Below are 51185 nucleotides of genomic sequence, written 5' to 3' on the forward strand. Positions count from 1 at the left end.
GCGAGAACATCGCGCCCTTCTCGCGGGCCGACTGGAGGCCGGCCGTCAGTTCCGCCTTGGTGAGCGAGCCGCTGCCGTCGGTGTCGAAGGCCTTGAACAGCGCAGCCGCATCCGGCTTCGCGGGCGCGGTCGGCAGATTCTGCCCGGTCTGGACGGCAGAATTGACCTGGTTCGCGAAGCCTTCCGCCGCCTTCTCCGGGCGCTTCATCAGCGACTGGAGAAGGCCCCAACCCATTGACAATCCAGCCAGAGCTGCCGGTGCCACCATGATCGTCCTCCTCACGTTGGCCGCCGGGCCGGGGTCGGCCGCAGGCGGGTCTCGTCAGGGAGGTTGCAACCCGGATGCCAAGGGGCCTCAGGCGTCGCGTCGCACGATCGCGCGGGCCAGCGGAGCAACGAGCAGGGGCGCCGTGTAAATGGGGAACTGCAGCAGCGAGAAGAACAGGTAGGTGTCGGGCGGGCACGCGGCCCCCATCGCCGACACCAGGAGCCCGGTGTTGCGCATGCCCGTGCCGAGCCCGAGCACGAAGGCGTCCGCACGCCCGACGGCGCGCGACAGGGCAAGCATGGTGATGGCGAGGCCCGCGACCGCCGTTCCGGTGCCGAGCGCGAGGTAGAGGGCCGTCTTGGCCGGATTCGCGAGCGTCTGCGCGATGACGCCGTCCATCGCCGCCACGGCGAAGACGAAGTAGATCACGACGTTGACCCCGTCGAGCGGGTGGCGCCAGCGCCGGATCCGCTCGACGCCGGCGAAGCGCCGGAATGCGAGGCAGGCCAGCCCCGAGCCCGCGAGAAGCGCGAAAAGGCGGATGCCGAGCACCATCGGGTCGATGGGAACCGCCTCCCCCGCGATGAAGCCCGCCAGCGGCGGCGCGACAAAGGGTGTGATGACGAGGCTGAAGACCAGCAGCGTGATGCCGAGGCTGTTGTCGAGGCCCAGCAAGGCCGCATAGGCGGGAAAGCCCATTAGCGGCGGGGCGGCGCCGATCAGCGCGATCCCCAGCAGCAGGCCGGGCTCGATGCTGCCGCGGCCGACGAGCGCCACGGCCGCGACGATGAGGACGGGCATGGCGAGCGTGATCCACGCCATGGCGGCCGAAAGCCGCCCCGTCCGGCCGAGCGCGCGCTTCACGCCGCTGAAGTCGGCGCGGGCGAAGGACAGCGCGACGAAGCAGAAGATCGTGACCGGCAGGAGCGGGCGAAAGCTTTCCGCCAGCCCCGGCAGGGCGAGACCGGCGAAGATCGACACCGCGAAGCCGGCGGCGCCGTGCCGCCCGAGGAAGGTCAGGGCCTGCAGCGGGAGAGAGACGAGCGGTGACAAGGAGGGCAGTCTTGGGGGCGGGGCTGGGGTGCTGGTTTTGCAGTGCAGCAGGAGCGTGACGGCGGCGCGTCGCCCCTCTATCGTGGCGGCACTCGAACACGGGACGGCCAAAAGAGCAATGCAGCGCGACGTGGTGGTACTGGGGGCGGGCATCGTCGGCTTGTCGACGGCCCTCAAGGTTCAGGAGACGGGTCGCTCGGTGGCCCTGATCGACCGGCAGGAGGCGGGCCAGGGCACGAGCTTCGGCAATGCCGGCATCCTCGAGCGCGCTTCGATCTGGCCCTATGCGTTCCCGCGGAAGTTCAGCGAGATCCTGTCGCACGCGTTGCGGACGCGGGCGGACACGAACTACCACCTCTCGGCCCTGCCGCAGGTGCTGCCCTTCCTCTTCCGCTACTGGCGCGCCTCCGAGTCCTCCCGGCACGAGAAGGCGATGCGCGGCGCCCTGCCTCTGATCGAGAACTGTCTCTCCGAGCACATGCCGCTCGTGGAGGCCGCGGGCGCGCAGGCGCTGCTGCGGCCCGGCGGATGGATCAAGCTCTTCCGCAGCGAGAAGACCCTCGCCGACGCCCTGGCGGCGGCGGAGCGGGTACGGCCGCTGGGCATCGACGTCGTGCAACTCGACTCGGCCGGCGTCGTCGCGCTCGAGCCGAACCTCTCCGAGCGGATGCTGGGCGGGTTCCACTATCGCGACCCGGTGTCCGTGCTCGATCCGGCCGCTCTGTCACGCGCCTATCTCAACCTGTTCGAGGAGCGCGGCGGTGCCTTCCTCGACGGCGACGCCTCGTCGCTGACGCAGGAGCCCGACGGCCGCTGGAGCATCCGGACGAAGAGCGGAACGGTCTCGGCCCGCGACGTGGTGGTCGCGCTCGGTCCCTGGGCGGACGTCGTGTGGAGGCCGCTCGGCTACGACCTGCCGATGGGCGTGAAGCGCGGCTACCACATGCACTATCGCCCGGCGGGCAACGCGGTGCTCAACCACGCGGTGCTCGATGCCGACGTCGGCTACGTGCTGGCGCCCATGAACCGCGGCATCCGGCTCACCACGGGGGCCGAGTTCGCGCTGCGCGACGCGCCGCCGACGCCGGTCCAGTTCGCCAAGGTCGAGCCGGTCGCGCGCAAGCTCTTCCCGCTCGAGACCCGGCTCGACGCCAAGCCGTGGATGGGCAACCGGCCCTGCACCCCCGACATGCTGCCGGTGATCGGCCCCGCGCCCCGCCACAAGGGTGTCTGGTTCGCCTTCGGCCATGCCCACCACGGGCTGACGCTCGGGGCGGTGACCGGCCGGCTCATCGCCGAGATGATCAGCGGCGAGAAGCCGTTCATTGACCCGACGCCCTACAGCGCCGCCCGCTTCTGACGGGCAACGGGCGCTTCAGGCGCCGATGGCGCGGCGCAAGCGGGTCACGACGCGGGCCACCATCGTCTCCTCGTCGCGGACGAGGCGGAAGCCGAGGTTCGCCGGCGGGACGCCGACGGCGCAGCCTCCGGCGCGGGCGTCGCGGATGAAGTCGGTGACGTAGGCCCTGTGAGCGCCCGCCACAACTCGTACGCCGCAGTTGACGGTGGGGGTGCCGGTCAGCTCCCCCGCCCCGTCGACGGGCTGGCGGACGAAGCAGCTGTCCGTCCACTCCCAGACGTTGCCGGCAAGGTCGGCGATTCCGCGCTCGTTGAGCCCGAAATGCCCGAACGGCTGGGCGGCCTTGCTCTCGGTGGGTGCGCGAAGCGATTCCTGCTCGTACTTGGCGAGCCAGCGCCGGGTGAAGGCATCGGCCCCGTCGTCCGCGGCGACGGCGTCGTCCGCGAAGCGGGACCCCGCCGCGTGCGCCCACTCGGCTTCGGTCGGCAGCCGCCAGGACTGGCCGGTGCGCCGGGAGAACCATGCCGCATAGGCGATCGCATCCTGGTGGCTGACGCCCGTCACGGGGCGGTCGTCGCGGGCCGCGTCTTTCGTCGCGCGGCGGGCGCAGGCGCTGTCGGCGACGCAAAGCTCGTAGTCGGCGGCACTGACCTGCGTGGCCATCATGGCGAACGCCCCGACTGCGACCTCGCGGACCGGCGCGTTCACCGGACGCCCGTCGCGCGCGAAGTCGCCGGCGAGGCGGTGGGCGAAGCGGGCCGCCGGCACGTGCACCACGGCCACGGCGTCGCGGTTCGCGGCATCCCGCTGCGGCAGCGCGTAGCCGGCTGCGGCGAGCAGGGGGGCGGCGACGAGGGCCGCCTTCAGGGCGATCTTGCCTTGGACCAGGAGAAGCATCGTCGTCTCCACGGGAATTCTGGCTTCGGTTCTTGAGGAAACGGCCCGCCGGGAGGGGCGGGCCGTTCCTTGGGCGGCGGCATCAGGCAGCTCCGGGATGGAGGGGTCTGCCGCCTTCGGCCGCCGGGTCAGGACCCGTCAGTGGGCCATTCCGTGCCCCGCCTTGGCGGGAGCCGTCTCGAGCATGCCGGTCCGGGCGTTGCCTCCGATGGGGCCGGGAGGGCTGACCTGCTTCATCAGGTCGTCATTCCACTGTCCGTCGACCTTGAAGTGGGCCGTGGCGCCCAGTTCCACCGCCTCGATGAGGTTGTGGGTGACGTAGGCGTAGATGCCGGGCTGCAGGAAGGTGTAGAGCGCCGCCCCCGCGGAGCCGCCGCGGATGAACCAGGTCTCGAGATCCTTCTCCGGCCGGTTGGCGAACTTGCCCGTCTCCCACACCGCGTCGCCGTGACCGCCGATGAGATGCGGGCGGCTGTCGCGGTTGGCCTGGCTGTGGACGATGAGGACCCGCTCGCCGACCTTCGCCTGAAGGGCGTTCTTGCCCGTCAGCGCGCCCGCCCGGCCGTTGAACACGACGTGGGTGGGGGTCAGCTTGCGCATCACCTCGAGGGCATCGGGATAGGCCTCGCCGGCGCTCTCGTAGTGCTTGAACTTGCCCTTCTCGTCGCGCGGCACGTAGAAGTCCTGCTCGCCGATGTAGTAGGCCCGGTCGTAGGTGACGGGCTTGCCGTCGCCGTCCTTCAGGCCATCCCGCGGCAGCACCATCACGGCGCCGCTCATGCCCGACACCACGTGCCACGGGATCATCGCGCCGCCGGGGGCGCAGTGATAGACGAACACGCCGGTCCGAGTCGCCTTCCAGCGCAGGACCACCTGCTCGCCGGGGTTGATGAGGGTCAGCTCACCGCCGCCCAGCCCGCCCGTGGCGGAGTGGAAGTCGATGTTGTGGGCCATCATGTTGGTCTCGGGATTGACCAGCGTCAGCTCGACGTAGTCGTTCTCGTGGACGACCATCATCGGGCCGGGGACCGAGCCATCGAAGGTCATGGCCTGGACCTTGGTGCCTTCATTGTCGATGACGAGTTCCTTCTCCTGGATCGTCATCTTGAACTGGATGACCTTCGGGCCGGCCTTCGTGGCCTGCTCGTGGGCGTGGATGAAGGGCGGTGCAACGAGCTCGACCTTCTCGCGCGGAAGCTTGGAGAGGTCGTCCGCAGCCAGGGCCGGCACGCCGGCGGCGAGGGCGGAGAGGGCGGCGGCGGCCATCAGGGCGCGGCGGGTGAACATCGTGGTCTCCGTTGTTCGAGGCGTTTGTTCCGTTGACGAACCGGACCTTGCTCCCGAACCCGAAAACCCTCTTTGTTGCGACGCAAACAATCACGCGGTCGGCGCCGCGCGGGCCTTTTCCGTCCAGCCGGCCAGCCAAGACCTCGCCGATCTGAAGGGCGCGCGCCGGAAGACGCCGACGGGCGCTACTTCACCAGCGCCATCGCTGGCTTGAATGCCGGATGGGTGGCGGCGCCGAGCCACTCGAAGATCACCATCTCGGTGGTGACGATGTCCGCGCCATGGCGCGCCATCCGTTCGAGCGCGGCCTCGTGATTGGCGGGATGTCGGGAGCCGATGGCGTCGGCGACGACGGCCACCCGGCGCCCGCCGGCGAGCAGGCCGAGCACGGTCTGAAGGACGCACACATGCGCCTCGCAGCCGCCGACGACGAGGGTGCGACCCGGCGAGAGGAGTTCCTCGAAACCGGGCGCCGCGCCCGAGTCGAACGTCATCTTCTCCAGGACGGATGCACCCGAGACGTCGATCTCCGGCACCGTGCGGCCAAGGCCGGCGGGATACTGCTCCGTCGCCGTGACGGGCACGTCGAAAAGCCGTGCCGCCGCCACGAGCCGCGCGGCCTGCGCCACCATCCGGTCGCCCGCGTGGATGGCCGGAACGAGCCGGACCTGCAGGTCGATGAGGAGGAGCTGCGACGTGGCGCTGGCGAGGATGGGCATGGCAATGGCTCCGGCAGGCGACAGGGCGGCCCACTCTAGAGCCTCCCGCCGCCTCGCGGAAACTGGTGCCGCCGACCCTCGACCGGCGGTGCGCCGCCCTCAGCTCTTGCGCGTGATCCAGATCGTCGGCGGGCCGGCCACACCGGCGCGGCCCATGGTCGACTTGAGGATTTCGCTGCCCAGGAAGGCCTGGGCGACGGCGAGGGTCTCGAAGTCGTGCGTCACGGTGACGTCGAGCGGATCATCGACCGCCACGTGGACGCTCTGCGCCAGGACGTCCTTCGTCGCGGGCGACCTGTGGAACTCGTCGTAGACCTTCCGCCAGGCGGCGTAGTCGGCAACCTTGTGCCTCACGAACAGCGTGACCATGACATCCCCCTCTCCCCTGACCCGCCAGCGCTTCGGGCGGGTTCACATGCGAGTTAATGCGAGGGATTTTCCCGATACAAGACAGGTCACGCGAAAGTGCAGCTCAAGGTTGTTTGGTCCGGCGATGGCCTTCCATCGGCCGCCACGATCCGGACCGGACTGAGCCGGATTGGCTGCTCTGGCTGGTGCGGCTTGCATTGAGCACGGCCATCCAATAGCGATCACCGCACGCTTTCAGGGTCGCCACCCCGGTTCCGACCCGCCGCACTGCGGAGAGCGTGGCCCGTCATGACTTCCGCCGGAGCGGAAGCGTCCGACCCTTCGCGCCGACGGAGAAGATCGTTGATCCCGCGCTACAGCCGCCCCGAGATGGTCGCCATCTGGTCGCCCGAGACCCGTTTCCGGATCTGGTTCGAGATCGAGGCCCATGCCTGCGACGCGCTCGCCGACCTCGGCGTGATCCCGAAGGAGGCGGCGAGGACGATCTGGGAGAAGGGCGGCTCGGCCACCTTCGACGTGGCCCGCATCGACGCCATCGAGCGCGAGACGAAGCACGACGTCATCGCCTTCCTCACCCATCTCGGCGAGTTCATCGGCCCGGATTCCCGCTTCGTCCACCAGGGTATGACCTCCTCGGACGTGCTGGACACCTGCCTCGCCGTGCAGCTCACCCGTGCGGCGGACCTGCTGATCGCGGATCTGGACGCGCTGCTGGCGGCGCTGCGGCGTCGGGCCTTCGAGTACAGGATGACGCCGACGATCGGCCGCTCGCACGGCATCCACGCCGAGCCGACCACCTTCGGCGTGAAGCTCGCCTACGCGCATGCCGAGTTCCAGCGGGCGCGGCAGCGGCTGGTCGCCGCGCGCGCGGAGGTGGCCACCTGCGCCATCTCGGGCGCGATCGGCACCTTCGCCAACGTCGACCCTCGGGTGGAGGAGCACGTGGCGAAGGCGATGGGCCTCACCCCGGAGCCGGTGTCCACGCAGATCATCCCGCGCGACCGCCATGCGATGTTCTTCGCGACGCTCGGCGTGATCGCATCGTCCGTGGAGCGGCTGGCGATCGAGATCCGGCACCTGCAGCGCTCGGAGGTCTACGAGGCGGAGGAGTTCTTCTCCGAGGGCCAGAAGGGCTCCTCGGCGATGCCGCACAAGCGCAATCCCGTCCTCACCGAGAACCTGACAGGCCTCGCCCGCATGGTGCGCGCCTACGCCCTGCCCGCCATGGAGAACGTGGCGCTCTGGCACGAGCGGGACATCTCCCACTCGTCGGTCGAGCGCATGGTGGGGCCGGACGCGACGGTGACGCTCGACTTCGCGCTCGCGCGGCTCACGGGCGTCATCGACAAGCTGGTCGTGTATCCGCAGAACATGCAGAAGAACCTCGACCGGCTCGGCGGGCTCGTGCACTCGCAGCGCGTGCTGCTGGCACTGACGCAGAAGGGCGTCTCCCGCGAGGACGCCTACCGGCTCGTCCAGCGCAACGCCATGCCGGTCTGGCGCGGCGAAGGCGACTTCCTGACGCTGCTGAAGGCCGATCCCGACGTGTCGTCGCGCCTGACGAACGCCGAGCTCGAGGAGCTCTTCGACCTCGGCTACCACCTCAAGCACGTGGACACGATCTTCCGCCGCGTGTTCGCCGAGGCTTAAGGCGGCGGAGCGGCTCCTTCAGGAGCCGCCGAACCAGCTGCCGCGCACGATCCTGTGGACAAAGGCGAGGACCAGCAGCCAGCCGGTCCCCGCCATCGCGCCCAGGAAGAGCGTGAGCGGCCAGAGGTTCGCGCCCTGCGCGAAGAGGATCAGTGCCAGCGTCACGATCCCCACGAGCGGCAGGGCTGCGGCCGTCCACGCCCACCCGCCATATCGCCTGAGCGTCATCACCTGCAGCGGCAGGTAGGCGAGCAGGGCGGCCAGCGAAATCGCGAAGGCAAGGTGCGGGACGATGGATTGCAGCATCGGGATCCCCGGGACGCCCCGGTGCCCGCGACCGCGACGACCGGCGTCCGCATGCTGCGCGCGAATGCTCAAGGAAGCGTCACCGCCGATGGGACGACGGTGTCATGCAGGTGTCATCGACGCGTCATAGGCAGGTGGCGTCGGCGGGGCAGGTTGGTTCCGCCAAGGCACGGGCCCGGCCCGTGCGGACACCAAACAGGGAGAGCCCCGTGAAGCTCCAGTCTCTCGTCATGGCCGCCGGCATCGCCGCCGCGGCGTATGTGACGCCCGCCGTCGCCGCCGACATCTCCGGCGCAGGCGCGACCTTCCCCTACCCCGTCTATGCGAAGTGGGCCGATGCCTACAAGAAGGAGACGGGTCTCGGGCTCAACTACCAGTCGATCGGCTCGGGCGCCGGCGTGAAGCAGATCCAGGCCCGCACCGTCACCTTCGGCGCCACCGACGCGCCGCTGAAGGGCGCCGACCTCGACAAGTCGGGCCTCGTCCAGTTCCCGATGGTCATGGGCGGCATCGTGCCGATCGTGAACGTCGAAGGCATCGCCCCCGGCCAGCTCGTGCTCGACGGCGCGACGGTCGCGAGGATCTACCTGGGCGAGGTGAAGACCTGGAACGACGCGGCGATCGCCAAGCTGAACCCCGGCGTGACCCTGCCGGCGCAGCCGATCCTGCCGGTGCGGCGCTCCGACGGCTCGGGCACGACGTTCAACTTCACGGACTATCTCGCCCGCGTCAGCCCTGACTTCAAGTCGAAGGTCGGCGTCGGCACGGCGGTCGAGTGGCCGGTCGGCCTCGGCGCCAAGGGCAACGAGGGCGTCGCCGCCAACGTCGCCCAGACGAAGGGCTCCATCGGCTACGTCGAGTTCGCCTACGCGAAGCAGAACAAGCTGTCGCACACGCGGATGATCAACAAGGACGGCAAGGCCGTTTCCCCTGAGCTGAAGAGCTTCGTGGCGGCGGCATCGAACGCCGACTGGACCAGCGCGCCGGGCTTCGGCATCTCGCTCAACGACCAGCCGGGCGCCGAGAGCTGGCCGATGACGGTGCCGACCTTCATCCTCATGCCGAAGCAGCCGAAGGACGCCAACGCCGCCCGCGAGGCCCTGAAGTTCTTCGACTGGGCCTACCGCAAGGGCGACAAGCTGGCCGAGGAGCTCGACTACATCCCGATGCCGGAGACGGTCGTGAAGGCGGTCGAGGCGAGCTGGGGCCAGATCGTCGACAGCGGCAACAAGCCGGTCCTCGCGGTCACCAACTGAATCGAAAAATAGGCTAGGGAGGGCGCGCCAGGCGCGCCCTCCCCTCTCGCGTCCGCCCCCGCGCCGGGCGGCCGCTCCTGCCGGACGGGCCGGCTCGGCGCCAAGGACGTGGGCGGGGCGACATGGTGGATCTATCGATGCAACGGCAAGCGATGAGGAGCGCCGGAGCGGTCGACCGCGCCGGCGCGCTGGCGCGCTTCAGGGCCGGCGATACGGTCTTTCGCTGGCTGACCCTCGCTGCCGCCGTTGCCGTCCTTCTCCTGCTCGGTGGCGTGATCCTGTCGCTCGTGCGGGGTGCCTGGCCGATCTTCGCCGAGTACGGCTTCGGCTTCGTCACGTCCTTCGGATGGAACCCGGTCAACGACCGGTTCGGTGCCGCCTCCCCCATCCTGGGCACCCTGGTCACCTCGGTCATTGCGCTGATGCTGGCGGTGCCGGTGGGCATCGGCATCGCGATCTTCCTGACGGAGCTCTGCCCGATGCCGCTGCGCCGTCCGATCGGCACGGCCATCGAGCTCCTGGCCGGCATTCCCTCGATCATCTACGGAATCTGGGGCCTCTTCGTCTTCGCGCCCTTCCTCCAGGCCACCCTGCAGCCCTTCCTCGTCAACACGCTGGGCCATATCCCTGTGCTCGGCGTGCTCTTCGCGGGGCCGCCCTACGGCGTCGGCCTGCTCACCGCGGCGCTGGTGCTGGCGATCATGATCCTGCCGTTCATCGCCTCCATCTCGCGCGACGTGTTCGAGACGGTCCCGCCGATGCTGAAGGAATCGGCCTACGGGCTCGGCGCGACGACCTGGGAAGTCGTCCGCCACGTCGTGATCCCCTACACCCGGGTGGGCGTCATCGGCGGCATCATGCTGGCGCTCGGGCGGGCGCTTGGCGAGACGATGGCCGTCACGTTCGTCGTCGGCAACGTGCACCGCTGGACCGGGTCGCTCATCTCACCCGGCACGACGATCTCGGCGACCATCGCCAACGAGTTCGCGGAAGCCTCCGGCGACCTTTACGTCGGGGCGCTGATCGCCCTCGGTCTCATCCTGTTCTTCATCACCTTCCTTGTGCTCGCAGCGGCCCGGCTTCTGTTGATGCGGCTCGAGAAGCAGGCGGGAGCCTGAGCCATGGCCCTCACGGACGCCAAGCGCGGCAAGTACGAGGCCCGGGCCTGCCGCAGCCGGGTATGGCTGTCGCTGTCTCTCGTCGCCACCGCCATCGGCCTCGCCGCGCTCGCCATCATCCTGGGCGCGCTCGTGTGGCGAGGCCTCTCCGGGCTGTCGCTCACCGTATTCACCGAGATGACCCCCCCGCCCGGCGCTAAGGGGGGCCTGCTCAACCCGATCGTGGGCAGCCTGATGATGACGATGATCGGCGTCGTCATCGGCACGCCGCTCGGCATCCTCGCCGGCACCTACCTCGCCGAGTACGGCCGCGGCACGCGGCTCGCGGAAGTGGTGCGGTTCATCAACGACATCCTGCTCTCCGCGCCTTCGATCGTGGTCGGCCTGTTCATCTACGAGCTCCTGGTGCGGCCCTTCGGCCAGTTCTCGGCGCTGGCCGGCGGCGTGGCGCTGTCGGTCCTCGTGATCCCGGTGGTGCTGCGCACGACCGAGGACATGCTGCGGCTCGTGCCGGTGCCGCTGCGCGAGGCGGCCTTCGCGCTCGGGATGCCGCAGTCCCTGGTCATCCGCCGCGTCGTCTACCGCGCCGCGCAGACAGGCATGATCACCGGCGTGCTTCTCGCGGTGGCGCGCATCAGCGGCGAGACGGCGCCGCTGCTGTTCACGGCGCTCAACAACCAGTTCTTCAACGCCGACCCGACCCAGCCCACCGCCAGCCTCCCGGTGGTGATCTTCCAGTTCGCCATGAGCCCCTACAAGGAATGGCAGGAGTTGGCCTGGGCCGGGGCGCTCCTGATCACCATGACCGTGCTCGCGCTCTCCGTCGTGGCGCGCACGCTCGCAGCGAGGACTAAGTGATGTCCGCCCATGCCGCTCCCGCCGAGAAGGTCTCGGTGCGTTCGCTGAAGTTCTACTACGGCTCGAACCTTGCCCTGAAGGACATCAGCCTTCCCCTCTACGACAGGAAGGTCACCGCCTTCATCGGCCCCTCGGGATGCGGCAAGTCCACGCTGCTGCGCGTGCTCAACCGCATGTACGACCTCTACCCCAAGCAGAGGGCGGAGGGAGAGGTGCTCCTCGATGGCGAGAACATCCTCGCGCCAGGGCAGGACCTGAACCTGCTGCGGGCCAAGATCGGCATGGTGTTCCAGAAGCCGACGCCCTTCCCCATGTCGATCTACGACAACATCGCCTTCGGCATCCGCCTCTACGAGGACCTGCCGAAGAGCGAGATGGACGGGCGTGTGGAACAGGCGCTGCGGGGCGCGGCGCTCTGGGAAGAGGTCAAGAACAAGCTCGACGCCTCGGGCCTCAGCCTCTCGGGAGGCCAGCAGCAGCGCCTGTGCATCGCCCGCTCGGTGGCGGTGCGGCCGGAGGTCATCCTGTTCGACGAGCCGTGCTCCGCGCTGGACCCGATCTCGACGGCGAAGGTCGAGGAACTGATCGACGAGCTGAAGTCGCAGTACACGATCGCCATCGTCACCCACAACATGCAGCAGGCGGCGCGCGTGTCGGACTACACCGCCTTCATGTATCTCGGCGAGCTGATCGAGTTCGACGACACCTCGCGGCTCTTCACCGCGCCGAAGAAGCAGGCGACGCAGGACTACATCACCGGCCGGTTCGGCTGACGCGGAGACAGGCCCCATGAGCGACCACCACATCGTATCCGCCTTCGACGCGGAACTCGCCGACCTGCAGCGCCTGATTGCGGAGATGGGCGGCATTGCCGAGAAGATGCAGGCCGACGCCATCGACGCCCTGTCGCGGCAGGACCTGAGCCTCGCCCAGTCCCTCATCGGGGTCGACCAGAAGCTGGACGCACTGCAGCGGGAGGTGGAGGAGAAGGCGATCCTCACCATCGCGCGCCGCCAGCCCATGGCGGTGGACCTCCGCGACGTGATCGCCACGATCCGCATCGCCAACGACCTCGAGCGCGTCGGCGACCTCGTGAAGAACATGGGCAAGCGCATCCTGGCCATGGAAGGCCAGTTCCCGCCGCAGAAGCTGCTCGCCGGCATCAACCACATGAGCCTGCTGGCGCTGAGCCAGTTCAAGGCCGTGATCGACGCCTACACGCAGCGCGACGCGCAGGCGGCGCTGGCGGTGTGGCAGCGCGACGGGGAGATCGACAACCTCTACAACTCGGTCTTCCGCGAGTTGCTGACCTACATGATGGAGGACCCGCGCAACATCGGGTTCTGCACCCACCTCCTCTTTGGTGCCAAGAACATCGAGCGCATCGGCGACCATGCCACCAACATCGCCGAGACGGTGTACTACCTGGTGACCGGCGAGAGCCTGTCGGTCGATCGGCCGAAGGGCGACACGGAGATCGGCGCTCCCTGAGCGATACGGGGGAAAGGGCTGGCTAGTCTTCGGAGCGCCCTTCCGAGGGCCGGTCGCGCTCGTAGTGGTGGCGCAGCGGGAACGGCGGCAGCCACGCTTCCCGCCGGATGGTCCAGAGCTCGTAGGTGGGTGTCAGCTGGTCGGGCGCGTCGAGCGAACCGAGGTTGACCTCGACTTCGTCCCCCGAGCGGCCGAACACCGTCGACCCGCAACGCGGGCAGAAATGCCGCCCCTTGAAGGCGCTCGTCTCGCCTTCGACGGTCACTGCGTCCTACGGGAAGATGGCGGACGCGTGGAACAGCGCGCCGTGGTGCTTGCGGCAGTCCATGCAGTGGCAGAGCCCGACCCGGTAGGGACGGCCCGTCGCCACCAGTCGAACAGCGCCGCAGAGGCATCCGCCGGTGAAACGGTCCATCTCCGTCGTCTCCGTTCGCGATAACCCGCACGGCCAGCCGGGGATCGGCGTCGCCGCCTCCCGCCCTCACGTTGCGCATGACCGAACGGGGACGGCAAGCCGCCCCGCGGCCTAACGCAGGGCCGTCCCGTCGAGTTCGCTGCGGGCGCGGCGCAGGGTCTGGCGCTCCAGTTGCTCCAGCCGCTCGAACTCATTCCGCGTGATGGAAAGCCCCTCGGCGTCGAAGGGGCTGCAATCCTGCGCATCGAGGGTCCCGTAGAGGTCCAGCATGCCGGCGCGAAGGCGCATGGCATCGCGCTGCAGGGCCTCGTAGCCGCGGACGGCCCGCAAGACCGTCTCGGCGTTGCGGTCCCCGCGGGCTCCCAGTTCGCGCTCGGCGCCGCGCAAGGCCGCCATGGCCGTTCGGTAACGGATCGTCATCGCGCCCATCTGGTTGACGAGCGGCGTGCAGACATCCTCCGTCGCCCGCGCGGCGGGCGGCGACAGGACGATGATGAGGGGGAGAACGGACAAGGCCAAGCGGGCCACGGTGAGCGACAGCGACATGGGGCGCCGGGTTCCAGTGACGAACCCAGCATGTCGGCCGGGGACTTAAGTCCGGCTTCGGCCCATCGCGACAATTGGAGCGAACGCACGAAAAAGGCCGCCGGAAACCGGCGGCCTGGATCGTCCCGGGGTGCGGACCTAGGTCCGCTGCGTCCCGTCAGCGCGAGTAGAACTCGACGACGAGGTTCGGCTCCATCTGCACGGCGTACGGCACCTCCGACAGGGTCGGGACGCGGGCGTACTTGGCCGTCATCTTGGAGTGGTCGACCTCGATGTAGTCCGGCACGTCGCGCTCGGCGAGCTGGGAGGCCTCGAGGACCACCGCGAGCTGCTTGGACGCGTCCTTCACCTCGATCACGTCGCCCGGCTTCACGAGGAAGCTGGCGATGTTCACGCGGCGGCCGTTGACCTTCACGTGGCCGTGGTTGACGAACTGGCGGGCGGCGAACGGGGTCGCCACGAACTTCGAGCGGAACACCACTGCGTCGAGGCGGCGCTCCAGCAGGCCGATGAGGTTCTCGCCGCTGTCGCCCTTCATGCGCACGGCTTCCTCGTAGTACTTGCGGAACTGCTTCTCGGAGATGTTGCCGTAGTAGCCCTTCAGCTTCTGCTTGGCGCGCAGCTGCGTGCCGAAGTCGGAGAGCTTGCCCTTGCGGCGCTGGCCGTGCTGGCCGGGGCCGTACTCGCGGCGGTTCACCGGGGACTTCGGACGGCCCCAGATGTTCTGGCCGAGACGGCGGTCGATCTTGTACTTGGCTTCTGCGCGCTTGGTCATCGCAGTTCCTCTGTTGTTCGTGGTCTTCGAGGAACGCGCCCTCCTCTGCCGGTGGCCCGGCCGACAGGTCCCTTGCGAGCGAACGCTCAGGACCACGGGTGCGTCAAACGAGTGCGCGGGCCCGTGAAGGCCCGCGACGGGGGTGTCTCTAGTCGAGACCGCGCCGGCTGTCAAACCGGCTCAGGACAAGGGTACGGGCTCGACGTCCACCAGCGGCAGGCCGAAGCGGGCGAGGGCCGCCGACAGGGCCGGCGTGACGCCGCGCCCGCCGGTGAAGACGGCGAGACCCGGCTCGTCGCCCTCGTGCCCGATGAGCGGCTCGCCCGCGAGGTGCAGCACGCGCCGGGCGATGGCGGGCGCGGGGTCGAGCCAGACTACCGGCCATGGCGCAAGCCGGGCGAAGGTCTCGGACAACAGGGGATAGTGCGTGCAGCCGAGCACGACGACGTCCGTGCGGGGATGGTCGCCGGGGAAGCAGGGCTCGATCTCCGCCCGGATCGCGTCGTCGTCGACGGCCTCTCCGCGCAGGACCGCCTCTGCGATGCCGGCAAGGTGCTGCGAGCCCACGAGGGTGACCCGGCAGTCGCCGGCAAAGCTGCGCACCAGTTCGTGCGTGTAGTCGCGCCGCACGGTCCCCGGCGTGGCAAGCACCGCGACGTGGCGCGTGCGGGAGCGTTCCGCGGCGGGCTTGATCGCTGGCACGGTGCCGACGAAGGGCACGGAGAAGCGGGCCCTCAGCGCCGGCAGCACGAGCGTCGAGGCCGTGTTGCAGGCGATGACGACGAGATCGGGTTCGAAGCGGCGCAGGAGGCGGTCCATGACCGTCACGATGCGCTCGACGAGCGCCCCCTCCTCCCATCGGCCGTAGGGGAAGCCGGCGTCGTCGGCGGCATAGACGAAGCGCGCGTCGGGCCGTGCCCGCATCACCTCGCGCAGGACCGTGAGCCCGCCGAGGCCGGAATCGAAGACGAGGATGGTCTGGGTGCGCGGCGGCATGACTGCTTGTCCGTCATGGACGGTTCCGGCCAGAAGGTCCACACGCATCGTCGTCGCGCCGCAGCGGCCGTCCCGGCGGCCGCAAGCCCCAGCAAGCGCCCGGGAGGGTTAACGGACGGTTTTCGCCGGCATCCTTGGCCGTGCCGCGATGGCGGCCGAGCCGTCGTGCCGGTCCCCATTGTCCTCGCCTCGGAGGCTCAGGCCCCGGCGCCCGCCCTCTGCCGCCGGTCCAGCGCCGCACGGCTGTCGTGCTCGGGCACGTCGCCGATCTCCGCCATCTTGCGGTCGAGCTTGCCCAGCATCACCGCGAAGACATCGGCATAGGCCGGGTCATCCGCACGATTGACCAGCTCGAACGGATCCTCGCTGCAATCGAAGAGCTCCCATTCCGGCGGCTCGCCGCCCGGATGGGCGCCGGGCTCGCCCAGCGGGTCGTTGTACCAGTAGATCAGCTTATAGCGGGCATCGCGCACGCCGTAGTGCGCATAGGCGTTGTGGAACTCGTCGCGATGCATCCAGTAGCGGTGATAGGCGACGTCCTGCCAGCCCTCCGGCTCCTGGCCCTCCAGGATGGGCCGCAGGCTCACGCCCTGCATATAGCTGGGGACGGTGGCGCCAGCGAAGTCGAGGAAGGTCGGCGCGAAATCGACGTTGCTGGCGATCTGCCGGCAGGTGGTGCCGGCCTCGATGGCGCGCGGATACCGGACAAGGAACGGCATCTGCAACGATTCCTCGTACATGAACCGCTTGTCGAACCAGCCGTGCTCGCCGAGGAAGAAGCCCTGGTCCGACGTGTAGATGACGATCGTGTCGTCTGCGATGCCCTCGGCATCCAGCCGGTCGAGAAGACGCCCGACGTTGTCATCGACGGCCTGGATCGTCTGGAGATAGCGCATCATGTAGCGCTGGTACTTGAACAGCGCGAGCTCCCGGGGATCGGTGAAGACGTGCACCTGCCCCGTCAGCGCATCAATGAGCCTGATCTCCTGCCCCGGCGCAATCTGCGGCACCTTGCGGTCGCGCAGATAGGGGACGAGCAGCTCGCCCACCTCGTCGCCGCCCTCCGGCTGCACGAGGCCAAGGTCCTTGTAGGTCATGTCGGCCCGAACGCGCATCTTCGCCGCGGCCGCCGCCGCGGCCCTGTTGGCGTAATCGTCGTCGAAGGTCTCGGGCACGGGGAGCCGGCCGTCCGCGTAGAGGTGGCGGTACCGCGGATGGGGCTCGAAACTGCGATGCGGCGCCTTGTGATGGCACATCAGGAGAAAGGGCCTGTCGCGGTCGCGCCGGTCGAGGAAGTCGAGGCACAGGTCGGTGATGATGTCCGTCGCATAGCCGGGATGCACGCGCTCCCCGTCCGGGTGGATCATGACGGGGTCGAAATACTCGCCCTGGCCCGGGACCACTGCCCACGAGTCGAAGCCCGTGGGCTCGTGGGCCCTGCCCTCGCCAAGGTGCCACTTACCGAAGAGAGCGGTCTGGTAGCCCGACGAGCGCAGGTGCTTGGCGACGTTCGGCAGGCGGTTGTCGATGTGGGTGTCGAGCGTGGTGACGCCGTTCACGTGGTTGTACATGCCGGTCAGGATGGCGGCGCGGCTCGGCGTGCAGATCGAGTTCGTCACGTAGCAGCGGTCGAGACGCATGCCGCCGCTGGCGAGCCTGTCGAGGTTGGGCGTGCTGTTGAGCCCCGATCCGTAGCAGGAGATCGCGCGCGCGGCGTGATCGTCCGACATGATGAAGATGATGTTCGGTCGGCGGGTCATGTCTGTCTCTCGGGATCGGGGTCGCGCACCTGTCGGCGATCGGCTTGGGGAGCGGGCGGCACCCGCTCCCCCTGCCGTCGCGGGCCTTACGTCAGTTGCCGGCGTAAAGGTTGGCCAGGTAGTAGTCCTTCGGGTCGAGGGGCTTCTCGAGCCGCCCGAACGACACGAACTGGTCTGACATGCCCTTGAGCCAGCCCGCCACCGTGCCGTCCTTGCCGGCGGCGACGAGTTCGGCGCTGGTGAGGAACTTGCCGTTCTCCGCTTCGGCGATGAGGGCGTCCTCGGGAATGTTGATGAACTTCGACGTGATCACGACGGCACGCCTGAAGTCGGCGGCGCGGTAGTCGTTCGCATCCTTCAGCACGGCGATGAAGCGCTTCACCAGGTCGGGATCCTGGTCGATGACCTCGTTGCGGGCCACGAAGGACGAGGGGAACGAGTAAGCAGGGTAGAAGTCGCCGTTCTTGGCCAGTTCGACGAGGTCGGGAATGGTCTTCTTGATGACGCCCACGAGCGGATACCAGATCCCGGCGGCGTCGACCTGCCGCGAGGCGAAGGCGGACACCAGCGTGGACGGATCCATCTTGACCACCTGGATGTCGGCGATCGTCATGCCCGCCTTGCCCAGCGCAAGGCGCAGGATCATGTCGCCTGAGGTCCCCTCGGGCACCGCCACCTTCTTGCCCTTGAGGGCAGCCATGCTGGTGATCCCCGGCTGCGCGATCACGCGGTCTGAAAGCCCGATGGCGTTGATGGCGACGATCTTCGCCTTGCCGCTGGCCGGGAGCCACAGTGCGCCGGGGCCGATGTAGCCGAAGTCGAGGCTGCCGGCGCCCAGCGCCTGGATCTGGATCGGCCCGTTGGTGAAGACCTTGATGTCGGGCGCCAGCCCGTGCTTGGCCCACAGCTTCTGGTCGTTGGCGATGGCCGTGAGACTCGCGCCGAAGAAGTCGGCGATGTAGCCCACGCGGATCGGCTTCTGCTGCGCAAACGCGGAGCCGGTCGTTCCGGCGAGCGCGGCGGCCGCGGTGGCCGCCATGAAGTGGCGTCTGCTGAGTGACATCGTCATTCTCCTCCCTGAGTGGTGTCTGCCTCGACGCGAGGCTTCTGGTGGTAGACCGAGTGCCAGACTTCGTTGCGGATGGCTGCGAACTCGGGCGACAGGCGGATGGCTTCGGTGCGCGGATAAGGCAGGTCGACCGGGATGATGCGGTGCAGCCGGCCGGGCCTCGACGCCATCACGACGACGCGGTTGGCCAGGTAGACCGCCTCGTCGACGTCGTGGGTGATGAACATGACAGTGCGGCGCTCGCGGCTCCACGTGTCCAGCAGCCGGTCCTGCATCCGCACCCGCGTCAGGGCGTCGAGGGCCCCGAACGGCTCGTCCATCAGCAGCATGGTGGGATTGACGGCATAGGCACGCGCGATGGCGCAGCGCTGCTTCATGCCGCCGGACAAGGTCTTGGGCAGGGCCTCGGCGAAGTCGGTCAGCCCCACCAGCGCGATGAAGTGATCCGACACCCGCCGGCGCTCGGCGGCCGGCATGCCCTTGATGCGCAGTCCGAACTCGACGTTCTGGCGGACCGTGAGCCACGGAAACAGCGCGTACTGCTGGAAGATGACGCCCCGGTCGGGTCCGGGGCCGACCACTGGCCGGCCGTCGACGAGCACCCGGCCCGTGGACGCGGGCACCAGGCCTGCAGCGATGTTCATGGCCGTGGACTTGCCGCATCCGGACGGACCCACCACGGTGACGAACTCGCCGTCCGCGATGTCGAGATTGAGGTCGTCCAGGGCGAGGAATGCCGCCTCCCCGTCGCCGAAGCGGCGGGTGACGTGCTGGAACGAGATCTTGGGGGCCAAGGCGGACGTCATCGCGCGCGCTCCTGCCAGTGGGTGAGACGGCGCTCGAGGGCCTGCAGGCCGCGGTCCATCAGCAAGCCGAGGATGCCGATGGTGACGAGGCTCACGAAGATCGTCGGCAGGTCGTAGAAGAGCTGGGCCTGCTGCATCCTGAACCCGAGGCCGGATTGCGCCGCGATCAGCTCGGAGGCGACCACGGTGGCCCACGCAGAACCGAGCCCGATGCGCACGCCCACGAGGATGAAGGGCGTCGAAGCCGGGATGATGACGCGCGGGAAGATGACGGCGTCCGACGCGCCCAGCACGCGCGCCGCGTTGATGAGCGTCCTGTCGACACTGATGACGCCCTGGTAGGTCGCCACGACGCACGACAGGAACGACGCCAGGAAGATGACGAAGATCTTCGGCGCCTCGTCGATGCCCAGCGTCACGATCGCGAGCGGGATGACGGCGAGCGGGGGGATCATCCGGAAGAACTGGACGTACGGCTCGATGAGCGCCCGCGCCACCTGGTACCACCCCATCAGGAAGCCGACGGGAATGGCCAGCGCGACCCCGAGGGCGAAACCGGTGAGAACACGCCGCAGGCTGGCGAGGATGTCGAGCGGGAGTTGGCCGCTGGCCGTGAGCGCGACGGCGCGGGCCGCCACCTCCCCGGGCCCCGGCAGCACGACGAGCTTGGCCGCCGTGATGGCCCACCACGCGGCGAGCCCGGCGGCAAAGGCGATGACGTTGAGCAGCAGCGGTGGAAGCCGCTCGAGGACGGCCCCGCCCGTCGCCTCCTTCGCCGGCTCCCCTCGCGCTTGCAACGTCACTGCACGCCTCCCGAGTAGAAGAAAGTCTCCAACGCCACGACGGCCCCGCCCACGACGCCCGCCCTGCGGCCGAAGCTCGAGCGGCGGATGTCGAGGAGATCGCGCAGATGCGGCATGACGCGCGGCGGAAGTGCCGTCTTGAGGCGCTGGAACAGGCTGTCCGGAGCCTCGCCCAGATGCCCCCCGAAAACGATCATGTCAGGGGTGAGCAGGTTCACGGCGTTGGCCAGCCCCGTCGTGAGATGCCCGACGATGACCTTCCACGCCGCCGGGTTCCTCTGTTCCACTTCGCCCATCAAGCCCTCGGGCGCCACGCCCGACAGTCCGGCGTCCCGCATGAGCGCCGCCTCGCAGACGAAGGTTTCGAGACAGCCGCGGTTGCCGCAGGCACAGACGGCGCCCCTGGCAGCCATCTGGATATGTCCGAGCTCGACGGCGCCATGCCCTCCAGGGCGGAAGAGGGCGCCATCGACGACGAGACCCGCCCCGAGCCCTGTCCGCAGGTAGACGAAGAGCAGAGCCGGGACGCCGCGACCGATCCCGAAACGCGTCTCCGCCAGCGCCATGGCGCTGACGTTGTGTTCCATCGCGACGGGAAGGCCCGTCTCCTGCTGGAGGTAGTCGGCGAGCGGCACGTCCCGCCAGCCGACATTGATCGCGGGCTGCGCGTTGCGGCGGGCCGGCGCGACAGGGCGCGGAACGCTCAGGCCGATCCCGAGCAACCTCGTCCTGTCGAGCTGCGCCTCGTCGGCGAGCTCGGCGAGGTTGCGGGCCACGTCGCGGACCAGCGCACGGGGGTCCGCGTCCCTTCTGTCGAAGGTGAAGGAGCGCCAGCCCTTCGGCGAGGCCAGGAGATCCGCCAGGGTCAGCTCCACATGGCCGGCCCCGATGTTCACGCCGGCGACCATCCGCGCTTCACGGGCGATGCGCAGGGCCTGCGCCGGCCGGCCGATCGCGGCATGCTCGGAAGGCGGGGCATCCGTTTCCATGATCACGCCCTCACGAAGGAGTTGCGCGGTCACGTGGGTCAGGGTCGTGGGGGACAGGCCGCCAAGGCGGGCGAGGTCGGCGCGGGACAGAGGGCCGATGTCACGCAGGCTGCGCAGCACGCTGCCGTGATGATGCCCCATGTCCCCTCCTCGTATTTTGTTTCTCCACTTTAGAAACTAATTCGCCCGTGTCAAACCCCGGCTGCGCCGACGCGGCGGCCGGCCCTCGCAGCCGGACCGGCCACGTCGGCGGTACAGCCGCGCAGGATCACCGGGAATGGGTGTGGTGCCGGGAGGTCAAGGGACGCTTGTCGTCCCGCGCACGGCCGCGACGGCGGCCCTGGCCGCCTCCCGGCCGGCGAGCGTGGCGCCGCCAACGGTCATCGCACCGCCGCCCGCCGTGGCTTCTCCGGCGATCCAGAGGCGCTCTGCAACCGGTTGCATGAGTTCTGCGCGGGCTGCGAGACGGCCGGGACGGACGACCGAATAGGATCCGAGGGCGAACGGGTCGGTCCACCAGTCGGCGAGGCGGCCGGCGACGACATGCTTGCGGACGTCGTTGCCGAGGATCCCGGCCAGCACGTCGACCGTCGCCGCGACCGCGCCAGCCTCACCGAGCCGGATCAGATCGCGCGCAGGCGTGCCGCCGATGGTTGCCAGGGCGAGGTCCCGGTCGAACGGGAACATCTCGATGACGAGGCCGGAGCGGATCTCGTAGAGGTCGGTCGGGGACGCGAGGCCGAACCGCTGCCCGTCGAGGGCCAGCGCGACCTTGGTGAGCGCACCCGTGCCGAGACCGTCGACGGCCCGCTCGATGGAGTCGGGAAGGCCGGGGGTGAAACGCACCGTCTCGGCGGCCAGAACCCCCAGCGGCAGCGTGACGACGGCGGTCCGCCCGGTCACGGAGCCCCGGCTGGTGACGATCGTGACGCCGGGGCCGTCCCAGCGGATTTCTCTGACGACGGCGCCCAGCGTGACCGGTAGCCCCTTCCCGCTCGCCTGGACCAGACGGCCGTATCCGCCCGGGACTGTGAAGTCGTCGCCCGACCACAGCGCGTGGAGATCGGCGAGACTGATCGCCTCCGGATCTTCCCCGATGGCCTGCTGGCCATAGCGCGCCGCCGACCAGCGCACGGCCTCGGTCTCGCCGTCGGCGAGGCTCGACATCGGCGCGTCCGGCATGGCGGGATCGTAGCGGTCGAGCTTGCGCCACAGAGTGCGCCGGCCGTCGGCCAGGGCGTCGCGCTGGTGTTCGGTGAGTGGTTCCGCGCCATCGTAGCCCATGCCGCGGCCCCAGCCACGATGCTCCTCGAGCGGAATGCCGAGCGAGGCGGCGATCTCGACCCAGGGATTTCGGTCGCGATAATGGACATAGGCGGCGCCGGCATCGAAGGTCCGGCCGGCCACGTCGGCGGTGAACGCCCGTCCGCCGATCCGCTCACGGGCCTCCACGACGGCAACCGTCAGGCCGGCGTCGCGGACGACGTGGGCCGCGGCGATGCCGGCCGCGCCGGCCCCGACGACGACGACGTCCACGTCGCCGCCGCCGGTCGCGCGGACGGCGGGTGCGGCGAGCCCCGCGAGCGTCGCGCCCGCTGCCGCGACGAGATCACGCCGTGTCATGGCCATCCCTCACGAATCCGCAGGCGCGGAGCCGGGCGCAGCCGGCTTCGTGCCTTTCGGCGTCTGCTTCGGGCCGCGGCGCTTCTTCGTCTGCGGCGTCTCGCGCGGGCCCTCGACGAGACGCACGATCATTCCGCGCCACGTGCGGACGTCCTGCTCGCTGAGCTCCATGCGGTGGAACATGTTGCGCAGGTTGCGGCTCATCACCGGCTTCTTGTGCGCCGGCCGGAAGAAGCCGCGCCTCTCCAGTTCGCCCTCCAGATACTCGAAGAAGGAGATGACCATGTCCCGCTTCGCCGCCGGCCAGCGCGGCTTGTATTCGAAGGGAAGCGTGGCCCCCTTCGCCTCCATCCAGGCATAGCCGAGGATCAGCACCGCCTGGGCGAGATTCAGCGAGGCGTAGGCCGGATTGACCGGATAGGTCAGGATCGCGTCGGCCAGCGCGATGTCGTCGTTCTCGAGGCCGGTCCGCTCGCGGCCGAAGAGAACGCCCGCCTTCCGGCCGTCCTCGATCCGCGCCCGCAGCACCGGACCCGCCTCGCGCGGCCCGACCACCGGCTTGCCCTGCCCGCGCTCGCGGGCTGTCGTCGCATAGACGAAATCCAGGTCGGCGATAGCCGCCTTCAGGTCCGGATAGATGCTCGCCCGGTCGAGGATGAACTCGGCCCCCGCCGCCGCGGCACGGGTCTTGGCATGCAACCAGCGCTCGCGGGGCGCGACGAGCCGCAACTCCGTGAGTCCGAAATTGGCCATGGCCCGGGCGGCCATGCCGATGTTCTCGCCGAGCTGGGGCTCGACGAGGATGACGACCGGCCCGCCCTCGATGGCAGGGCGCGTGCGGTCGGTTCCGGCTCCGGGCATGCGGGATTCGTCCTTGCGGTGTCTCGACACGGGGGACATAGCGCAAGCGCGCCCTCGCAGGGAGGGGGCGGAACGTTCCGGCCGGCGGTGCATTGCGCCAGCCGAAGCATCCGGAGATCCGCCATGCGCCACCCGCCTCCGCCCTCGCGACTGCCCGCCGCATCCGTCGCGCTTGGCTTCGTGCTGCTCGTCGCAGGCCATGCGCTGGGCCAGTCGCAGGCTCCGGACGGTGCCGGGAGCGGAGCACCGGGCCAGCCCGGATCCCAGCTGCAGCCCTCCACCGCAGCGCCGGCGAGCGGACAGGGCGGGTTCCGGTTCCGCAGCGAGCAGGACCTCGGCGAATGGCGGGGCAGCAAGCTGATCGGGCGCGACGTCCTCGGTGCCAATGGCGAGACGCTCGGCAACGTACGGGACATGCTGGTGACCGAGGACGGGCGCATCACGGCCCTCGTCATCGGTGTCGGCGGCCTCTTCGGGATCAAAGAACGCCTCGTCGGCGTGCCCATCCAAGCCGTCGAGTTCGCGGCGCGGTCCGTCGGTGCGACGCGGCAGGCGCCGGCGAACCCGGACCAGGCCCGCACCGGTTCCGACCCGCAGATCACCGGAGCGACGCGCGGGTCGACGAGCAGCGCGCGCGACGCCTTCGTGAGCCGGGGCGGCGAACCCACCCATCTCATCGTGCGCGTCGACAAGCGCATGCTCGAGGCGGCGCCACGGTTCCAGTACGCGGGTCGCGGCTCGGCGTCAGGCCCGGACCCGGTCGGCGCGCCGGGAACGTCGGGGATGTCCGGGCCGCCACCGGCGACGCCGCCTCAGGCATCACGAACGGCGCAGTAGCGCCGCCTTCCGCGCAAGGCCGACGCCGGCCTTGCCAGCCGGGACCCCTCATCCCATAACGGGGCGTCGCCGATCGCCCCGTCATGTCGCCCGCCATCATCCTCGAAGTCGCGCTGCAGGGACTGCTCATGGGCCTCGTCTACGGGCTCATGGCACTGGGGCTGTCGGTCATCTTCGGGGTGGTGCGAGTAGTGAACTTCGCCCATGGCGAGTTCGCGGTCCTCGCCATGTATGCCGCCTTCGTGCTGTTCACGGCGCTGAAGCTCGACCCCTTCCTCGCCATGCTGCCCATCGCGGCGCTGTTCTTCGTCATCGGCTACGGGCTGCAGGCGACGCTGATCAACCCGTTCATCCGTCGCCCGGAGCACGAGCAGTTCATCCTGCTGGTGGGCGTGGCGATCATCATGGTCAACGGGCTGCTGATGGTGTTCGGGCCGGACGCGCGGCACGCCAACCTCCCCTACTCCTTCGACAGTTGGCTGATCGACACGCCGCTCGGCGCGCCCGTCATCATCGACAAGGTGCGCGCCTATGCCGCCGGGGCCGCCATCGTCGTCTGCGGATTGCTGTTCGCCTTCTTCCGCTTCACGCTCACCGGCACCGCGATCCGCGCCTGTGCCGACAATCTCGTGGGCGCGGCGGTCGTGGGTCTCGACGTGAAGCGGCTCTACGCGCTGACCTTCGGACTCGGCCTCGCCTGCGTCGGCGCGGCCGGCGCCATGATGGTGGCGCTGACCGACGCCACGCCCATGCTGGCGCCTTCGTTCACGCTGCTGGCCTTCACCATCGTCATCGTCGGCGGCCTCGGCTCGATGGCCGGCGCGCTCGTGGGGGGCGTGCTGATCGGCATCGCGGAGGCCATGGCGAGCCTCTTCGTCGCCCCTTCGATGAAGAGCATGGTCTCCTTCGCGCTGCTGGTGCTGGTTCTGGTGCTGCGCCCGCAGGGGCTGATGGGGCGCCGTACGGCATGATCGCGTCGCTCGTCGCCGCCACCCCGCCCCGGGCGCGCGTCCTGCTCGGCCTGCTGCTCGCCGTGCTGCTGGCGGCACCTCTGGTGTCCGACCGCTACGTCGTCTCCGTCCTCGTGCTGGTGTTCTGGTTCGCCTATGTCGGCCAGGCGTGGAACGTCATGATGGGTTTCGCCGGGCTGCTGTCGCTCGGCCATGCCCTCTATGTCGGCCTCGGCGCCTATGTTTCTGCTGCGCTGTGGGTCCGCCTCGGCATCGGCCCCTGGGCCGGCATCCCGGCCGCCATCGCCGTCAGCATGGCGTTCGGGGCGGCCGTCGGCTGGCTCGGCTTCCGCTTCCGGATCGAGGGCGTCTACTTCGCGCTCCTCACCATCGCCTTCGCCGAGGTGACGCGCATCGGCTTCGACCACCTCGCCTGGACCGGCGGCGCCGCGGGGCTGTTCCTGCCAGTGACGAGCGGCGAAACCGGGACGTGGTGGAACCTGCGCGGCGGGCCGGTCTTCTTCTACTACCTCGCGCTCGGCATGGCGTCGGGCGCCTTCGTCCTGTGCGCAGCGCTGCGGCAGGCGCCCATCGGCCATCGTTGGCTGGCCGTTCGCGAGGATCCGGAGGCGGCGCGGGCGCTGGGCGTCGACGTCTTCCGCGTCCGGATGATCGCCGTCCTCGTCTCGTCCGGCATGGCGAGCGTGGGCGGCGTGTTCTACGCCTTCTACTACAACAACCTCTTCCCGGCGCAGACCTTCGACATCGGGCGCTCGATCGAGATCATCCTGGCGCCGATCGTGGGCGGGCTCGGCACGCTCTTCGGGCCGATCCTCGGCGCGTTCATCCTCACGCCGCTCGGCGAGATCCTGATCGCGGCGACCGAGCGCGCGGGGCTGAGCGCGCCCGGCACCAAGGCCGTTTTCTACGGCCTCTGCCTCATCGTCATCATCACGCTTGCCCCGAACGGGGTCTGGCCGGCCCTGAAGCGGCGCCTCGGCATCCCGGAGGACGGGGCATGAGCGTGCTTCTCTCGGTCGAAGGCGTCACCAAGCGCTTCAGGGGGCTGGTGGCGGTGGACAACGTCAGCCTGAACGTGGCCGACGGCGAGATCTTCGCCGTCATCGGCCCGAACGGCGCCGGCAAGACGACGCTCTTCAACATCATCGCCGGGGTCTACCGGCCGGACACGGGACGCGTCCTCATCGAGGGAGCGGAGGTGACCGGCCTGCCACCTGAAAGGATCTGCGCCGCAGGCGTCGGGAGGACATTCCAGATCGTCCGGCCGTTCCCGGGCCTCAGCGTGGCCGAGAACGCGCTGATCGGGGGCCTCGCCCGCGCGGACACGGTTCACGGCGCCCGGCAGCGCGCCGAGGAGACGCTGCGCCTGCTCGACCTGTGGGACAAGCGGGGCCAGAAGGCGGCCTCCCTCACCCTGCCGGACCGAAAGCGGCTCGAGGTCGCCCGGGCGCTCGCCACCGCGCCACGCCTTCTGCTGCTCGACGAGGTGATGGCGGGCCTGCGCCCGACCGAGACCGACCGGATGGTCGCCATCCTGCGCATGCTCAACCGCGAGCGCGGCCTGACGCTGGTGCTCATCGAGCATGTGATGCGGGCCGTGATGGCACTGGCGCAGCGCGTCCACGTGCTCAACCACGGCGCGACCATCGCCGAGGGGCCGCCCGAGGCGGTCACCCGCGACCCGGCGGTGATCACCTCCTATCTCGGCACGGAGGCGCTCGGCTGATGCTTGCCATCGAGGGCCTCGACCTGTTCTACGGCGACGCGCAGGCGCTGGACGGCGTCAGCCTCGCCGTGCCCGAGGGCGCCATCGTCGCCATCGTCGGCGCCAACGGCGCCGGGAAGACCTCCTTGATCCGCGCCGTCGCCGGCATGCTGCGCCCCGCGGCCGGGCGCATCCTGTGGCGGGACCGCGACATCGCGGGGATGCCCAGCCACGCGGTCTGCAACCTGGGTATCGGACAGGTGGCGGAGGGGCGGCAGGTGTTCCCCACGCTGACCGTGCGCGAGAACCTGCTCATGGGCTCGATGCTGCCGCGGGCGCGCGCCACGCGGACCCAGACCCTGGAGCGCATGCTGGCGCTGTTCCCGCGTCTCGCCGAGCGCATCGGGCAGGCCGCCGGCACGCTCTCGGGCGGCGAGCAGCAGATGCTCGCCATCGCCCGCTGCCTGATGGGCCGTCCGGACCTCGTCATGTTCGACGAACCCTCCCTCGGCCTCTCGCCCGCCATGGTGCAGACCGTGCTCGCCGCCATCGCCGATCTGAACCGCGACGGTCTCACATGCGTGCTCGTGGAGCAGAACGTGGCCGTGTCCCTGCGCCTCGCCGCACGAGCCTACGTGCTGGAGAACGGCCGCGTGACCCTCTCGGGGACGGGGGCGGAACTGCTGGCGGACGATCGGGTGCGGCAGGCCTATCTGGGCCTGTGAGCTAGAACCATGCCCTGAGGCCGCTCCAGGGATTGGGGCCGATCAGCCACGCGTGGCCCTGGACCGCGAACCACGCGGCAAGGATGAGCGCGACCAGAACCGGCGCGATCAGTCCGGACAGGCCTGCGGCTCGTCCTCTCCCCGACAGGAGGGCAGCGAAAGGCACGACGGAGGTGCCCTCGGCCAACTGCGACCAGCGCGCGTCCCCCAGCCGGCGACGCGCCTTCCGGTCGAGCCAGGGCATGCCCAGCGCGCTCAGCAGCCCCATGGTGCCGAACAGGATCACGGACACGAGCCTGCCGTTGGCGGGGATATGGGCGAGCGACCAGAGCAGGAAGCCCCAGAGCACCGGGTGTCGCGTGATCGCGACGACCGGGCCGGGCTCGTCCCCGCGCCGGATGGAGACGGAGAGGGGGTTCGGCTGCCACAAGCCACACACGAGCAGGACGGCAGCAGCAGGCATGAGGACGAAAGCCAGCACCCACTGCCACGCCGCCGGTTCCCAAAGCATCACGACGTCCGCCCTACGGGCTTCCACGACCACCCAGGCCAGCAGGGCGAGCGAGATCGCCGAGTAGACGACGATGTAGGGACCCCGCCCCATAAGGGCGACAAGAGACGACCTCACCGGCGGCGCGGCCGGCACGAGATGGGCGACGACGAACACGAGGAGGGCGAGCAGGAAGCCGGTCATGCCGTCATTCAACGCACAGGCCGCGTCGATGTCCTTGCCGCCGGACAACGAGCGGCAGGTTGTGCGGGGACAAAGACGCCGGCGCCGGGGGCGATAGGTTTGAGGGATGCAACGGAGGCCATCATGCCCCTCATCAACCCCGACTGGCTCGTGGACGACGTCATGCGTCGCTGGCCGGCCACGATCCGGGTGTTCCTCGACTTCAACTTCTCCTGCGTGGGGTGCCCCATCGGTGTGTTCCACTCGGTCGAGGATGCCTGCCGCGAGCACCACGCCGACCTGACCACCGTGCTGGCGAGGCTGGAGGCCGCGGCCCGGGAAGCGCTGGTGCCGGCAGTCACCTGAGGACGAGGGCCGGTCAGGACTTCTCGGCCAGCATGAACAGGCGGTGGGGATCGCGCACGACGATGCGCTGTCGCCCGCCCTCCACGAGGCCCTGGTCCTCCCAGGCGCTGAGGATCCGGCTGACGGTGTGCAGCGTCGTGCCCGTCATCTCGGCGACGTCCTGGCGGGTGATGGGGAAGTCAATCTGCAGGCCGCTCTCGATCTTGCGGCCCGCCTGCTTGACGAGGCGCAGGAGCGCGTGGGCGATGCGGCGCTCCACCTCCTCCGTGGACATCTCGACGACGCGGACATGCGCCTCGGCCAGCCGGGATCCCATGGTCTGCATGGCACCGCCCGCCAGGGCGGGGAACCGCTGGAGCAGCCCTGCCCACGCCGCCGACGGCCATATCAGCACGACGCTGTCGACAACGGCCGTAGCAGTCGCCGGATAGGTCGTGCGGCCCATCTGCACGGCGATGCCGAAGAGTTCGCCCGGCGTCACGTAGCGCACCACGACCTGCTGTCCCGCCGGCGTCAGCTTGACGACCTGCAGGTGGCCATGCAGCAGCACGAAGAAGGAATCCGCCGGGTGGTCCTGCTCGAAGACCGGGCTGCCCTTCGGCACCCGGATGGAACGGGCCTCGGCCAGGATGGCGTCGATGTCGGCAGGGCCGAGCGGCGCGAACATCGGCACGTCGGCGACGAGGGAGCGGTCGATCGGGGGCATCGATGCGGTTCTCCTGTCCCGCAGCACGGCGGTCGTGTCGGTCGTCCAGCCGTCCGCACCATCGTGATTAGCGTCACGACGATCCATCCGCCATCGGGACGACCCCTACCCAACGCCGTTCCACGCCGCGAGTTTGCGCCGCGACAACCAGCCGGGCAAGCCGCGGGCCTAGTGTCACTTCGAGGCCACCACGTGGCCACGAAAGCGGAGTCCGACGATGCCCATCCCCCGCCTGCGCCCCAACGACGGCCCTCCCCTCCTCTCCTACGGCTTCCGGCCGTTCTTCCTGCTCGCGTCGTTATGGGCGGGAGCCGCCATCCTCCTATGGCTTCCGGCCTTCTTCGGCGAGATTTCCCTGCCGACCGCCTTCGCCCCGCGCGACTGGCACGTGCACGAGATGCTCTACGGCTTCCTCCCGGCAGTGATCACCGGCTTCCTGCTGACCGCCATCCCCAACTGGACGGGCCGCCTCCCCCTCCAGGGCCGTCCGCTCCTCGTGCTCGTCCTGGTGTGGCTGGCTGGCCGCTTCGCCATCGGTTTCTCCGGCGTCATCGGCGCCGTGCCTGCGGCCGTGATCGACCTGGCCTTCCTCCTGCTGGTCATGGCCGCGGCGGGGCGGGAGATCGCGGCGGGGAAGAACTGGCGTAACCTTCGCGTGCTCGGCGCCGTGGCGATCTTTGCCATCGGAAACGCCGTGTTCCACTGGGAGGCCGCAGCCAACGGGGCGGCCGACGTCGGCATCCGCCTCGGTCTCTCGGCGGCGCTGATGCTGATCATGCTCGTCGGCGGGCGCATCGTCCCGAGCTTCACGCGCAACTGGCTGGCGCGGCGCGGCCCGGGCCGGCTGCCCGCCGCCTTCGGGCGCTTCGACGCGGCGTCCATGATCGCCGCAGCCGTCGCGCTCGGCACCTGGACCTTCGTGCCGGAGGGGAGGCCCACGGCGCTGCTCCTGATGGCTGCCGGGATCCTGCACGCCTTTCGACTGGCTCGCTGGGCAGGCGACCGCACGGCCGCAGACCGGCTCGTCCTCATCCTGCACGTGGCCTACGCGTTCATCCCGCTCGGCTTCGGGCTCGCCGCCGCCGCGGCCTTCGGGCTCATCCCCGTGACGGGCGGCATCCATGCGTGGACGGCGGGGGCGTTCGGCACGATGACGCTGGCGGTCATGTCGCGGGCGAGCCTCGGCCACACCGGCCGCGCCCTCGTCGCGAGCCCGGCCGCTCAGGCCGTCTACGCCTTCGTCGTCGGCGCGGCGGTGGCTCGCGTCTGCGCGGTCCTGCATCCCGCGTGGGCCTGGGGCTTCCTCCACATGGCGGCTTTCGCCTGGGCCTGCGCATTCCTCGGCTTCGCCGCCGCCTACTGGCGGGTGTTCACAGGGCCGCGGGCCTTCCCGTAGGCCCGCCGGATGGGCCTTGCGCTGCGGAGCGCCCGCGGTCACGCTCGGGCTCCTCGGGAGAAGGGCCCATGGGCGATGGCCGACGGCGCATGGCGGTGCTCGCCGCCCTGCTCACGATGCTGAAGGGCGCTCCGGCGATGGGCGCCGAGGTGACGATCGACAGCGGCCGCCTCGTCGGGGTCGCGGGGAACGGCGTCGATGTGTTCCTCGGCGTTCCCTACGCGGCGCCCCCTGCAGGCGCCCTGCGCTGGCGGGCGCCTCAGCCCGTGGCAGCCTGGAGCGATCCGCGCCCCGCCGATCGCTTCGGCCCTGACTGCATGCAGAATCCGGTGGCATGGGACACCGCGCCGCTGGGGACCGCTCCAGCCGAAGACTGCCTGACCGTGAACGTCTGGACCCCGGCCGGTGCAGGTCCCGATCGACGCCATCCGGTGCTCGTCTGGATCCATGGCGGCGGCTACGTGAATGGCGGCTCGTCCGCGCCGGTCTATGACGGCAGCGCACTCGCGCGGTCAGGTCTCGTCGTCGTCAGCCTGAACTATCGGCTCGGCCGCTTTGGTTTCTTCGGGCATCCTGCGCTCACCGCCGCGGCGGAGGGCCCCACCGGCAATTTCGGCCTGATGGACCAGATCGCCGCCCTTCGATGGGTGCAGCGGAACATCGGCGCCTTTGGCGGCGATCCCGGCGCGGTCACCGCGATGGGCGAATCCGCCGGCGGCGATTCCGTCATCCGCCTCATGACGATGCGCGCGGCCCCGCCACTCTTCCACCGCGCCATCGTGATGTCGGGCGGCGGCCGGCGACCGCTGCTCGGCGGCCTGCCGCTGCGCGACCTCGGCGCGCCGCTCGACGCCGAGAGCGTGGGCACCGCGTTCGCGCGCTCCGTCGGCATCGGCGGTCGTGACGCGGCCGCTCTGGCTGCCTTGCGTGCCCTCCCGGCCGCGGCCGTTGCCGGCAAGCTCGACATGGGCACGATGGCAGATGAGACACGCGCGGGGCGGTACACCGGTGGGCCGGTCGTGGACGGGGGCGTCGTGACGACGACACCGGCCCGCGCCTTCGAGCGCGGCGAGGGGCTGTCGATCCCCGTCATGATCGGCACCACCACGGACGACCTCGGGCTCGATGCCCCTGCCAGCGCACGCACCCTCCTCGCGGCCTTCGGACCGGACGCGAAGGAGGCCACGGCAGCCTACAATCCGGACGGCCGAAGGTCAGAACAGGACATGCTCCGCGCCTTCTCGGCCGACCGGACGATGCACGAGCCGGCCCGGCTCGTCGCACGCCGGGTGACGGAGCGCGGGCAGAAGGCGTGGCTCTACCGCTTCGGCGTCGTGCCTCAGGCCGCAGCCCGCGCCGGGGCCAAGGGCGCCGCGCATGCGTCGGAACTGCCCTTCGCCTTCGGCACGCTCCAGAAGCGCTTTCCCGGCGCCGTCTCGCCGGCCGACGAGGAGGCCTCGCAACGGCTCGCCGGCGCCATTGCCGCCTTCGCCCGCACGGGCGATCCGAACGGATCCGGCCTTCCCGCCTGGACACCGTTCGACCCGACCCGGTCGGAGATCATGCTGTTCGGCCCGGACGGTCGCGACGGCATGGCGCCGGACCCGCTGGCCCGGCGCATCGCGCTCGTCGAGCGGCTCGAGGAGCGCGGCCGGCGCTGAGGTCGATGCGGCCCCGCCCCCTGGGGACAGGGCTCGCCCGTCCTCAGGCCCACTCGCCCTTCCGGAAGACGGGAACCGCCGTCCCGTCGGGCTTGAGGCCGTCGATGTCGATCTCGCCCGAGCCGATCATCCAGTCGATGTGGATGAGGCTCTTGTTGCCGCCCTGCGCCGCGATCTGCTCCGGCTTCAGGCTCGTGCCGTCGACGAAGCACTTGGCGTAGCACTGCCCGAGAGCGATGTGGCAGGCCGCGTTCTCGTCGAAGAGGGTGTTGTAGAAGAGCAGCCCGCTCTTCGAGATGGGCGAGGAATGGGGCACGAGCGCCACCTCGCCGAGACGCCGGGCGCCCTCGTCTGTGTCGAGCACCTTGGCCAGCACCTCCTGCCCGCGCGAGGCCGTCGCCTCGACGATCCGCCCGCCCTCGAAGCGCACGGCGATCTCGTCGATCAGCGTGCCCTGGTAGGACAGCGGCTTGGTGCTGCGCACATGGCCCTCCACCCGCAGGGCATGCGGCGTCGTGAACACCTCCTCGCTGGGGATGTTGGCGTTGCAGGTGATGCCGTTCTTCGCCGTGGACGCGCCGCCCTGCCACAGGTGGCCGTCGGCGAGCCCGACGACGAGGTCGGTGCCCGGCCCGCGGAAGCGCAACGAGGCGAACCGGTGGCCGTTCAGCCAGTCGCGCCGCATGTGCAGCGCCTTGTTGTGGGCAGCCCACGCGCCGATGGGGTCTTCCAGGTCGGCACGGGAGGCGGCGAAGATCGCATCCGCCAGCTTGCCGACCGCGACGTCCTGCGGATCCTCGGGGAACATCAGCCGCGCCCACGCCGCGGTCGGGTAGGACACGAGGTTCCAGTTGATGTCGAAGCCGGTGATGCGGGCGAGCGCCGGCTGGTAGGCGGTCGAGTTCGCCTTGTTGGCCCGCGCCACCTTCTCCGGATCCTGCCCGGCCAGCATCATCGGGTTGTCGCCGACGACGCCGAGGCGGGCGGCGTTGCCGTCGAAGGCCTTCGCCATGCCTTCGTAGAGCCACCCCGCCGCCCGGTCGAAGCTCGCGTCCTGCGCGTGGCGATAGCGGGCGAGGATCACCTCCTCGTCCGAGAGCAGCGGCGTCACCAGCCCCGCCCCCGCCTTGTAGGCGTGCTCCGCGATCCTGCGCACCAGCGGCAGCGCCTCGGCCGACGCCGTCATCACGAGATCCTGCCCCGGCCGCAACCCGAGCCCCACCTTCACCGCGACCTCGGCGAGCCTGTCCAGCTTGACGGGATCGATGACGGCGACGGGCGGACGAGCATGCGTGTTCATGGCGGTGGTCTCCTGATCTTGTCCGCACTTTACCGCGTGTCCGCACGATTGTCCGCCGGTCGCCGACGCGCATCAGCCACGCGGATCGGTGCCCGCCTGCGTGTCGACTCGTCCGTCCCTGGCCAACGGAGGCACCATGGGAGGGGCGGCTGATTCAACGACGTGCCCCCCCCTCCAGCCGCAACACCCTGTTGCACAGCCTGGCGATCATTGCGTCGTCATGGGTGGCCAGCACCATGATCGCGGCCTTTTCCATCAGCGCGTCCATGCGGGCCTTTGCCTTCTCGGCGAAGGCGGCGTCGCCGACGGTGACGAGTTCGTCGAGGAGCAGGATGTCGGGGGCGACGGAGGTGGAGACGGCGAAGGCGAGGCGGAGGGCCATGCCGGAGGAGTAGGTGCGCATCGGCATGTCGAGGAAGGCGCCGAGTTCGCAGAACGCCTCGATCTCGGGCTCCAGGTCTTTCGCCTCGCGATATGTGAGCCCCATGCAGGCGGCGCGCAGCAGGATGTTCTCGCGGCCGGTCAGCTCCGGCTCCATGCCGAGCCCGATGTCGAGCAGCGCGGCGACACGGCCGCGGATGACGGCGCGCCCGGCGCTGGGCTCGTAGGCGCCGGCCAGCACGCGCAAGAGCGTCGACTTGCCCGCCCCGTTGTGGCCGACGAGCCCCACACGGTCGCCGGGGCGCAGCGACAGGGTCACGCCGCGAAGCGCCTCGACGCGAACCACCTCCTGGTCTCCGCCGTGGAGACCCGCCCCCACGCGCCTCAGGACGTCGCGCCGGATCGAGCGGCTGCGCGCGTTGTAGATCGGGATCGAGACACTGACGTTCTCGAGGTCGATGCCGACGCCTGTCTCGATCTGCCCCGTCATCATAGCCAGTAGACCAGTCGCGCCCGGAAGCGCGCGAAGACAAGGAAGCCGCCCGTGCAGGACACCACCGCGATGGCGACGCCCAGAGCCCATGCGTCGGTGCCGGGCACCTGGCCCGTAAGCGGTCCGGCGACAAGGCCGAGAAGGGGCGCGAAAGGATTCCAGGCGAGCAGCGCAGCCGTTGCGGCCGGCAGTTGCTCAGGACGCCACAGCACCGGCGTCAGAAAGAAGGCAAGCTGAAGAAGGTTCTGAACCAGCAACGGCAGGTCGCGGAATCGCGTCGCCAGCACCGCGAGGCCGAGCGAAAGTCCGGCGAGCGACACGACGAGGACCACAAGGCCGGGGACTGCGAGGAAAGCCTCCGGACCAGGGTCCCCGCCGAACGCGAGCCACACCACCGGCAGGATGACGAGATTGTGCGCAAGGATGACGCCCTGACGGACCAGTCCTCGCATCACGAACAGCGTCTTCGGCAGCGGCTGCTGCCGCAGGAAGCCCGCGGCCTGGACGAAAGCGGTCGACGCCTCGTTCAGGACCCCCGTCATGAAGCCCCACACGAGGAACGCCGTCGCAACGTAGGGCACGTAGTCCGCGGCACTTGTGCGGAAGAGCCCCGCGTTCACGACGCCGATGCCGAAGACGAAGGCCGCCGTGCTCAACGTGATCCAGAACTGGCCGAGGCGCGAGCGACCATAGCGCTGCCGCATGTCGGTGAGACCGAGCAACCACCACAGCCTGGCATTGCCGACGCCGTCCGCCACGTCGCTGGCTGCGAGACGAAGCTGTTGCCGATCAGGAACGAGATCGAAACGAAAATCGATAATCAAAACGAAAACACAACATCAACAAGATCGGGCGGCAGTCTACCGCGCATCCGATAAGCCTACAAGGCCCACGAATACTACCGTAAGTTGCGTACCTGATTCTGCCAATCTGAGAGTGATTTCAGGAGTGAACCCCAACACTTGAGTAATGTGGAGTCGGGACGAGAGTCCGACGCGGCGGGCCTGTTGCCGGAACGCCCCCTGCGCGCCTCGGACTCGAGGGGCGACGGCCGAATCGTCGGCGGGCGCTTAGGTCGACCCCACCCTCAGTACAGCGCGCGGATCGCGCGGCGGTGGGTGACGGTGGGTTCGGCGATCTCCACCACATGCTCGGGCATGGGATCGACGGCCGGGCGCCAGTAGAGGACGCCCCCGCGCTCCATGCCGAGGACGCCGGGGAGCTGGGCACTGCGGTAGCCGTAGTGATGGCGGGCGTGGGCATGGCCATGGCGGCCGTGATGATGCGACATGCCGGCACCGGGCCCGGGAGCATCGGCCCACGCATGCGGGGCAACTGCCAGCAGAGCGGTGGCGGCGATCAGGACCAGCGGCTTCATCGGCGTGTCTCCGGGGGTCCTACGAGGGGACCGGCAGGCAGGGTCGCACGGCAAGGTTAACGCTCTCTGACGCCATCGCGGCGCGGGCGTGATCGCGCATTCTGCCAAACGTCGTGATGCCCGGCGACGCGAGCACCGAAACTGGTCAAGAGCTGAGTCAGCGAAATACAATCCTAGATCGAGCACACCTCAATCAAGCGCAATATTGAGCTTAAACGGTCAACAATGGTCGCGGGACACGCTCCTCTTCATCGCAATACTGTTGCACCTCCGCCTTTGCTCTGCCGTACTGAGTGGGCAGCGCGAATCGGTGGGGTCCGGGCACGCTGCAACACCTGGAGCGTCATCGGATGTCGCTGTTCGCGAAAGAGAACGGCCGGATGTATCACGCCGTCGCGTCAAGCGGCGCGCGCCGCAACGCGGCGACGGGGCCGCGGATCGCGCTCCCCTCTCCTCACAGGAGGGAGCGCTCGCGCCCCGGTCCCAACTGGGAACGGATCACGCTCGTGGCCGCAAGCACCCTCGTGTCGCTCGGCCTGATCCTGAGCGCTGTCGCCGCGCTGGCGACCCTGCGCTGACGCCTTACAGGCTCGGGATGTCGGCCGGTCGCGCGAGCCGGGCCTGCGCGGCGAGACGGATGGCGGCGTTGGGCGCGCCGTAGCCGACATAGCCGTCGCGCTGCACGACCTCGAAGAAGAAGCCGCCCTCGAGCGTGGTCGTGTAGGCCTGCAGGAAGGTCCCACGGTCGTCGCGGTCGTAGAGGATCCCGAGGGATCGGTAGCGCTCGATCTCCTCGGCCGGCAGATCCGCGCGCGCCTCGAGATCGTCGTAGTAATTGTCCGGGATCGGCAGCATGGTCACGCCGGCTGCCCTCATCGCACCGACGGTCGCGGCGATGTCCCTGGTGGCCAGCGCGATGTGCTGGACCCCCGAGCCGAAGAAGTCCGAGAGGAACCGGGAGGACAGGGTGCGCTGGCTCTGCGAACCGTTGAGCACGAGCCGGAGGCCGTGTCCGGAGCCCCCGAGGCCGGATTCGATGACCTGGCTCTGCACGACGCCGCCGGGATCGATGACGGCCTGCGAGGGCATCTTCCTCGCCTCGAAAATCGAGGTGTAGAAGAGCAGCCAGGTCAGCATCTCCTCGTACTGCATGGACTGGGAGACGTGGTCGACATGGTCAAGGCCGATGCCGTCGGTCGTTTCGCCCGTCGGCAGGAAATCGACCTCGGACCATCGCCCGAGCGTCGACACGTCGTCGACGAAGTAGACGAGGCTGCCGCCGAGACCGCGAACGGCCGGAATGTCGAGTTCGCCAGGCCCCACTGCTCCCGCATGCGGCTTGTCCAGAAGCGCGGTTGCTCGCGCCACGGTAGCGCGCGCATCGGGCACCTTAAGCGCCATGGCGCAGACGGAGGTGCCGTGGGTGATGTTGTAGCTGTGGGCGAAGCCCTCCTTGTCGCTGTTCAGCACGATGCGGATCGCGCCCTGAGTCCACAGGGACACGTCCTTCGAGCGATGCGTGCCGGTGCGGGCGAAGCCCATGGACTGCAGAAGGCCGGCGAAATGCTCGCGCTCGGCCTCGTCCACCGCGAACTCGGTGAACTCGACGCCCTGGACCGGCGCGCGGGGCGGCATGGCAGCGGTGCCAGGCAGCGTGCGGCCGCCACGGCGTCCGGCGTCGTCGATCATGGTGAGGAGCGAGCGAAGCCCGTCGACGGCCACGGCACGGGCCGAGCCGGCGCGGAAGCGGTCGTTGAAGATCTCCAGCGACAGCGCCCCGTCGTATCCCGTGGCACCCAGCGCATCCATGAAGGCCGCGATATCGAGGTCGCCCTGTCCCGGCATGCAGCGCCAGTGGCGGCTCCAGGAGAGGTAGTCCATCTGCAGCCGCGGGGCGTCGGCGAGCTGGACGAGGAAGATCCGGTCCCTCGGGATCGAGGCGATGGTGCCGAGCTCGGTGCCGCGGGCGAGGATGTGGAAGCTGTCGAGGATGGTGCCGACCGCCGGATGCGCCGCGCGGCGCACGATCTCCCACGCATCCCGGTAGTCGTTGACGAAGCGCCCCCACGCCAGCGCCTCGTAGCCGACGCGCAGGCCGCGGCGGGCGGCGCGCTCTCCGAGTTCGTGGAAGTCCGCCGCGAGACGGTCGATGCCGCCCTGCGCCTCCGGCGAGACGCTGGAGCAGACAAACAGGATGTCCGTGCCCAGTTCCTGGAGCAGGTCGAACTTCCGCTCCGCCCGGTCGAAGGTGCGGGCGCGGCGCGGCTCGGGCAGCCCCTCGAAGTCGCGGAAGGGCTGGACGGTGCAGATCGTCAGGCCGAGATCGGCACACATCCGGCGGACATCGGCAGGGGAGCCGGGAAAGGCGATGAGGTCGTTCTCGAAGATCTCGACCGTCCGGAACCCGGCGGCGGCGATGGCCTCGAGCTTCTCCTGCAGCCCCCCGGAGAGACAGACCGTGGCGATCGCGGGCCTCATGGCGGTGTCCTCCTCGCAGTCGTTCCCCCGCCCATCCCCGGCTTCAGCGGGTCCGTGCGGCCAGCCAGGCGCAGGCGGTATCGAGTGGCTCGCGTGCCACCGGAGCGAGAGACATGGCCCGCAGGTAGCCGTGGAACAGGCCTCGCCCCTCGTGCAGCATCGTATCGACTCCGGCGGCCTGCAATGCCTTGGCGTAGTCGCGCCCCTCGTCGCGGAGCGGGTCGTGTTCTGCCACCGCGACGAAGGCGGGCGGCAGCCCCGCGTGGCTCTCGGCCAGCATCGGCGCGGCGAGCGGATTGCGCCTGTCCGCCGGATTCGGCAGGTACATGGCCGCCGTGCCGGGGAGGCTCTCGGCGGTGATGATCGGGCCGGCGGCGTTCTCGCGGACCGACAGGCGGTCGTGGGCGAAGTCGACGGCCGGATAGAACAGCACCTGGCAGCGCAAAGCCTGCGGCGAGCCCCGGAAGAGCAACGTCATGGCGGCGGCGAGGTTGCCGCCGGCGCTGTCCCCGCCCACGGAGACCGCGGCCGGGTCGACACCGAGGGCGGCGGCGTGGCCGAAGACCCAGCGGACGACCGCAGCGCAGTCCTCGACGGCGGCGGGAAAGGGGTTCTCGGGCGCGAGCGCGTAGTCGACGCTGAACACGGCGTGCCCGGCCCGGTCGGCGATGGCGGCGGCGATCTCGTCGTGCGTCTCGGGGCTCCCCTGCATCCAGCCGCCGCCGTGCATGTAGACGAGCGCCGGACGGAAACCGCCCTGCGGGCGGAACAGGCGCACCCGCACGGGCCTGGGGCCGCCGGGAACGGTGACGACCTCACTGACGATGCCGGGCGGCAGCGGCTTGCGCGAGGCCTCGGACAGCGCCTCGAGCTTCGCCCGCCTGACGGAGACGGGGGCGCCTCGCGGGACGTCCCGCCAGGCCTCCGACCAGCCGTCGAGATAGGGCTGCAGCGAAGGGTCGATCATGGGCGGTGCCTTTCCCGAAACGGAGCGGGGCGGCCGAAGCCGCCCCGCCGTCAACTCACTTGCGGACCTTGGCGATGGTGTCGAACAGGTCCTTCACGGCGGCCTGGTCGCCCGATGCCGCGTACTTGTCCACGACGGGCTTCGCGGCGGCGCGGAACTTCTCCATGTCGGCCGGCGCGATCTCGTTGACCTGCATCTTGGCGCGCATCGCGTCGATGTTGGACTTGTCCTCGCCGATCACCTCGACGCGGCCGTAGGCCTCGGCTTCCTTCGCGGCGTCGGTGATGACCTTGCGCTCGTCGTCGTTGAGCTTCGTCCAGATCGGCTTGGAGAACAGCAGCGAGTCGACGAAGTACACGTGCGAGGTGAGCGAGAGGAACTTCTGCACCTCGAACAGCTTGGCGCTGACAAGCGTCGCCGCCGGGTTCTCCTGGCCGTCGACGGTGCCCTGCTCGAGCGCCGAGTAGACCTCCGGGAACGGCATCGGGACGGCGTTGGCGCCGAGTGCCTTCCACAGGTCGATGAAGAGCGGGTTCTGCAGGACGCGGATCTTGAGGCCCTTCACGTCGTCGGGCGACTTCACCGGGCGCTTGCTGTTGGTGAGGTGACGGTAGCCGGCTCCCCAGTAGCCGAGGCCGATGAGGTCCTTCTCGTCGAGCTGCGCGTTGAGGCGCTTGGAGAAGCCGCCGTCGAGGACGGCCATGGCTTCCTTGTCGCTCTGGAAGACGAAGGGCAGGTCGAGGAGCGCGTAGTCCTTGACGATGCCGACGAGCGTGCTGGTGGCGGTGACCGTGGCGTCAACCGTGCCGCCGCGCATGGCCGAGAGCGTCTGCAGGTCGCCGCCGAGCGCGCCGCCGGGGAAGATCTGCACGTTCATCTTGCCGCCCGACTTCGCCTTCACGAGGTCGGCGAACTTCTGGATCGTGCGGCCGCGGGCGTTGTCGAGCCCGATCTGCACGCCGAGCTTGAAGTTCTGGTCCCGCACCTGGGCCTGCGCGGCCGGCGCGAGCAGAGCGGCCGAGAGCACGACGCCCGCGGCGACCTTCCAAAACGACTTCATCATCATCCTCCCTTGTTGAGACTGGACTGCGCCGGGGCGTTTCACCGCCCCAGAAAGAAGTTGGCGGGTCCCGTGACGAGCCACGGGAACAGCACCATCAGGAACAGCACGATCACCTCGGCCAGCAGGAACGGGCCGATGCCCTTCGTGACGTCCTCCATGCTGATCTTCCCGACCCCGGCCACGACATTGAGCACCGTGCCAACGGGCGGCGTGATGAGGCCGATGGCGTTGTTGACGATGAACAGCACGCCGAAGAACACGGGGTCGATGTTCGCCGCCTTGACGATAGGCATCAGGATCGGCGTCAGGATCAGGATCGTCGGGCCAAGGTCGAGCGCGGTGCCGACGACCATCACGAGCAGCATGATGGCGAGCATCAGCAGCATCGGGTTGTCGATGAAGGGCTGGACCATGGCGACGACGGACTTGGCGATGTCGGACACCGTGATCAGCCAACCCGACACCAGCGCCGCCGCGACGAGGAACATCACGACGCTCGTCGTCATGGCGGCGCGCACGAGGATGCCGAACAGGTCGGAAACCTTCAGTTCCCTGTAGATGACCATCGCCACGAAGAGCGCGTAGACGGCCGACACCACGGCCGCCTCGGTCGGCGTGAAGACGCCGAACTTGAGCCCGAAGATGATGATCGCGGGCAGGCCCAGCGCCCACGCGCCGTCGATGACCGCCTTCATCCGCTCGGCGCCGTTCGCCTTCGGCAGCGGCTTCACGTTCTCCTTGCGCGCGACGATCCACCACGCGATGCAGAGCCCGAGGGCCAGCATGACGCCGGGTGCGATGCCGGCGATGAACAGCTTGGTGATCGAGACGTTCGCCAGCACGCCGAACAGCACGAACGGGATACTCGGCGGAATGATCGGCGCGATGATCGCGGCCGCCGCGATGAGGCCGCCGGCGCGGGCGCGGTCGTGGCCGGCGGCGACCATCATCGGAATCAGGAAGGCGGAGAGCGCAGCCGCGTCGGCGACGGCGGAGCCCGAAAGGGCGGCGATGATCGTCGCCGACAGGATGGCGACGTAGCCGAGCCCGCCGCGGACGTGACCGAGGAAGGCGACCGCGATGTTGACGATGCGCTTCGACAGGCCGCCGGCGTTCATGATCTCGCCGGCGACGATAAAGCCGGGGGCCGCGAGCAGGACGAAGTTGTCGACGCCGTTCAGGACGTTCTGCGCGACGATCTGCGCGTCCATCATGTTCATGTAGGCCATGAGCGCGATGCCGCAGACGATCAGCGCGAAGGCGATCGGCATGCCGATCGCCATGGCCGAGAGAAGAGCGCCGAGGAAGATCGGGATCGTCAGGGTCATGGCGCGCTCCGCGATCCTTCGGCGACGGGATGCGGTTCGTCCTCGCTTTCCTTAACGGAGATGAGTTCCTCGTCGGAGAGCCGGTTGGTCACCAGCAGCACGAGGTCCCACAGGAGGACCGCGCCACCGAAGACGCCGAAGAAGACGCCGGCACCGTAGAACCACGCGGTGGAGAGTTCCGCCGCGGGCGACGTGACGTCCCAGTTGATCAGCATCTGGCGCCAGCTGCCCCACAAGAGCAGGCCCGTTGCGTAGAGCATGAGCGCGTGGCTGACGACGAGGCAGACCTTGCGGCCGGTGCGGCCCATCCTGCGCACGAGCGTGTCCATGCCGAGATGCTCGCGCTCGCGCAGGGCGACGACCGCACCGATGAAGGTCATCCAGACGAAGAACCAGCGTGCCAGCTCCTCCGACACCGTGATGCCGGAGTTGAAGGCGTAGCGCAGGACGACGTTGACGAAGACCAGCAGAATGATTGCGGCCAGCAGAAGCGCCGCCGTCGCCTTGAGGCACCAGAAGAAGCCATCGACGATGCGGGTCATGCCGCCCTCCCCGCCGCGTCGAAGAAGCCGCGGATCCGGTCGGCGTCCGGCGTCAGGCCGGTGAAGAGACGGAAGGCCTCGGCCGCCTGGCGGACGTTCATGCCGCTGCCGTCGAGCGTACGGCATCCCTTCGCCCGCGCGGCGGCCAGCAGCTCGGTCACGAGCGGGAAGTAGACGATGTCGCTGACCCATTGCCGTGGAGTGAGCCAGGCGGCGGGAAAGGGGGTGCCGGGAAACTTCGCCATGCCCACCGGCGTCGCATTGACGACCCCGCTCGCCGACTGCACCATCGCCTCGTCCGCGGCGGAGACGTCGATCCGCTGGGCGGAGAAGCGCGGTGCCAACTGGGCGGCAAGGCCCTCGGCGCGCCCCGCGTCCTCGTCCACGACGGTGAGGCGGCGGACGCCGCTCATCAGCAGCGCATAGGCCACCGCGGCACCGGCGCCACCTGCCCCGAAAAGAACGACGTGGGAGAGATCGGCGCCCGGCAGATCCGCCTTCAGCGACTCGGCATACCCTGACCAGTCGGTGTTGTGGCCGATGCGGCGGCCCTGCTGCAGCACGACCGTGTTCACGGCGCCCAGCGCGCGAGCGTGCTCCGAGAGTTCGTGCAGGTGCGGGATCACCGCCTGCTTGCAGGGAAACGTGATGTTGAGCCCGCAGAAGCCGAACTGCTCGGCCGCCGCGAGAAGATCGGGCAGCGCCTCTGGCCCCCGTCCGATCACTTCAAGGTCGATGAGCCGGTAGATGCCGATCCGGCCGTGCGCGGCCGCTTCGCTCTGGTGCAGCACCGGCGCACGCGACTGGCCGATGGCACTGCCGATGAGGCCGGTGAGGATCGTCTGCCCGGTGCGGACGACGCGTGCGGCCTCTCCTGCCCTCGCAGCCAGCGCGGTTCCCATGCAGCCTCCTGAGGGCCTGTCAGACCTTGCGTCATCCTCCCGCCCCGCAAGGCGGCCGCGGCTCCGTCGGCCACTTGAATCCAGATTGTACGAACTGGTGAGTTCAGTCAATGTGCCTCTCAAAGCTGTACAAGACGCCGGGGCCATGGAAGCTTCCGGCGACGCGAGGGAGAGTGACGTGGACGAAGCAGGGCCCGCCGAGGCCGTTCGCGCCGAGCGGACGGGAACCGGCCGGACACAGGATCCCGAAGGGGTCCGGCGCAACATCCTTGAGGTTGCGACCGGCGAGTTCGCCGCCAAGGGCTTCAGCGGCGCGCGGGTGGACGAGATCGCCGAGAAGACCTCCACCAGCAAGCGGATGATCTACTATTACTTCCGCGACAAGGAGGGCCTTTTCGTCGCCGTCCTCGAGGAGGCCTACGCGAGGATCCGCCGGATCGAGCAGACCCTCAACCTCGAGGGGTTGGCGCCCGTCGACGCCCTGCGTCGGCTGGCGGAGTTCACGTTCGACTACCAGAACGCGAACCGCGAGTTCGTCCGGCTCGTGATGGTCGAGAACATCCACAACGGCGTGCACCTTGAACGTTCCGAGCACATCCAGGGTCTGAACGTCTCGGTCATCCAGGCGCTCGCCGACGTCTACCGGCGTGGCGTTGAGGAGGGCGTGTTCCGCGAGGGGCTTGACGTCATCGACCTGCACATGACGATCAGCGCCCTGTGCTTCTTCAACGTCTCGAACCGGGCGACCTTCTCCCGCATCTTCCGCGTGGACATGGACGATCCGGCGACGACCGCCCATCGACGCTCCGTCGTCGGGGAGACGGTGGTGCGATACGCGCTGCGGCTCGAGGAGAACTGATCGCGACGCGCTCGGCCCTCGTCGCCGTGAGCCGAGCGTTCCGCTGCAGGTGTTCACGACGACGAAGAGAGCTCAGTCCGTCCGGGTCAGCACGAAGCCCCTCCTGTCCCCAAAAAGCAAACCTGCACCCTCCCCGTTGTTTACCGTGCCGCTGCGGGGATGCCCGCGCCGCAGCCCGTCCGTCGCTGACGGCCACCCAGCCAACGGGACCACGTCCATGTCGCTTCGCTCGCCGAGCCTCACCCGCCGCGCCGCACTGCCGGTGCTCCTCGCCTTCACCCTGGCCGGCTGCGCGTCCGACCCGATACAGACCCCCGTTCCCATCAAGGCGCCGAACCAGCTCGACATCGAGGGCCTGAAGCCCTCCGGCAAGGTCGCCCTGACCGAGGTGGTCGTGGCGGGTGCCCCCGTCGGCCGCGGGACGCTGACCTTCAAGGGCAAGACCTACAAGTTCAACGTCGCCGGCTCCGTGGTGGGACCGGGCGGTCTCGCCAAGCGCAATGTGAGCGGCAACATCTACAAGCTCGACAGTCTCGAGCAGTTCTCCGGGATCTGGGTCGAGGGCACGGGGCCCATCGGCCTCGAGACCAGCGGCCGCAGCGAGCTCTGGCTGGAGAACAGCAACGGCGTGATCATGCACCTCGTCGGCCAGAGCGAGGGCCTCACGCTGAGCCTCGGCAGGGATGAGGTGCTCATCGAACTGTCGAAGTGAGGGCCGACGGCGCTGACGCCGGGCGTTGCCGGCGCCCGCTCCCCGGGGGGCTGATCCGGGTCCTCAAGCGCTCGGTTTCACCTTCCAGCGGCTGAACACCAGTTCCGCTGCGCGCCACGGTTGCGCCTGCCAGCTCCAAATTGGCGCCGGGACCACTCCTTCCGGCGCCACTGTCCCAAAAACGTTAGCGGCCACGCCCAAGCTGCGATTTCGTCGCTCCCGACCCCCGCACCTTTGCGGGGGGCAACACACGGGGGACACCAGTGACGGGACGCAGGATCATCCTGGCCGCCCTGCTCGGCCTAGCGGCCTTTTCCGCAGGGTCGTCGGCAGCCGGCGCACAGACCATCGGCTTCGCTGAAGCCTACGACCGGATCGCCAAGTCGTGCGGACGCGACATCGAGCGCCACTGCTCAAGCGTGCCGCTCGGCCGCGGGGCCGTCCGGGCCTGCCTGCAGCAGAAGAGCGCTGAGATTTCGGAAGGCTGCAAGGCCACCCTCGAGCCGACCTTCGCACTGCTCGACAAGCGCATCGCCGCCCAGGCCTCGGCCGTCAAGGTGTGCGAACACGACATCCGCCAGTACTGCAAGGGCGTGCAACCGCACGACGGCTACATCCTGCAGTGCCTGCTGAAGGCGACCCGCGTGGTGAGCGCGAGTTGCAAGCAGATCATCGTCGACGCCGGCTGGAACGAGTGAGAGGCAGCCCCATGACCCGCAAGGCCCTTCTCCTCGCCACGGCGCTCGTCGCCGCATCCACCCTCTCCGTCGTCAGGGCACAGGAGCGCCTCGACGATTCCCAGCTGATCCAGACGCTCGGCCAACTCGACAAGGCCAAGGCCGTCGACGTCGAAGCCCTGCGCAAGAAGGCCGTCGACAGCGTCGCAGCCAACCGGGGGCCGATGGCCAACCTGCGCGAGCCGCTCGACAAGGAACTCGACGACCTCGCGCAGCTGCGTGTCGAGATCCTGTTCCAGCTCGGCTCCTCCGTGATCCGGCCCGAGTCCTTCCGCGCGGTCGGCGTGGTGGCGGACGCGCTGCGCCACCCCTCGCTGCAGGAGTACAAGTTCCTGATCGTCGGGCACACCGACGCGACGGGCGGACGCGAGTTCAACCTGAAGCTCAGCGAACAGCGGGCTGCGGCCGTGGTGGAGGCGCTCGTGACGACGTTCGGGATCGCCCAGTCGCGCCTGATCTCGGTCGGGCTCGGCGAGGAGCAGTTGCAGGACCGCACCCACCCCGATGCCGCGGTGAACCGCCGGGTACAGATCATCAACGTCGGCCGGTTCCGCTGACCGCGCGGCCGACGCCGCGGCCTGCCAGGAGGTCGGCCGCGGCCAAGCCACGTGCCTCGGTCCACATTCACAATCAGTAGTAGTTCGGAAAGCTTAAGCGCAATCAATGGTTTTTCGACCATCGCGCTAGGGGGTTCGTTAGGGGGCGTCTGCGAGGGTGGTGTCAGGCGGATCAAACAGGAGAGCCTCCATGACCACCCTCTTCCAGCGTTTCGTGAAGGACGAGTCGGGCGCCACGGCGATCGAGTACGGCCTGATCGCGGCCATCGTCGCCGTCGGCCTCATCGCCTCGCTCCAGGCCCTGCGCGGCAACCTGCAGGACACGTTCACGAACATCGGCAACGCGGTGAAGTCGGCGAACTGATCGCCGGCTGACCGCTTCGTCCCCTCGGGGGCGAGTGTCGCCAAGGAGCCCGGTGCCGTCTCGGGACGGCCCGGGCTCTTTCCGTTTTCGATCAGGCGTCCTCGTCGTCCTCAGGCCCTTCGGGCTGCCCGGTCTCAATGGCCCTGGCGAGGTCCTCGTACTGTTCGCACGTGCGGCCGCACAGCCTCTCCAGGGTCGCCAGTTCGACCCGCGCCAGATCGAGGCGGCCAGCCGTGACAAAGACCTCGCCCTTGTACTCGTGGGTGTTCAGGTTGTTCGGGTCGATCGCGAGCGCCTTCTCGTAGAGGGCCATCCCCTCCTCGACGCGGCCGAGCTTGCGCGTGGCGAACCCGCGCATCGTCCAGACCATCGAGTCGTCCGTCCGCTGGATCGCGTCGAGGATCGGCAACGCCTCCGCGTACCATCCCCTCACCGCCAGCAGACGTCCCTGCGCGTAGAGATCGCCGTCGCCGAGCACGCCAGCGCGGACGCGCACGCAGGACCCGGCCTTCAGTACGAAGCCCGCGCCGCATGTGGGGACCGCCTTCTGGGCCTTCGGCTGACCCGGCTTCGCCGTCGGCCTCGTGAAGAGCCCCTCCACAGGTGGGGCCTTGCCGGGCGTCACGGCAGCCGAGCCCGGCATGCCCTCGCCAGCCCCGCCTCCCGAACCGCCTACTCCACCGCTCCCTCCGCCGTCTCCGGCCCCACGGGCCTGTCCGGCGGCGATCAGAACCGCCGCAACGAGAACCGCGCTTCCGAGCGATCTGCGAGCCATGGTGCCCTCCTTTGCTCCCGGGAGGTTCAACCCTAGGCGACGTGTCGCATTCCACCTTCACGACGTGTTGAAGCCGGCGGGACGCCTACAGCCCGAGGCGCTGGAGGGACTCCACCCCGATCGCGCCCGCTCCCAGCGTCCAGCCGGCCCAGACGAAGGCGGACGACCAGTTCGCCAGCTGGAACGGCACGGAAGGCATCGTGCAGGCACCCGCGGCGAGCGGGACGGTGGCGCGCAGCGGCCCGAGGAACCGGCCGAGGAATACGCCCGCAAGGCCCCACTTCTCGAAGAAGGCATGTCCGCGGGACAGCAGTTGCGGATGACGCGACAGAGGCCACATGCGCGCGATCTGTGCGTGGTAGTGGTAGCCCAGCCAATACGACACCCAGTCGCCCAGCGCCGCGCCGAGGCCAGCCGCCAGCCAGAGCGGCCAGAAGTCGATCCCGGTGACCCCGACCAACGCCCCGATTCCCCACAGGATCACCGTTGCCGGTACAAGGAGGGCGATGAAGGCCAGCGATTCGCCGAAGGCCAGCGCGAACACGATGGGCGGTGCCCATGATTCATGGGCGCGCACGAACTCGATGATCGGCACGGCGAATTCTGGAAGCGTCACGGAAGGCCCTCGGTGGCGTGCGCGCCGACGCGCACGGAGACACAATAGTGAGGGAATCGCCCTTTGACAGGGCAGCGGATCCGATCGGGAGACGATGCCGGCCATGAACGATCACGAGGACAATGCGGGAATGCTAGGGTTCCGGGAGGCGGTCGAGGCGGACCTGCCCGCCATCGTCGCCCTCCACGCGCACGACGTCGTCGGCGGGCACGGCGATTCCTGGACGATCGAACGCGCTCCCGGCTACCGCGCCGCGCTGCGCACGATCGCCGCGCACCCCGACCACACGCTTTACGTCGCGGAGGTGGACGGGGACGTCGTCGGCAGCTTCCTGCTGAGCTTCCTGCCCGGGCTCACCGGCCATGGAGCCCTTCACGCGCAGTTGCGCTCGGTGCAGGTGCGATCCGATGCCCGCAGCCAGGGCATCGGCGCGCGCATGGTGGCGTTCGCGGAGGAGGAAGCGCGTCGCCGGCAGGCTGCGGTCATGGAATTGATGTCCAACCTGAACCGAGCGGATGCCCACCGCTTCTACGAGCGGCAGGGCTACGTCCACAGCCATGGGGGCTTCAAGAAGCGGCTGCGCTGACGCCGGTCACGGCTTCATGCAGGCAGCGGCAAACTCCCGCCACGACTGCCCGCCCGTCTTCCCGGCCCGCTTGCGTGCCGTCCATTCGACCGCGCAACCCTTCTGCTTCTGCAGCTGCAGCCGCTGGGCCTGCGCCACGGGATCGTCTGGGAGCGCCGACGTCTCGGAGGGGTCCCCGGCCACACGCGCCGGCGGCACGGCCGCAGAGCGCGGCTCCGCCGTGGCAGGCGAGGCTGCGGCGATCAGGCCGGACAGGAGGAACGAAGCAAGAAACCAGAAACGATGCATGCCGACGCATGTCTCGCCGTTTTCGTGCCAGGTGGCAAGGCGTCCACTAGCGGGTGCGGTCCACCGATGCCCCCGGCTGCCCAAAGCCTGACGTCCCTGCAAGGATGGCAAGGAATCACGTCGAAGACATGGCGGACGGGTCCCGACCATGATCTTCAGCAACAGGTAAGGTTGCGCGCCGTTCATCTTTCCTAGCGTGCGATTCAGCGTGTTTCTCAACCACGGATTCAAACAACAACGATTCAAATTCTTCCCATGACGGAAGGGATCCGTCGGCACCGGGCCCGAACGGGCTGGTTGTTGCGGGAGACGAACGATGGCGAGCTTCGACAGGATGTCGGCCGAGCCGACCGACAAGGCGATCGACGGACGGTCGCTCTACGAACTGGGCGTGATGTATGCCGCTGGCCGCACGGTCGAGGTCGACCGGGTCACCGCGCACAAGTGGCTGAACATCGCCGCGCTGCGGGGCTGTCCCGAGGCTGTGGCGCTGCGGGCCGAGCTGGCGACCGAGATGACCCCCTCGGAGATTGCGGCTGCCCAGCGCGAGGCTCGCCTCTGGCTGTCGCGCCACTGAGGATGGCCCGGGACGGCGGGACGGTGGGCGCCGGTTGGCCGTCCTCCCCTTGACCCCGCCCCCCGACCTCTCTACGCATGGCCCCACGGAGACGTGGCCGAGCGGCTGAAGGCGGCGGTTTGCTAAACCGTTATAGGGTTGTAAAGCCCTATCGAGGGTTCGAATCCCTCCGTCTCCGCCAAACGCCATTGATATTGCTAGATAATTTCGGACTAAGTTGCCTCAGCCCCCAAAATAATCCCCAAGTCGGTTCGCCGATGATAGCCCACGCCGTTGCGCTCGACGGGAAGTCGACCTCTGAGCGTAGATCAAGACTCGATCTTGGGTCCATGCTGATTGCCATCGCGGCGATCGGGATCGCTGAAGTGCACCCCGTTTCGACCGGACACCGGCGTTAGCCGGAGGACCTAGGCATAGACCTAGGAATACGCCTATGTCTGAGACCTTCTCGAAGGTGGAAGTGATCACCGGTGTCGCCCGTCGCCGGCGCTTCACGACGGAGCAGAAGCTCTCCGTCGTGGCCGAGACGATGCAGCCCGGCATGTCGATCAGTTATGTTGCCCGTCGCCATGGGCTCTCGCCCAGCCTCGTGTTCCGATGGAGGCAACTGATGAGCGAAGGCGGCAAGGAAGCCGTCCGGGTCGACGACGATGTCGTGGGCGCCAACGAGGTACGCCGGCTGGAGGAGCGGGTCCGCGAACTGGAACGGATGCTCGGGCGCAAGACCATGGAGGTCGAGATCCTGAAGGAGGCCCTTGACCTCGCGCGGGCAAAAAAAGCGATCTCGCTGTCGAACTCTGCGCCCAGGGACGGTTCCCGATGAAGGCGGTCACCGAGACGCTCGGCGTGGCGCGGTCCAACATCGCCGAACGCGTCAAGGGTGTGCGACCCAGGCGCGGACCGCAGACCCGGGAAGGCGATCTCGAACTCAGCGCGGAGATCCGGCGCCTCGTGGATGCACGCCCGACCTACGGGTACAGGCGGATCGCCGCGCTCCTCAAGCGCGAGCGGCGATCCGCCGGCCTGCCGCCCGTCAACGTCAAGCGGGTCTATCGCCTCATGAAGAAGCTCGGCCTCCTGCTGGCCCGCCACACGGGTCGGCGACAGGCCCGTGAGCATGACGGCCAGGTCGCCACGCTGCACTCGAACGTCCGCTGGTGCTCCGATGGTCTGGAGTTCACGTGCTGGAACGGCGAGGTCGTCCGCGTGGCGTTCGTCCTCGACTGTCACGATCGCGAGGTGATCGGTTGGACGGCGACGACGGCGGGACTTTCCGGCGAGATGATCCGGGACATGATGGTGAGCTGCGTCGAGGCACGCTTCGGCAGCCCCCGGGCGCCCCATCGCGTTCAGTGGCTCAGCGACAACGGCTCGATCTACGCGGCGGCGAAGACCATCGACATTGCCCTCGCGCTCAATCTCGATCCCTGCTTCACTCCGGTCGAGAGCCCGGAGAGCAACGGCATCGCCGAGGCCTTCGTGAAGACGTTCAAGCGCGACTATGTCCGCGTGAACCCGATCCCAAGCGCCGAAGCCGTTCTCGCGTCAATCCCCTCCTGGATGGACGACTACAACGACGTCCATCCGCACAGCCGGTTCGGATATCGCTCCCCTCGGGAGTACATCCGGGTCATGTCACAATCAGCCACGTGTCCGGTCTAACGGGGTCAACTCCACCTTCTGCTCCCCCGGTCGTAAATGACGACCCAACCTTGGCTGCATCCCTCAACATATGCGAACGTGTTGGCATTGTCGTCGGGCGATGAGGCACCCAAGCATGCGGTACGCGTTCCTGGCTCTGTCATTTGCTGCCGTGGCGGGGTTGACCTGCCACTGGATTTTCATCCAGCAGCGGTTAGAGCCTCGGCGGATGTTGCGCCGGATGGCGCGGTTGAAGCAACGGGCGATCGGCGGAGCTGGTCCGGGTTGCGCAGCCGATCGTCCGTTGCGGTGAGGGTGGCGGCGTA

Annotated in this window: 56 protein-coding genes, 1 tRNA gene and 1 pseudogene (1 of these 58 only partly in view); 25 read left to right on the forward strand and 33 right to left on the reverse strand. The window is 69.1% G+C overall.

What is annotated here, in order from left to right:
• Positions 1 to 268, reverse strand: partial view of an EF-hand domain-containing protein gene (locus ACX9GQ_RS16950; protein ID WP_459630750.1) — the beginning only. Its footprint begins 401 nt before the window's first position; only the first 268 of its 669 coding nucleotides appear in the window; it begins with the start codon at positions 266 to 268; the stop codon falls past the left edge of the window.
• An 87-nt stretch (positions 269 to 355) separates the two neighbouring features.
• Complete coding sequence (locus tag ACX9GQ_RS16955) at positions 356 to 1321, reverse strand: hypothetical protein (RefSeq protein WP_459630751.1); 966 nt, start codon at positions 1319 to 1321, stop codon at positions 356 to 358.
• A gap of 118 nt (positions 1322 to 1439) precedes the next feature.
• Here ACX9GQ_RS16955 and ACX9GQ_RS16960 point away from each other — a divergent pair, with 118 nt between their 5' ends.
• A complete protein-coding gene (locus ACX9GQ_RS16960) occupies positions 1440 to 2681 on the forward strand; it encodes an NAD(P)/FAD-dependent oxidoreductase (RefSeq protein WP_459630752.1) in 1242 nt (413 codons plus the stop codon).
• Between the two features lie 15 nt (positions 2682 to 2696).
• On the opposite strand, the gene ACX9GQ_RS16965 is transcribed toward ACX9GQ_RS16960, so the two are convergent.
• The 4 genes from ACX9GQ_RS16965 to ACX9GQ_RS16980 form a co-directional block, all read right to left on the reverse strand.
• Positions 2697 to 3578: a formylglycine-generating enzyme family protein gene (locus ACX9GQ_RS16965; RefSeq protein WP_459630753.1), complete on the reverse strand. Its 882-nt coding sequence runs from the start codon at positions 3576 to 3578 to the stop codon at positions 2697 to 2699.
• A 138-nt stretch (positions 3579 to 3716) separates the two neighbouring features.
• Positions 3717 to 4865 (reverse strand): copper-containing nitrite reductase, encoded by a 1149-nt coding sequence (gene nirK, locus ACX9GQ_RS16970; RefSeq protein WP_459630754.1) that lies wholly within the window; start codon positions 4863 to 4865, stop codon positions 3717 to 3719.
• Positions 4866 to 5050: 185 nt separating this feature from the next.
• Positions 5051 to 5584, reverse strand: coding sequence for an isochorismatase family protein (locus ACX9GQ_RS16975; protein ID WP_459630755.1), 534 nt, complete (start codon positions 5582 to 5584; stop codon positions 5051 to 5053).
• Positions 5585 to 5683: 99 nt separating this feature from the next.
• Entirely contained in the window at positions 5684 to 5953 is a 270-nt protein-coding gene (locus tag ACX9GQ_RS16980) for a cyclase (RefSeq protein ID WP_459630756.1), read from the reverse strand.
• A gap of 342 nt (positions 5954 to 6295) precedes the next feature.
• Here ACX9GQ_RS16980 and purB point away from each other — a divergent pair, with 342 nt between their 5' ends.
• A complete protein-coding gene (gene purB / locus ACX9GQ_RS16985) occupies positions 6296 to 7603 on the forward strand; it encodes an adenylosuccinate lyase (protein ID WP_459630757.1) in 1308 nt (435 codons plus the stop codon).
• An 18-nt stretch (positions 7604 to 7621) separates the two neighbouring features.
• On the opposite strand, the gene ACX9GQ_RS16990 is transcribed toward purB, so the two are convergent.
• On the reverse strand, positions 7622 to 7909 hold the full coding sequence (locus ACX9GQ_RS16990; protein WP_459630758.1) for a hypothetical protein: 288 nt from the start codon (positions 7907 to 7909) through the stop codon (positions 7622 to 7624).
• 209 nt (positions 7910 to 8118) lie between these two features.
• On the opposite strand from ACX9GQ_RS16990, the gene pstS reads away from it, so the two are divergent.
• The 5 genes from pstS (at position 8119) to phoU (ending at position 12632) form a co-directional block, all read left to right on the forward strand.
• Positions 8119 to 9165, forward strand: a complete 1047-nt coding sequence (gene pstS, locus ACX9GQ_RS16995) for a phosphate ABC transporter substrate-binding protein PstS (protein WP_459630759.1) — start codon at positions 8119 to 8121, stop codon at positions 9163 to 9165.
• A gap of 152 nt (positions 9166 to 9317) precedes the next feature.
• Positions 9318 to 10283, forward strand: coding sequence for a phosphate ABC transporter permease subunit PstC (pstC, locus tag ACX9GQ_RS17000; protein WP_459630760.1), 966 nt, complete (start codon positions 9318 to 9320; stop codon positions 10281 to 10283).
• Between the two features lie 3 nt (positions 10284 to 10286).
• On the forward strand, positions 10287 to 11141 hold the full coding sequence (pstA, locus tag ACX9GQ_RS17005) for a phosphate ABC transporter permease PstA (protein WP_459630761.1): 855 nt from the start codon (positions 10287 to 10289) through the stop codon (positions 11139 to 11141).
• Positions 11141 to 11914, forward strand: a complete 774-nt coding sequence (pstB, locus tag ACX9GQ_RS17010) for a phosphate ABC transporter ATP-binding protein PstB (protein WP_459630762.1) — start codon at positions 11141 to 11143, stop codon at positions 11912 to 11914. The genes pstA and pstB overlap by 1 nt, the downstream gene beginning before the upstream one ends.
• Before the next feature lie 16 nt (positions 11915 to 11930).
• A complete protein-coding gene (phoU, locus tag ACX9GQ_RS17015) occupies positions 11931 to 12632 on the forward strand; it encodes a phosphate signaling complex protein PhoU (RefSeq protein WP_459630763.1) in 702 nt (233 codons plus the stop codon).
• A gap of 22 nt (positions 12633 to 12654) precedes the next feature.
• Here the strand turns inward: phoU and ACX9GQ_RS17020 are convergent.
• The 11 genes and pseudogenes from ACX9GQ_RS17020 to ACX9GQ_RS17070 all read right to left on the reverse strand — a co-directional run bounded on the left by ACX9GQ_RS17020 (position 12655) and on the right by ACX9GQ_RS17070 (position 23275).
• Positions 12655 to 13047 (reverse strand): annotated as a pseudogene (locus ACX9GQ_RS17020) (GFA family protein).
• A gap of 111 nt (positions 13048 to 13158) precedes the next feature.
• Positions 13159 to 13593: a hypothetical protein gene (locus tag ACX9GQ_RS17025; RefSeq protein ID WP_459630764.1), complete on the reverse strand. Its 435-nt coding sequence runs from the start codon at positions 13591 to 13593 to the stop codon at positions 13159 to 13161.
• Positions 13594 to 13750: 157 nt separating this feature from the next.
• Positions 13751 to 14368: a 30S ribosomal protein S4 gene (rpsD, locus tag ACX9GQ_RS17030; RefSeq protein ID WP_459630765.1), complete on the reverse strand. Its 618-nt coding sequence runs from the start codon at positions 14366 to 14368 to the stop codon at positions 13751 to 13753.
• A 180-nt stretch (positions 14369 to 14548) separates the two neighbouring features.
• Positions 14549 to 15412 carry a glutamate racemase gene (murI, locus tag ACX9GQ_RS17035; protein ID WP_459630766.1) on the reverse strand — a complete coding sequence of 288 codons (864 nt, stop codon included), beginning with the start codon at positions 15410 to 15412 and terminating at the stop codon, positions 14549 to 14551.
• Between the two features lie 149 nt (positions 15413 to 15561).
• Entirely contained in the window at positions 15562 to 17124 is a 1563-nt protein-coding gene (locus ACX9GQ_RS17040; protein WP_459630767.1) for a sulfatase family protein, read from the reverse strand.
• Between the two features lie 91 nt (positions 17125 to 17215).
• A complete protein-coding gene (locus tag ACX9GQ_RS17045; protein WP_459630768.1) occupies positions 17216 to 18187 on the reverse strand; it encodes an aliphatic sulfonate ABC transporter substrate-binding protein in 972 nt (323 codons plus the stop codon).
• Positions 18188 to 18189: 2 nt separating this feature from the next.
• On the reverse strand, positions 18190 to 18987 hold the full coding sequence (locus ACX9GQ_RS17050; protein WP_459630805.1) for an ABC transporter ATP-binding protein: 798 nt from the start codon (positions 18985 to 18987) through the stop codon (positions 18190 to 18192).
• 8 nt (positions 18988 to 18995) lie between these two features.
• Positions 18996 to 19796, reverse strand: coding sequence for an ABC transporter permease (locus tag ACX9GQ_RS17055; protein WP_459630806.1), 801 nt, complete (start codon positions 19794 to 19796; stop codon positions 18996 to 18998).
• A gap of 2 nt (positions 19797 to 19798) precedes the next feature.
• Positions 19799 to 20932 carry an ROK family transcriptional regulator gene (locus ACX9GQ_RS17060; RefSeq protein WP_459630769.1) on the reverse strand — a complete coding sequence of 378 codons (1134 nt, stop codon included), beginning with the start codon at positions 20930 to 20932 and terminating at the stop codon, positions 19799 to 19801.
• Between the two features lie 156 nt (positions 20933 to 21088).
• The gene (locus ACX9GQ_RS17065) at positions 21089 to 22420 is read right to left on the reverse strand and encodes a flavin monoamine oxidase family protein (RefSeq protein WP_459630770.1); all 1332 of its coding nucleotides are present in this window, start codon (positions 22418 to 22420) and stop codon (positions 21089 to 21091) included.
• Positions 22421 to 22423: 3 nt separating this feature from the next.
• Entirely contained in the window at positions 22424 to 23275 is an 852-nt protein-coding gene (locus ACX9GQ_RS17070; protein ID WP_459630771.1) for an RNA methyltransferase, read from the reverse strand.
• A 123-nt stretch (positions 23276 to 23398) separates the two neighbouring features.
• Here ACX9GQ_RS17070 and ACX9GQ_RS17075 point away from each other — a divergent pair, with 123 nt between their 5' ends.
• The 5 genes from ACX9GQ_RS17075 (at position 23399) to ACX9GQ_RS17095 (ending at position 27513) form a co-directional block, all read left to right on the forward strand.
• A complete protein-coding gene (locus ACX9GQ_RS17075; RefSeq protein WP_459630772.1) occupies positions 23399 to 24112 on the forward strand; it encodes a PRC-barrel domain-containing protein in 714 nt (237 codons plus the stop codon).
• A gap of 83 nt (positions 24113 to 24195) precedes the next feature.
• Positions 24196 to 25083, forward strand: a complete 888-nt coding sequence (locus ACX9GQ_RS17080; RefSeq protein ID WP_459630773.1) for a branched-chain amino acid ABC transporter permease — start codon at positions 24196 to 24198, stop codon at positions 25081 to 25083.
• Complete coding sequence (locus ACX9GQ_RS17085; protein WP_459630774.1) at positions 25080 to 26084, forward strand: branched-chain amino acid ABC transporter permease; 1005 nt, start codon at positions 25080 to 25082, stop codon at positions 26082 to 26084. The genes ACX9GQ_RS17080 and ACX9GQ_RS17085 overlap by 4 nt, the downstream gene beginning before the upstream one ends.
• A complete protein-coding gene (locus ACX9GQ_RS17090) occupies positions 26081 to 26809 on the forward strand; it encodes an ABC transporter ATP-binding protein (protein WP_459630775.1) in 729 nt (242 codons plus the stop codon). The genes ACX9GQ_RS17085 and ACX9GQ_RS17090 overlap by 4 nt, the downstream gene beginning before the upstream one ends.
• Positions 26809 to 27513: an ABC transporter ATP-binding protein gene (locus tag ACX9GQ_RS17095; protein ID WP_459630776.1), complete on the forward strand. Its 705-nt coding sequence runs from the start codon at positions 26809 to 26811 to the stop codon at positions 27511 to 27513. The genes ACX9GQ_RS17090 and ACX9GQ_RS17095 overlap by 1 nt, the downstream gene beginning before the upstream one ends.
• Position 27514: 1 nt before the next feature.
• Here the strand turns inward: ACX9GQ_RS17095 and ACX9GQ_RS17100 are convergent, their stop codons facing one another.
• Positions 27515 to 28207: an NnrU family protein gene (locus ACX9GQ_RS17100; protein WP_459630777.1), complete on the reverse strand. Its 693-nt coding sequence runs from the start codon at positions 28205 to 28207 to the stop codon at positions 27515 to 27517.
• A 123-nt stretch (positions 28208 to 28330) separates the two neighbouring features.
• Between ACX9GQ_RS17100 and ACX9GQ_RS17105 the strand changes: the two genes are divergently transcribed.
• Complete coding sequence (locus tag ACX9GQ_RS17105) at positions 28331 to 28552, forward strand: DUF1858 domain-containing protein (protein WP_459630778.1); 222 nt, start codon at positions 28331 to 28333, stop codon at positions 28550 to 28552.
• 13 nt (positions 28553 to 28565) lie between these two features.
• Here the strand turns inward: ACX9GQ_RS17105 and ACX9GQ_RS17110 are convergent, their stop codons facing one another.
• Complete coding sequence (locus tag ACX9GQ_RS17110) at positions 28566 to 29258, reverse strand: Crp/Fnr family transcriptional regulator (RefSeq protein WP_459630779.1); 693 nt, start codon at positions 29256 to 29258, stop codon at positions 28566 to 28568.
• A 217-nt stretch (positions 29259 to 29475) separates the two neighbouring features.
• On the opposite strand from ACX9GQ_RS17110, the gene ACX9GQ_RS17115 reads away from it, so the two are divergent.
• The gene (locus ACX9GQ_RS17115) at positions 29476 to 30654 is read left to right on the forward strand and encodes an NnrS family protein (protein ID WP_459630780.1); all 1179 of its coding nucleotides are present in this window, start codon (positions 29476 to 29478) and stop codon (positions 30652 to 30654) included.
• A gap of 68 nt (positions 30655 to 30722) precedes the next feature.
• A complete protein-coding gene (locus tag ACX9GQ_RS17120) occupies positions 30723 to 32315 on the forward strand; it encodes a carboxylesterase/lipase family protein (protein WP_459630781.1) in 1593 nt (530 codons plus the stop codon).
• A 43-nt stretch (positions 32316 to 32358) separates the two neighbouring features.
• Here ACX9GQ_RS17120 and ACX9GQ_RS17125 read toward each other — a convergent pair whose 3' ends face one another.
• The 4 genes from ACX9GQ_RS17125 to ACX9GQ_RS17140 all read right to left on the reverse strand — a co-directional run bounded on the left by ACX9GQ_RS17125 (position 32359) and on the right by ACX9GQ_RS17140 (position 35867).
• Positions 32359 to 33615, reverse strand: a complete 1257-nt coding sequence (locus ACX9GQ_RS17125; RefSeq protein WP_459630782.1) for an aminopeptidase — start codon at positions 33613 to 33615, stop codon at positions 32359 to 32361.
• A gap of 154 nt (positions 33616 to 33769) precedes the next feature.
• Positions 33770 to 34486, reverse strand: a complete 717-nt coding sequence (locus ACX9GQ_RS17130) for an ABC transporter ATP-binding protein (protein ID WP_459630783.1) — start codon at positions 34484 to 34486, stop codon at positions 33770 to 33772.
• Positions 34486 to 35247 carry an ABC transporter permease gene (locus tag ACX9GQ_RS17135; RefSeq protein ID WP_459630784.1) on the reverse strand — a complete coding sequence of 254 codons (762 nt, stop codon included), beginning with the start codon at positions 35245 to 35247 and terminating at the stop codon, positions 34486 to 34488. The genes ACX9GQ_RS17130 and ACX9GQ_RS17135 overlap by 1 nt, the downstream gene beginning before the upstream one ends.
• Before the next feature lie 329 nt (positions 35248 to 35576).
• Positions 35577 to 35867 carry a hypothetical protein gene (locus ACX9GQ_RS17140; RefSeq protein WP_459630785.1) on the reverse strand — a complete coding sequence of 97 codons (291 nt, stop codon included), beginning with the start codon at positions 35865 to 35867 and terminating at the stop codon, positions 35577 to 35579.
• A gap of 350 nt (positions 35868 to 36217) precedes the next feature.
• On the opposite strand from ACX9GQ_RS17140, the gene ACX9GQ_RS17145 reads away from it, so the two are divergent.
• On the forward strand, positions 36218 to 36445 hold the full coding sequence (locus ACX9GQ_RS17145) for a hypothetical protein (RefSeq protein WP_459630786.1): 228 nt from the start codon (positions 36218 to 36220) through the stop codon (positions 36443 to 36445).
• A gap of 4 nt (positions 36446 to 36449) precedes the next feature.
• Here the strand turns inward: ACX9GQ_RS17145 and ACX9GQ_RS17150 are convergent, their stop codons facing one another.
• Genes ACX9GQ_RS17150 through ACX9GQ_RS17175 form a run of 6 tightly spaced genes read right to left on the reverse strand, consistent with a single transcriptional unit; the run spans position 36450 to position 43147 of the window.
• Complete coding sequence (locus tag ACX9GQ_RS17150) at positions 36450 to 38345, reverse strand: bifunctional sugar phosphate isomerase/epimerase/4-hydroxyphenylpyruvate dioxygenase family protein (RefSeq protein ID WP_459630787.1); 1896 nt, start codon at positions 38343 to 38345, stop codon at positions 36450 to 36452.
• A 43-nt stretch (positions 38346 to 38388) separates the two neighbouring features.
• Complete coding sequence (locus tag ACX9GQ_RS17155) at positions 38389 to 39312, reverse strand: alpha/beta hydrolase (protein WP_459630788.1); 924 nt, start codon at positions 39310 to 39312, stop codon at positions 38389 to 38391.
• A 55-nt stretch (positions 39313 to 39367) separates the two neighbouring features.
• Entirely contained in the window at positions 39368 to 40372 is a 1005-nt protein-coding gene (locus tag ACX9GQ_RS17160; RefSeq protein ID WP_459630789.1) for a DctP family TRAP transporter solute-binding subunit, read from the reverse strand.
• A gap of 41 nt (positions 40373 to 40413) precedes the next feature.
• Positions 40414 to 41697 carry a TRAP transporter large permease subunit gene (locus ACX9GQ_RS17165; protein ID WP_459630807.1) on the reverse strand — a complete coding sequence of 428 codons (1284 nt, stop codon included), beginning with the start codon at positions 41695 to 41697 and terminating at the stop codon, positions 40414 to 40416.
• A gap of 2 nt (positions 41698 to 41699) precedes the next feature.
• Positions 41700 to 42245, reverse strand: coding sequence for a TRAP transporter small permease (locus ACX9GQ_RS17170; RefSeq protein ID WP_459630790.1), 546 nt, complete (start codon positions 42243 to 42245; stop codon positions 41700 to 41702).
• Entirely contained in the window at positions 42242 to 43147 is a 906-nt protein-coding gene (locus ACX9GQ_RS17175) for a shikimate dehydrogenase (RefSeq protein WP_459630791.1), read from the reverse strand. Before ACX9GQ_RS17175 ends, ACX9GQ_RS17170 begins: the two co-directional genes overlap by 4 nt.
• Before the next feature lie 178 nt (positions 43148 to 43325).
• Between ACX9GQ_RS17175 and ACX9GQ_RS17180 the strand changes: the two genes are divergently transcribed.
• The 5 genes from ACX9GQ_RS17180 (at position 43326) to ACX9GQ_RS17200 (ending at position 46376) form a co-directional block, all read left to right on the forward strand.
• Complete coding sequence (locus tag ACX9GQ_RS17180; protein WP_459630792.1) at positions 43326 to 44006, forward strand: TetR family transcriptional regulator; 681 nt, start codon at positions 43326 to 43328, stop codon at positions 44004 to 44006.
• 217 nt (positions 44007 to 44223) lie between these two features.
• Positions 44224 to 44718 (forward strand): hypothetical protein, encoded by a 495-nt coding sequence (locus ACX9GQ_RS17185; RefSeq protein WP_459630793.1) that lies wholly within the window; start codon positions 44224 to 44226, stop codon positions 44716 to 44718.
• Between the two features lie 263 nt (positions 44719 to 44981).
• Entirely contained in the window at positions 44982 to 45416 is a 435-nt protein-coding gene (locus tag ACX9GQ_RS17190) for a cysteine rich repeat-containing protein (protein ID WP_459630794.1), read from the forward strand.
• Positions 45417 to 45427: 11 nt separating this feature from the next.
• Entirely contained in the window at positions 45428 to 46012 is a 585-nt protein-coding gene (locus tag ACX9GQ_RS17195; protein WP_459630795.1) for an OmpA family protein, read from the forward strand.
• Between the two features lie 190 nt (positions 46013 to 46202).
• Entirely contained in the window at positions 46203 to 46376 is a 174-nt protein-coding gene (locus tag ACX9GQ_RS17200) for a Flp family type IVb pilin (RefSeq protein WP_459630796.1), read from the forward strand.
• Positions 46377 to 46467: 91 nt separating this feature from the next.
• Here ACX9GQ_RS17200 and ACX9GQ_RS17205 read toward each other — a convergent pair whose 3' ends face one another.
• Both ACX9GQ_RS17205 and ACX9GQ_RS17210 read right to left on the reverse strand, forming a co-directional pair.
• Entirely contained in the window at positions 46468 to 47151 is a 684-nt protein-coding gene (locus ACX9GQ_RS17205; RefSeq protein WP_459630797.1) for a tetratricopeptide repeat protein, read from the reverse strand.
• Between the two features lie 85 nt (positions 47152 to 47236).
• Positions 47237 to 47767 carry a DedA family protein gene (locus ACX9GQ_RS17210; RefSeq protein WP_459630798.1) on the reverse strand — a complete coding sequence of 177 codons (531 nt, stop codon included), beginning with the start codon at positions 47765 to 47767 and terminating at the stop codon, positions 47237 to 47239.
• A gap of 103 nt (positions 47768 to 47870) precedes the next feature.
• Between ACX9GQ_RS17210 and ACX9GQ_RS17215 the strand changes: the two genes are divergently transcribed.
• The gene (locus ACX9GQ_RS17215) at positions 47871 to 48353 is read left to right on the forward strand and encodes an N-acetyltransferase family protein (RefSeq protein WP_459630799.1); all 483 of its coding nucleotides are present in this window, start codon (positions 47871 to 47873) and stop codon (positions 48351 to 48353) included.
• 6 nt (positions 48354 to 48359) lie between these two features.
• Here ACX9GQ_RS17215 and ACX9GQ_RS17220 read toward each other — a convergent pair whose 3' ends face one another.
• Positions 48360 to 48641: a hypothetical protein gene (locus tag ACX9GQ_RS17220; protein ID WP_459630800.1), complete on the reverse strand. Its 282-nt coding sequence runs from the start codon at positions 48639 to 48641 to the stop codon at positions 48360 to 48362.
• 316 nt (positions 48642 to 48957) lie between these two features.
• Between ACX9GQ_RS17220 and ACX9GQ_RS17225 the strand changes: the two genes are divergently transcribed.
• The 3 genes from ACX9GQ_RS17225 (at position 48958) to ACX9GQ_RS17235 (ending at position 50880) form a co-directional block, all read left to right on the forward strand.
• Entirely contained in the window at positions 48958 to 49218 is a 261-nt protein-coding gene (locus tag ACX9GQ_RS17225; RefSeq protein ID WP_459630801.1) for a hypothetical protein, read from the forward strand.
• Between the two features lie 87 nt (positions 49219 to 49305).
• Positions 49306 to 49399 (forward strand) — tRNA-Ser (locus ACX9GQ_RS17230).
• A 252-nt stretch (positions 49400 to 49651) separates the two neighbouring features.
• Positions 49652 to 50880, forward strand: a protein-coding gene (locus ACX9GQ_RS17235; RefSeq protein WP_459630802.1) for an IS3 family transposase whose coding sequence is annotated in 2 segments (ribosomal slippage) — positions 49652 to 49988 and positions 49988 to 50880 — 1230 coding nt in all. Because the reading frame shifts where the segments join, the coding sequence is not laid out codon by codon here.
• The last annotated feature ends 305 nt before the right edge of the window (positions 50881 to 51185 follow it).

Source organism: Alsobacter sp. R-9 (assembly GCF_054612375.1).

Excerpts from the sequence above, each read along its gene's own strand:
- ACX9GQ_RS16960 (WP_459630752.1), top strand. The coding sequence starts at position 1,440 with ATGCAGCGCGACGTGGTGGTACTGGGGGCGGGCATCGTCGGCTTGTCG.
- ACX9GQ_RS16965 (WP_459630753.1), bottom strand. The coding sequence starts at position 3,578 with ATGCTTCTCCTGGTCCAAGGCAAGATCGCCCTGAAGGCGGCCCTCGTC.
- nirK (WP_459630754.1), bottom strand. The coding sequence starts at position 4,865 with ATGTTCACCCGCCGCGCCCTGATGGCCGCCGCCGCCCTCTCCGCCCTC.
- ACX9GQ_RS16975 (WP_459630755.1), bottom strand. The coding sequence starts at position 5,584 with ATGCCCATCCTCGCCAGCGCCACGTCGCAGCTCCTCCTCATCGACCTG.
- ACX9GQ_RS16980 (WP_459630756.1), bottom strand. The coding sequence starts at position 5,953 with ATGGTCACGCTGTTCGTGAGGCACAAGGTTGCCGACTACGCCGCCTGG.
- ACX9GQ_RS16990 (WP_459630758.1), bottom strand. The coding sequence starts at position 7,909 with ATGCTGCAATCCATCGTCCCGCACCTTGCCTTCGCGATTTCGCTGGCC.
- pstC (WP_459630760.1), top strand. The coding sequence starts at position 9,318 with ATGAGGAGCGCCGGAGCGGTCGACCGCGCCGGCGCGCTGGCGCGCTTC.
- pstA (WP_459630761.1), top strand. The coding sequence starts at position 10,287 with ATGGCCCTCACGGACGCCAAGCGCGGCAAGTACGAGGCCCGGGCCTGC.
- pstB (WP_459630762.1), top strand. The coding sequence starts at position 11,141 with ATGTCCGCCCATGCCGCTCCCGCCGAGAAGGTCTCGGTGCGTTCGCTG.
- phoU (WP_459630763.1), top strand. The coding sequence starts at position 11,931 with ATGAGCGACCACCACATCGTATCCGCCTTCGACGCGGAACTCGCCGAC.
- ACX9GQ_RS17025 (WP_459630764.1), bottom strand. The coding sequence starts at position 13,593 with ATGTCGCTGTCGCTCACCGTGGCCCGCTTGGCCTTGTCCGTTCTCCCC.
- rpsD (WP_459630765.1), bottom strand. The coding sequence starts at position 14,368 with ATGACCAAGCGCGCAGAAGCCAAGTACAAGATCGACCGCCGTCTCGGC.
- murI (WP_459630766.1), bottom strand. The coding sequence starts at position 15,412 with ATGCGTGTGGACCTTCTGGCCGGAACCGTCCATGACGGACAAGCAGTC.
- ACX9GQ_RS17040 (WP_459630767.1), bottom strand. The coding sequence starts at position 17,124 with ATGACCCGCCGACCGAACATCATCTTCATCATGTCGGACGATCACGCC.
- ACX9GQ_RS17045 (WP_459630768.1), bottom strand. The coding sequence starts at position 18,187 with ATGTCACTCAGCAGACGCCACTTCATGGCGGCCACCGCGGCCGCCGCG.
- ACX9GQ_RS17060 (WP_459630769.1), bottom strand. The coding sequence starts at position 20,932 with ATGGGGCATCATCACGGCAGCGTGCTGCGCAGCCTGCGTGACATCGGC.
- ACX9GQ_RS17065 (WP_459630770.1), bottom strand. The coding sequence starts at position 22,420 with ATGGCCATGACACGGCGTGATCTCGTCGCGGCAGCGGGCGCGACGCTC.
- ACX9GQ_RS17070 (WP_459630771.1), bottom strand. The coding sequence starts at position 23,275 with ATGCCCGGAGCCGGAACCGACCGCACGCGCCCTGCCATCGAGGGCGGG.
- ACX9GQ_RS17075 (WP_459630772.1), top strand. The coding sequence starts at position 23,399 with ATGCGCCACCCGCCTCCGCCCTCGCGACTGCCCGCCGCATCCGTCGCG.
- ACX9GQ_RS17080 (WP_459630773.1), top strand. The coding sequence starts at position 24,196 with ATGTCGCCCGCCATCATCCTCGAAGTCGCGCTGCAGGGACTGCTCATG.
- ACX9GQ_RS17085 (WP_459630774.1), top strand. The coding sequence starts at position 25,080 with ATGATCGCGTCGCTCGTCGCCGCCACCCCGCCCCGGGCGCGCGTCCTG.
- ACX9GQ_RS17090 (WP_459630775.1), top strand. The coding sequence starts at position 26,081 with ATGAGCGTGCTTCTCTCGGTCGAAGGCGTCACCAAGCGCTTCAGGGGG.
- ACX9GQ_RS17095 (WP_459630776.1), top strand. The coding sequence starts at position 26,809 with ATGCTTGCCATCGAGGGCCTCGACCTGTTCTACGGCGACGCGCAGGCG.
- ACX9GQ_RS17100 (WP_459630777.1), bottom strand. The coding sequence starts at position 28,207 with ATGACCGGCTTCCTGCTCGCCCTCCTCGTGTTCGTCGTCGCCCATCTC.
- ACX9GQ_RS17105 (WP_459630778.1), top strand. The coding sequence starts at position 28,331 with ATGCCCCTCATCAACCCCGACTGGCTCGTGGACGACGTCATGCGTCGC.
- ACX9GQ_RS17110 (WP_459630779.1), bottom strand. The coding sequence starts at position 29,258 with ATGCCCCCGATCGACCGCTCCCTCGTCGCCGACGTGCCGATGTTCGCG.
- ACX9GQ_RS17115 (WP_459630780.1), top strand. The coding sequence starts at position 29,476 with ATGCCCATCCCCCGCCTGCGCCCCAACGACGGCCCTCCCCTCCTCTCC.
- ACX9GQ_RS17120 (WP_459630781.1), top strand. The coding sequence starts at position 30,723 with ATGGGCGATGGCCGACGGCGCATGGCGGTGCTCGCCGCCCTGCTCACG.
- ACX9GQ_RS17125 (WP_459630782.1), bottom strand. The coding sequence starts at position 33,615 with ATGAACACGCATGCTCGTCCGCCCGTCGCCGTCATCGATCCCGTCAAG.
- ACX9GQ_RS17130 (WP_459630783.1), bottom strand. The coding sequence starts at position 34,486 with ATGACGGGGCAGATCGAGACAGGCGTCGGCATCGACCTCGAGAACGTC.
- ACX9GQ_RS17140 (WP_459630785.1), bottom strand. The coding sequence starts at position 35,867 with ATGAAGCCGCTGGTCCTGATCGCCGCCACCGCTCTGCTGGCAGTTGCC.
- ACX9GQ_RS17145 (WP_459630786.1), top strand. The coding sequence starts at position 36,218 with ATGTCGCTGTTCGCGAAAGAGAACGGCCGGATGTATCACGCCGTCGCG.
- ACX9GQ_RS17150 (WP_459630787.1), bottom strand. The coding sequence starts at position 38,345 with ATGAGGCCCGCGATCGCCACGGTCTGTCTCTCCGGGGGGCTGCAGGAG.
- ACX9GQ_RS17155 (WP_459630788.1), bottom strand. The coding sequence starts at position 39,312 with ATGATCGACCCTTCGCTGCAGCCCTATCTCGACGGCTGGTCGGAGGCC.
- ACX9GQ_RS17160 (WP_459630789.1), bottom strand. The coding sequence starts at position 40,372 with ATGAAGTCGTTTTGGAAGGTCGCCGCGGGCGTCGTGCTCTCGGCCGCT.
- ACX9GQ_RS17170 (WP_459630790.1), bottom strand. The coding sequence starts at position 42,245 with ATGACCCGCATCGTCGATGGCTTCTTCTGGTGCCTCAAGGCGACGGCG.
- ACX9GQ_RS17175 (WP_459630791.1), bottom strand. The coding sequence starts at position 43,147 with ATGGGAACCGCGCTGGCTGCGAGGGCAGGAGAGGCCGCACGCGTCGTC.
- ACX9GQ_RS17185 (WP_459630793.1), top strand. The coding sequence starts at position 44,224 with ATGTCGCTTCGCTCGCCGAGCCTCACCCGCCGCGCCGCACTGCCGGTG.
- ACX9GQ_RS17195 (WP_459630795.1), top strand. The coding sequence starts at position 45,428 with ATGACCCGCAAGGCCCTTCTCCTCGCCACGGCGCTCGTCGCCGCATCC.
- ACX9GQ_RS17200 (WP_459630796.1), top strand. The coding sequence starts at position 46,203 with ATGACCACCCTCTTCCAGCGTTTCGTGAAGGACGAGTCGGGCGCCACG.
- ACX9GQ_RS17205 (WP_459630797.1), bottom strand. The coding sequence starts at position 47,151 with ATGGCTCGCAGATCGCTCGGAAGCGCGGTTCTCGTTGCGGCGGTTCTG.
- ACX9GQ_RS17215 (WP_459630799.1), top strand. The coding sequence starts at position 47,871 with ATGAACGATCACGAGGACAATGCGGGAATGCTAGGGTTCCGGGAGGCG.
- ACX9GQ_RS17220 (WP_459630800.1), bottom strand. The coding sequence starts at position 48,641 with ATGCATCGTTTCTGGTTTCTTGCTTCGTTCCTCCTGTCCGGCCTGATC.
- ACX9GQ_RS17225 (WP_459630801.1), top strand. The coding sequence starts at position 48,958 with ATGGCGAGCTTCGACAGGATGTCGGCCGAGCCGACCGACAAGGCGATC.